We start from the raw sequence: 48,555 nt of genomic DNA, 5'->3' as shown, positions 1-48,555 counted from the left end.
CGCGGCGTGCGAGAGGATCAGGTAGCTGCCCGACGGCAGGGTGTCGACGAGGGCGCGGCCGATCCCGGGGGCACGACGGCCACGTAGGCAGCGGGGGCCGGCTGCGCCGCCGGGAGGGACCGCTGCGCCGCCCTGTCCGGTGCGCGGCGCCTACCGGTGCGTGCGCAGTCCGTCGAGGACGAGCGCGAGCATGCGAGGAGCCCGGTCCTCGGGGCCGGACGCGGCGCGCCAGAGCGCGCCGGTGAGTTGGAGAAAGTCGCCGGGATCGGCATCCGCGCGGATGGTGCCGTCGCTCTTGCCGGCGTCGAGGAGTTGCGTGAGGGCGGCGATGACGGGGCCGTAGCTCTGCTCGGTGATCGCCTGGTGCGCGCCGGCGCTGAGGGCGTCGCCGAGACCGTGCTTTCGGCGCATGGCCTCGACGAGGTCGGTCGTCCAGTGACGGAGCGCCTCCAGCGGCGGCATCCGGGCCAGCAGGTCGGACACGGTGCCGGTGATGCGCGCCACCTCTTCCTGGTAGACGGCCAGGACCAGCGCCTCGCGGGTGGGGAAGTTGCGGTACAGGGTGCCCGCGCCGACGCCCGCGCGCTGGGCGACCCGGTTCATCGAGACACCGCCGTCCTCGGCGAACGCCTCGCGGGCGGCCGCGAGGATGCGAGCCCGGTTCTCGCGAGCATCTGAACGAACCACAGGACCTCACTTGATAAGTGGAGAACTCTCCACTACGGTATCTGGAGAGTTCTCCACTTATTTTAGAGGGGCGTCATGCAGTACATCAAGCTCGGCACGACAGGCATGGACGTGTCACCGATCGCGATCGGCGCGATGACCTACGGCGAGCCCGACCGCGGACACCCCGTCTGGTCGAAGGGCGAACAGGACGCACGCCCGCTCATCAGGCACGCGCTGGAAGCGGGGATCAACTTCTTCGACACGGCGAACATGTACTCCAACGGTTCCAGCGAGGAGATCCTCGGCCGCGCGCTCAAGGACTTCGCGGACCGCGATGCCGTGGTGATCGCCACGAAGCTGCGCCATCCGATGCGGCTGGGACCGAACGGCCGCGGCCTGTCGCGCAAGGCGATCATGACCGAGGTCGACCATTCCCTGCGCCGCCTCGGCACGGACTACATCGACCTCTACCAGCTCCACCGCAACGACCACGCCACCCCGTGGGAGGAGACGCTGGAGGCACTCAGCGACCTCGTGAAGGCCGGCAAGGTCCGCTACCTCGGCGCCTCGTCCATGCACGCGTGGGAGTTCGCGAAGGCTCTGCACCTGCAGAAACAGAACGGCTGGGCGCGGTTCGTGTCGATGCAGGACCACTACAACCTGCTCGCCCGTGAGGAGGAGCGGGAGATGATCCCGCTGTGCCTGGACGAGGGTGTCGGCACGATCATCTGGTCACCGTTGGCCCGCGGCCGCCTCGCCCGCGCATGGGACGACGCCCGTTCGACGGCGCGCTCCGAGACGGACGGTGCGTATGCGGACCTGCTGTACGCGCCCCAGCAGGAGGCGTCCAACCGCGCGATCATCGACGCGGTCGGGCGGGTGGCGGAGGCTCACGGCGTCAGCCGTGCCCAGGTCGCGCTCGCCTGGCTGCGACGCCAGCCGGTCGTCACCGCCCCGCTGGTCGGCGCCGGCTCCGTCCGGCAGATCGACGAGGCCGTGGCCTCCCTCGATGTCGAACTCACCGATGACGAGGTGCGCGCCCTGGAGGCCCCGTACACCCCCCGGTACGACTGGCAGGGCATCTCCGACGAGGCCGAGATGGAGGCCATCCGCAAGCGCGTTCCCGGCATGGCGCTCTCGTGAACCCCGTCGTCCGCTCCGGCGCCGCCGCCCGCGCCTGAGCCCTCCTCGTCCTCCTCGGCCCGCTCGTGTCCGATCACCCTTGCTCAGGGGAGGCGCCGTCGGTCACGGCCGGGTCGGACAGCACCGCGCACAGGACGTCCAGCGCCCCCGACCAGGCGTGGTCGGGCGGGGTGCCGTAGCCGAGGACGAGGGCGTCGGGGGGTGCGGTGGCCGCGTCGGGGTGGCGGTGGCGCGGGGTGAGGCCGTCGAGGGCGAGGCCGCGGGCCGCGGCGGCCCGGATCACCCGGCTCTGGGTGCCGGGCGGCAGCCGCAGCACGACGTGCAGGCCCGCCGCGATGCCGGTGACCCGGATCGCCGGGGCGCGCTCGGCGAGGGCCCGGACCAGGGCGTCCCGGCGCCGCCGGTAGCGGGAGCGGGCCGCGCGGACGTGCCGGTCGTAGCCGCCGGAGGCGATGAACTCGGCCAGCGTCAGCTGGTCAAGCGCCCCGCAGGTGTCCACGCCGCCCTTGGCCGCCGTCACCTCCCCGGCCACCGCCGGCGGCAGCACCATCCAGGCCAGTCGCAGCCCCGGGGCCAGGGACTTGCTGGCGGTGCCCAGGTAGACCACCTCGTCGGGGGCGAGGCCCTGGAGGGCGCCGACGGGCCGGCGGTCGTAGCGGAACTCGCCGTCGTAGTCGTCCTCCAGGACCAGGCCGCCGGTGCGGCGCGCCCAGTCCACCACCGCCGCCCGCCGGTCGTGGTGCAGCGGCACGCCCATCGGGAACTGGTGGGACGGGGTCAGCAGCACCGCGGCCGGACGCCGGCCCAGTTCCGTGGTGTCCGTGCCGAGTTCGTCGAAGGGCAGCGGGACCTGGCTCAGACCGGCCGTGGTCAGCGACCGCCAGTGCTCGTCGAGGCCGTACGACTCCACGGCGATCGTGTCCGCCCCGCGGGCCCGCAGCATGCGGCCGAGCAGGCTCAGACCGTGTGCGAACCCGGCGCAGATCACGATCCGTTCGGGGTCGGCGCGCACGCCCCGGGCGCGGGCGAGGTAGGCGGCGAGCGCGCTGCGCAGTTCGGCGCGGCCGCGTGGATCGCCGTAGCCGAAGGCCTCGTTGGGGGCGGCGGTGAGGGCGCGGCGGGCGGCCTTGAGCCACTCGGTGCGCGGGAACGCGGAGAGGTCGGGGGAGCCGGCGCGCAGGTCGTAGGCGGGCCGGTGGGCGGCCCTGCCCGCGGGGGTCTGCGCCTGCCGCACCGGCGGCAGGCCCGTCGCGACCCGGGTGCCGGAGCCCTGCCGGGCGGTGAGCCAGCCCTCGGCGACCAGGTCGGCGTAGGCGTCGGCGACGGTGTTGCGGGCGATGGCCAGGTCGGCGGCGAGGGAGCGGGAGGAGGGCAGCCGGGTGCCGGGGAGCAGCCGGCCGCTGCGCACGGCCTCACGCAGGGCGTCGGTCAGGCCCCGGCGCAGGCCCGGTCCCGCGGCCGGCTCCAGGTGCAGATCGATCCCCAGAGTGGCCTGACCGGCCCGGCTGGCCCGAGGGGGCCGAGTGGGCCGGTCGGGTCGAGTGGCCCATGCATTCTCCATGCAAATGGACCATACCCCTGGGCTGCCCGGCTCCTAGGGTCGAGGCATGACCACTGAAGACACCCCCCAGTACGCGCCCGAGCACTCCCCCCGTCTGCCCTGGTCGGAGCTGGCCCCCGACGTCTACCGGGCGATGGTCCGGCTGGACACCGCCGCCCGCAAGGGCCTCGACCCGAAGCTCCTGGAGCTGGTGAAGATCCGGGCCTCGCAGCTCAACCACTGCGCGTTCTGTCTGGACATGCACAGCAAGGACGCGCTCGCGCAGGGCGAGAGCGTCGAGCGGATCATCCAGCTGGGCGCGTGGGAGGAGTCGGCGCACTTCTACACGGAGAAGGAGCTGGCGGCGCTGGCGCTGACGGACGCGGTGACCGTCCTGACCGACGGTTTCGTGCCGGACGACGTGTACGAGCGGGCCGCCAAGCACTTCGAGGAGGCGGAGCTGGCGCAGCTGATCGCCGCGATCACGGTGATCAACGCGTGGAACCGGTTCGGGGTGACCTGCCGTCTGGTGCCGGGGCACTACCAGCCGGGGCAGCACGCGTGACCAAGGCCGCGCTCTTCCGGGCTCTGCACCACGGGCGCATGCCCGGTGACCCGCTGATCCTGCCCGGCCCGTGGGACGCGGCCAGTGCCCGGGCCCTGGTGGAGGCCGGGTTCCCGGCCCTGGCCACGCCCAGCGCCGGAGTCGCGGCGAGTCTGGGGTACGCGGACGGCGAGACCCCGGCGGCGGAGATGTTCGCGGCCCTCGCGCGGATCACGCGGGCCGTGGACGTGCCGGTGTCGGCGGACGTGGAGGACGGCTACGGGCTGGCGCCGAAGGAGCTGGTCGAGCGCCTGCTGGAGACCGGGGCGGTCGGCTGCAACCTTGAGGACTCCAGCGGGGGTGTCCTCAAGGATCCGCACCAGCACGCCGAGTGGCTCGCCGAGGTCCGCGCGGCCGCCGGTGACCGGCTGTTCCTCAACGCCCGCGTCGACACCTTCGCCCGCGGGGTCACCGACCCCGACCGGGCGATCGAGCGAGCCGCGCTGTACGTCGCGGCCGGCGCCGACTGCGTCTACCCGATCCATGCCCCGGCCGCCGTACTCCCCCTGCTCCGCTCCGGCATCCAGGGCCCGCTGAACATGTACGCCCACCCGGACGGCACGAGCCCCGCGCCCGCCGAGCTCGGCGCGCTCGGCGCCACCCGGATCACCTTCGGCCCGGGCCTGCTGCGGCTGGCGCTGCGGTCGCTGCGGAAGTCCCTGACCTGAGGCCTGACGAGGAGGAACGGACGAGGAGGAGCGGACGGGGAGGAGCGGACGGGGAGCGGACTAGGAGAGCCACTTCTTCCACACCGACGGGTGGCTCTCCACCCACTTCCTCGCGGCCTCCTCGGGGCTCAGCTTCTGGTCGGCGATCATCAGGGAGACCTGGTCCTGGTCCTCGGTCGTCCACGTGAACTTCTTCAGGAAGGCCGCCGCCCTGCCGCCGCTGTGCGCGAAGTCCGTGTTGAGGTACTTCTGCAGCGGGGTGCGCGGATAGGCGCAGGCGACCTCGGCCGGGTCGGCGTCGCAGCCCTCCTTGTACGCCGGCAGCTTCACCTCGGTCATCGGCACCTTCTTGAACAGCCACTGCGGCGCGTACCAGTACGTGAGAAAGGGCTTCTTCTCCTTGGCGAACTGCTTGATCTGGGTGATCTGGGCGGCCTCGGAACCGGCGAAGACGACCTGGTAGTCCAGCTTCAGGTTGCTCACCAGCGCCTTGTCGTTGGTGACGTACGACGGCGAGCCGTCCAGCAGCTGCCCCTTGCCGCCGCTCTCCGCGGTACGGAAGAGGGAGGCGTACCTGTTCAGGTTCTTCCAGTCGGTGATGTCCGGGTGCTGCCTGACCAGATAGGCCGGCACGAACCACCCGATGTGCCCGGTGACCCCGAGGCCCCCGGCCCGGCTGATGGTCTTCTTCTCCTCGACGTACCGCTTCTCCTGGTCCGGGTGCCCCCAGTCCTCCAGGATCGCGTCGACGCGTCCCTGGCTGAGCGCGTCCCAGGCCGGGACCTCGTCGACCTGCACGGTGTCGACCCGGTAGCCCAGCTTGTGCTCCAGCAGGTACTGGGCGACGGCGACGTTGGACTGCGCGCCGACCCAGGACTGCACGGAGAGGGTCACGGTCTTCGCCCCCCGCGCGTCGGCGAACGGCGAGGCCTGCTTCGTCATGTCGGCGGCACCGCAGCCGGTGGTGAGGACGAGCACGGAGGCGGCGGCGACGAGTGCCGTACGGCGCATGGTCACGCTCCCTTCCTCATGCGGCGTTCCGTGGGCTGGGTGACCCGGTCGAGCATCAGCCCCAGGCAGACGATGGCGGCACCGGCGACCAGCCCGGTGGCCAGGTCGCCCTGGGCGAGACCGAAGGCGACGTCGTAGCCGAGGGCGCCACCGCCCACCAGCCCGCCGATGATGACGACGGCGAGGACGAGCACCACGCCCTGGTTGACGGCGAGCAGCAGCGCGGGCCGGGCGAGCGGGAGCTGGACCTGCCACAGCTGCTGGCGCCCGGTCGCGCCGAGCGAGCGCGCCGCCTCCAGGGCGGCCGGGTCCACCTGGCGCAGCCCCTGCGCGGTGATCCGTACGACGGCCGGCAGCGCGTAGACGACGGCGGCGGCGACGGCGGGCGCGCGGCCCACGCCGAACAGGGCGACCACCGGGATCAGGTACACGAACTGCGGCATGGTCTGGAAGACGTCCAGGACCGGCCGCAGGGCGCGCTCCACCCGGTCGCTGCGGGCGGCGGCGACACCGGTCGCGAAGCCCAGCGCAAGGGTCACGGCGACGGCCGCGAGCACCTGGGACAGCGTGTCCAGCGACGGCTCCCACACCCCCAGCACGCCGATCGCGGCCATCGCGAGAACGGCGGTGAGCGCGGTGCGCCAGGTGCCGATCAGCCAGGCCAGGGCGGCGACCACGAGCAGCACCGCCCACCAGGGCAGCCACCGCAGCCCGTCCCGGAGCGGGTCGAGGACCCAGGTGGTGAAGTGCCCCGCCCAGACCGCCGTACCGCCGACCACCGGCACACCCGAGTACAGATGGGCGGTCAGCCAGTCCACGGCGCGGTTGACGGGTTCGGCGAAGTCCAGGGTCCAGGCGGTGGGCCAGTCGAGGCGGCCGAGGAGACGGGCGGCGAGCGCGACGGCGACGGTGGCGCCGAGGCCGTACCGGAGGCCGACGGGGGACTTTCGGACGTCGTCGCGCTCGCCCGCCGCCGCGGTGACGCGGTCCAGGACGACCGCGAGCAGCACGATCGGAACACCGGCCGCGAGGGCCGCGCCCACATCCACCGAGGCGAGCGCCTGGTAGACGCGGTCGCCGAGGCCGCCGGCGCCGATCACGGACGCGATGACCGCCATCGACAGCGCCATCATGATCGTCTGGTTGAGGCCGAGGAGGAGTTCCCGGCGGGCCAGCGGGATCCGCGCGGTCAGCAGCCGCTGCCGGCGGGTGGCCCCGAGCGACTCCACGGCCTCCAGGACCTCGGGGTCGGCGCCGCGCAGGCCGAGGGCGGTGAGCCGGGCCATGGGCGGGGCGGCGTAGACGACGGTGGCGAGGACGGCCGCGGGGACGCCGATGCCGAAGACCAGGACGACGGGGAGGAGGTAGGCGAAGGCGGGCAGCACCTGCATGGTGTCGAGGACCGGGCGCAGGGCGCGGTGCAGCCGGTCGGAGAGACCGGCCCCGAGGCCGAGGACCAGTCCGACGGCGACGGAGGCGAGGACGGCCACGACCATCAGCGCGAGGGTCTGCATCGTCGGCACCCACATCCCGAGGGCGCCGCAGGCGAGGAACGCGACCGTCGTGCCCACGGCGAGCCCGGCCCCCGCGACGCGGTGGGCGACGGCGGCGGCGAGCACGGTGACTCCGGGCCAGCCCGCGGCGAGGAGGGTGAGGTAGACGGCGCGGACGGTGAGGACGACGGCGTTGCTGAGGTAGCCGAAGAAGTAGAGGAAGAGGGGGTGGGTGTCGCGGTTGTCGATGACCCAGTCGCTGGCGGAGGAGAGGGGGGAGGAGAGGTCGACGGTGAGGGAGTGGGGCCAGGCGGCCGACGGCCAGTGGGAGTGGGCGACGGGGACGAGGATCGCGGCGGCCACGGCCAGGGCGAGGAGCTTACGGGCGGCCCGGCCGGCGGGGAGCGCCACTCTGTGACGGGCCGGAACAGTGATCGTCACCATCAGACGCCCTCCGGGTCGGTGCGGGGCGCAAGGGGTGTCACTTGCCCGCGCTCGCGGGGTGCCGCCCCAGCGGTACGACTGCCCGTGGCTGAGGAGGCAGCGCCGCCATCGGCTGCGGCTGGGTCGTCATGGCCGCCTGCGGTTGGGGGGCGTTCCAGCTGGGGCTGCGGATCCCTGCTCAGGGGCGCGGGGAACGGCGCGACCGGCCCACCACCGCCCGCAGCCGAAAAACTGCCCGCGTCGGCCTTCGCCACGACGCCGAGCAACGTGTCGGCGTCGACCACGCCCACGCACCGGCCGTCCTCCACGACCCGTGCCGGGACACCGGTCCCCGCGACCACGTCGATCGCCTCGGCGACCGTCGCCTCCGGGCCGACCGCGGGGCCGTCGGCCTCCCCGGCCTCCCCCGGCGCCCGCATCGCCGTGCGGACGGTCAGCACCTGCTCGCGTGGCACGTCCCGGACGAACTCACGGACGTAGTCGTCGGCCGGAGAGCCGACGATCTCCTCGGGGGTGCCGAGCTGGACCACCCGGCCGTCCCGCATCAGGGCGATGCGGTCGCCGAGTTTGAGCGCCTCGGAGAGGTCATGGGTGATGAAGACCATCGTGCGGCCCTCCTCGCGGTGCAGGCGGATCACCTCCTCCTGCATGTCCCGCCGGATCAGCGGGTCGAGCGCGCTGAACGGCTCGTCGAAGAGGAGGACCTCGGGGTCCACGGCCAACGCCCGTGCGAGGCCGACCCGTTGCCGCTGCCCGCCGGACAGCTGGCCGGGGCGGCGCCGCTCCATGCCGTCGAGGCCGACCTTGGCGACGACCTCGGCCGCCCGCTCGCGCCGCTCGGACCTGCCGACGCCCTGGATCTCCAGGCCGTACGCCACGTTGTCGAGGACGGACCGGTGCGGAAGGAGCCCGAAGTGCTGGAAGACCATCGCGGCGCGGTGCCGGCGCAGTTCCCGCAGCCGGCCCTTGTCCATCGCGCGGACGTCCTCGCCGTCGATGGCGATGGTGCCGGCGGTGGGCTCGATGAGCCGGGTCAGGCAGCGGACCAGGGTCGACTTCCCGGAGCCGGACAGGCCCATCACCACGAAGACCTCGCCCTTGCGCACGTCGAAGGAGACGTCGCGGACGGCGGCCGTGCAGCCGGTGCGGGTACGCAGGTCGCCGGGCGAGAGGCGGGCCAGCTCGGGGTCGGCCGGGACGCGGTCGGCGTGGGGGCCGAAGACCTTCCACAGACCGTCGACGGAGAAGACAGGGGTCGTACCGCTCATCACGCGCCGCCCTTCAGGAGGTCCACGGCTTTCTCGCCGACCATCAGCACCCCGATCATCGGGTTCACGGCCGGCATCGCCGGGAAGACGGAGGCGTCGGCGATCCGGATGCCGTCGAGGCCGCGGATGCGCAACTCCGGGTCGACCACCGCCAGTCGGTCATCGACCGCGCCCATCTTGCAGGTGCCCGCCGGGTGGTAGACCGTGTGGGCGACCCGGCGGGCGTACTCGCTCAGCTCGGCGTCGCCGACGATCTCCGGGCCGGGGCACACCTCGCGCTTCAGCCAGCCCGCCAGCGGCTCGGTCCGCGCGATCTCGCGGGCCAGGCGGATGCCGTCGACGAGCGTGCGGCCGTCGTAGTCGTCCGCGTCGGTGAAGTAGCGGAAGTCCAGGGCGGGCTTCACGGACGGGTCGGCGCTGGTCAGGAAGAGCCGGCCGCGGCTGCGGGGCTTGGGGATGTTCGGGGTCATCGAGACGCCGTGCGCGGGCCGTTCGTAGCCCAGTCGCTCGGGGTTGTCGGTGAACGGGACCTGGTAGAAGTGGAACATCAGGTCCGGGCCCGCGTGTGCGGGGTCGCGGCGGACGAACAGGCCCGCGTCGGAGTCCATCGCGGAGTTCTCCGGGATCGGGCCGTTCGTCTCCCAGACGATCACCGACTCGGGGTGGTCGAGGAGGTTCTCGCCGACACCCGGGAGGTCGTGCACGACCGGGATGCCGAGCGCTTCGAGGTCCTCGGCCGGGCCGATGCCGGAGTGCAGGAGGAGACGCGGGGAGTCGACGGCGCCCGCGCACAGGACGACCTCGGCGCGGGCCCGTATCAGCAGCTCCGCGCCGTCCTTGGTGCGGACGCGCACCCCCTCGGCCCGGCCGCCGTCCAGTTCCAGCCGGTAGGCCCAGGTCTCGAGGAAGACACGCAGGTTGGGTCGCTTGTCCAGCACCGGGTGGAGGTAGGCCACCGACGCGCTGGACCGCTTGTTGGTCTCGGGGTGGTAGGCGAGGTCGAAGAAGCCGACGCCCTCGGTGAACGGACGGCGGTTGAAGCCCTCCACACGCGGGACGCCCAGCGCCCGCCGGGCCGCGTCCACGAAGTCGCGGGCGACGGCGTTCCGGTCCTTCTCGTCGACCGGGACGATGTTGTTGAGGAGGCGGGCGTAGTAGGCCTCCATCCGCACCGCGCCCCAGCCCTTGGCTCCCGCCTCCTCCCACTCGTCCCAGTCGGAGGGCAGCGGCTTGAAGGCGATCAGGGTGTTGTGGCTGGAACAGCCGCCCAGCACCCGGGCGCGGCTGTGCCGGATGTGGGAGTTGCCGCGCGGCTGCTCGGTGGTCGGGTAGTCGTAGTCCAGTTCGCCGCCGAGCAGGCCCGTCCAGCGGCGCAGGGTGAGGACGTCGTCGCGGCCGACGTCGCTGGGGCCGCCCTCGATGACGGCGACCGTGACGTCCGGGTCCTCGGTGAGGCGGGAGGCGATGACGGAACCGGCGGTTCCGCCGCCTATGACGACGTAGTCGAATTCCTGGGGATGCGGGGTGTGATCGGGCATGGGGTGGTTACTCCTGGGGGGTGGGAGAACGGGGCGGAGCCGGTTCGCCGGCCGGGCGTTGTGGGGGCTCAGCCGGCGAACCAGCGCACCGGCTTCGGCGCGAGGTTCTGGTAGACGTGCTTGGTCTCGCGGTACTCGGCGAGCCCGGCGGGCCCCAGTTCGCGGCCGGTCCCGCTCTTTCCGAAGCCGCCCCACTCCGCCTGCGGGAGGTAGGGGTGGTAGTCGTTGATCCAGACGGTGCCGTGCCGCAGCCGCCCCGCGATCCGGCGGGCCTTCCCGGCGTCCGTGCTCCACACGGCGCCCGCGAGGCCGTACTCGGTGTCGTTGGCGAGGGCGACCGCCTCGTCATCGGTGCGGAACGTCTCGACGGTGAGGACCGGGCCGAAGACCTCCTCGCGTACGACCCTCATCCCGCGGTGGCACTGGTCGAGGACGGTGGGCTCGTAGAAGTAGCCGGAGGCGGGGCGGTCGGCGGACGGTTCGGGGCGCTTGCCGCCCGCGCGCAGCACCGCGCCCTCCGCCAGCGCCGAGGCCACGTACGCCTCGACCTTGGCGCGCTGCTGCTCGGAGACGAGGGGGCCGCACTCGACGCCGTCCGCGGTGCCGCGGCCGAGCCGGATCCGGGCGGCGCGGCGGGCGAGTTCGGCGACGAACCGCTCCCGGAGCGGCTCCTCGACGATCAGCCGGGCGCCGGCCGAGCAGACCTGGCCGCTGTGCATGAAGGCCGCGTTGAGGGCCTGGTCGACGGCGGTGTCGAAACCTTCCTGCGTGGCGCAGGCGTCGGCGAAGACGACGTTGGGGTTCTTGCCGCCCAGTTCGAGGGCGACCTTCTTGACGGTGGGCGCGGCGGCCTGGGCGACCTTGATGCCGCTGGCCAGGCCGCCGGTGAAGGAGACCAGGTCGACGTCGGGGTGCTCGGCGAGGCGGGCGCCGACGGTGTGGCCGGGCCCGGTGACGAGGCCCGCGACTCCGGCGGGCAGCCCGGCCTCGGCCAGCAGCCCGATCAGCGCGACCGTCGTCAGCGGGGTGAGTTCGCTCGGTTTCACCACGAACGTGTTGCCGGCCGCGAGCGCCGGGGCGATCTTCCAACTCGCCTGGAGCAGCGGGTAGTTCCAGGGCGTGATCAACGCGCACACGCCCACCGGTTCGGACCCGACGACGCTGTGGACGTCCGCCGAGCCGGCGTCGACCACCCGGCCCGCGCCCTCCGCCGCCACCAGGTCGGCGAAGTAGCGGAAGGCGTCGGCGACGCAGTCGATGTCGACGCGGCCCTCCTCGACGGTCTTGCCCGCGTCCCGGCTCTCCAGCAGCCCGAGCTGTTCGCGGTCGCGTACGAGGAGGTCGGCCACCCGGCGGAGCAGGGCGGCGCGCTCGGCGACGGGAGTCCGGGGCCAGTCGCCGGTGTCGAAGGCGCGCCGGGCGGCCGCCACCGCCGCCTCCGCGTCCTTCTCGTCACCCTCGGCGACCACGGTGAAGGGCAGGCCGTCCGCGGGGTCGATGATCTCGCGCGTCGCGCCGGAGGCGGCTGCCAGCCACTCGCCTCCGACATGGATGGTCGCTCGTGCCGTGCTGTCCGCCATGATCGGTATTGCCTTCCGTTCCTGTTCGGCACCCCGGTGTGGCGTTCGGGTCACACTCGGGGACCGCCAGCACCTGCCCTCGGCCTCGGATTGCATGCGCAATCGTCGGCCGGAAGTGTGCGGCGTCACTGAACAGCCGGACAGAACGGGACAAACAGTCTTCGGTGGGCGAGGGGCCGAGCCGCTTGCGGGTTCAGGACGTGGCGCTCGCCGATGCGGCGGGCATGGCGTGCCGGGGCCGGTTCCGGGTCGAGATCTGGCCCACGAGCTCCCAGAAACAGACCAGGGCGGTGACGGGCGGGATCCCGAAGATCACTAAGGACAGCAGCGCGTGGGAGGAGTGGCTGATGCACAGGCCCACGGCCACGGCGGAGGCGGCCAGCACGACGCACCAGGACCGCCGCGCGCTCCGGCGCTGCGCGGTGGCCCGCAGGACGGACAGCGCCGCCACGAACCACGGGCCGTAGACGGTCAGCGGCCAGTACCGCGCCAGCCCTCCGGGGAGCACCGACGAGGCGATGCCGCGCAGTTGCGCGTAGGAGTAGCAGACGGACCAGGCCAGCATGAACACCGCGCACAGCGAGACCGCCACGATCAGGAGCGTGATGTGCGTGAAGCTCCGGCCGCCGTCGAGCAGGTGGGAGTCGCGGCGGACCCGGCGGCGGCCGCCCCGGCGCTGGGCCGGCACGTCCAGCAGGGTGGGGGCCGCGTTCACACCGGTCGGTGCGGACAGTATCTGCGCCAGTTCCTCGACCGGGTCCCAGTCGTTGTGCGCACCGTCCGGCTCCGGGACGCCCCAGGCGTGGTCGTAGAGACCGGGGTGATCATAGAAGCCGGTGTGGTCGTAGAGCCCCGGACCTGAGTCGTGCTGAATCCCGTCCATCGAATTAACCTCCGCACCCTGTCTCAGGACGCCCCGTACAGATCCGCCAGAGTCCGCCGATATTCGCTTTCCATCGTATTGATTCTCTTCAGGAAATCATCGAGCAGGTCCGAGCATGAGGTGATATCCATACCACCGGGCCAGCGCAGCACGGTAGTCGGATGATCTTCTGCTGTGCACCAGTCCAATCGCGTCACGGTCACCTAACGACCGCCACCCGGGGCAGGATTTGGAGCGTTCGGGGGAATTCAGTCACCCGGAAGAGGCGACGGGGAAGAAATTATGAATATGCGGCTGATTGCACTCCGCGAATACTGAAATTAAATGAACGAAGATCTGACCGGTCCGGGAGCGGCACCTCGGCACGCCGGCCGGCCGGTCAGAAGCCGGCCGGCGGGTCCTCCCCCACGCGTCCGTCGATCGACTCACGGATCAGGTCGGCCTGTCCGACGTGCCGGGCGTACTCCTCGATCATGTCCGTCAGCAGCCGGCGCAGGCTGGGCCGCGCGCCGCTGCGGGAGGTGTACGCGATCAGTGCACCGGCGTCCCCGCCGGCCGCCGCCCGGCGCAGGGCGGTCCGGGACCGGGCCACCGCCGCCTCCCACAGCCCGTAGAGCTCCTCGGGGCTGTCGGCGGCGGCCGACCGCCACTCCCAGTCGGGCTCGGCGTCCCAGTCCACCGCGTCCCACGGGGCGGGCAGCTTCTCCCCCAGCAGCCGCACGGTGAAGTACTGGTCCTCCACGAGGGCGAGGTGCTTCAGCAGGCCGCCGAGGGTGAGAGCGGAGGGCGCGAGGCGACTGCCGAGCGCCGCTGCGCCGAGCCCCTCGCTCTTCCAGGCGAAGGTGCGCCGCTGCCGCTCCAGAGCCCCGATGAGGGTGTCGAGTTCGCTGCCGGCGACGGGCGGCTCCCACCACACGGCCGACCGGGTGTCATCAGTCATGCCCCGAAGACTACGATCCGCCACTGACAACGGCCCTGGATCCGCCGGTCTTCAACTGCCGACCGGCACCCCCGAGCGCCGTCCGCGCGTCGACGGCGACCGGTTCGCCGGCCTCGGCGTCCGGCCCGGCCGACAGGTCCGGGTCCTGGTCGCCGGCCGCACCCCGCGGACGTACTCGGTGACGCCGGGGAGCACGGGAACGGGCCCCGTCCCGGTGGAGACCGGAACGGGGCCCGTTGTGTGCGGGAGGCTCAGATGAGGCCGAGGGCGCGGACCGCGTCGCGCTCCTCCGCCAGCTCCTTGACCGACGCGTCGATGCGGGCGCGGGAGAACTCGCTGATCTCCAGGCCCTGGACGATCTCGTACTTGCCGTCCTTGGTGGTGACCGGGAAGGAGGAGATCAGGCCCTCCGGGACGCCGTAGGAGCCGTCCGACGGGATGCCCATGGAGGTCCAGTCGCCGTCGGCGGTGCCGTTGACCCAGGTGTGGACGTGGTCGATGGCGGCGTTGGCGGCGGAGGCCGCGGAGGACGCGCCCCGGGCCTCGATGATGGCCGCGCCGCGCTTGGCGACGGTCGGGATGAACTCCTCGGCCAGCCACTTCTCGTCGTTCACGACCTCGGCCGCGTTCTTGCCGGCGACCGTGGCGTGGAAGATGTCGGGGTACTGGGTGGCGGAGTGGTTGCCCCAGATGGTGAGCCGCTTGATGTCGGCGACCGTCGAGCCCGTCTTCTTCGCGAGCTGGGTCAGCGCGCGGTTGTGGTCGAGGCGGGTCATCGCGGTGAAGCGCTCCGCCGGTACGTCCGGCGCGGCGGCCTGCGCGATCAGCGCGTTTGTGTTGGCCGGGTTGCCGACGACCAGGACCTTGATGTCGTCCGCGGCGTGGTCGTTGATGGCCTTGCCCTGCGGCTTGAAGATGCCGCCGTTGGCCTCCAGGAGGTCACCGCGCTCCATGCCCTTGGTGCGCGGGCGGGCGCCGACCAGCAGGGCGACGTTGGCACCGTCGAAGGCGACGTTCGGGTCGTCGGAGATGTCGATGCCCGCCAGGAGCGGGAAGGCGCAGTCGTCGAGCTCCATGGCGGTGCCCTCGGCGGCCTTGAGCGCCGGGGTGATCTCCAGGAGGCGGAGCCGGACCGGCACGTCCGCTCCGAGCAGCTGGCCGGAGGCGATGCGGAAGAGCAGGGCGTAACCGATCTGGCCGGCCGCGCCGGTGACGGTGACGTTCACGGGAGTGCGGGTCATGGCGTTCTCCGTATGACAGCTGGCGGTGGGCGTCCTTGCCCTGGGTGCCCTGGGGTGCGGACGTACAAATGATCGATCTCTTGGTATCAAGAGATCCACCGGTCAGGCTATCGCGCATCGGGGATGCCGCAGAGCGAGGGGTCGGTGTGGCTCACCCCACAAAAGAGGCGGCCGCCTGTCCGGGAGAGGTGGGGCAGGACGGCCGCCACTCGGGGGTACCGGTTTCCGGCCTCCCGTGGGGGGATACGTGTCGCGTGCCCAGGAAGGAGGCCGGCATTCCTGTGTGCCGCCGGTTTCTTCGTCTGCCGCCGGCACTGCCGCGGGGCACTGGGGGCTGCCACCCCCTGAGCCCCGCTGTCGGCCTTCGGCCTTTGGCCTCGTCCTCGGCCTCGTCCTCGGCCTCGGACGCCGGACGGGCCGACGGTCAGACCTCTGTCACCCCGTGCACCCTCGCTGCCCCGACGCCAGCGTGGCGCAGGCCTTCGCCGCCGCCGCGTCCCGCACCGCCACCATCGGCGTGTAGGCGATCGTGTCGCCGGTGGCCGTGATGGAGCCGCGTTCCGTGGTGGTGCCGGCCGTGACCCGGACCGAGTCGCCCTGGGCGGCGCCCGTGATACGGCCCCACGCGGCGCCGCAGGTCCTGCTGTAGCGGACCTCCAGGGTGGTCGCGCCGACCGTGACGGTCTTGGCCGTGGTCACGAGGTCGCCGCTGCACCCCATCGCCTCCGCGTCCTTGCCGGTGCAGCCGGCGCCCGCGCACTTCACCCCGGCCGGAAGGGCGCTGCTGGTGCCGGTGGACGGGGTGGCCGAGGCACCGCTGCCCTGGTTCTTCTTCCCGCCGCCGTCGCCTCCGGTGAGGAAGAGGACCGCGGCGACGACCACGACCACGCCGACGACCCCGGCGAGGAACATCGACAGCCGACGCCTGCCGCCGCCGGGCGGGGCGGCGGGCGGGGGCGCGGCGGGGCCGCGGGAGCCGGTGCCCTCGCGGCGGTTCGCGTCGGGGGCCGTCGGCTGGGGCGGGATGGTGGGCGAGACCCCCGCCGGCCCGGCGATCCCCGGCATCGCCACGGCGCCGGCCGCCCGGCGCGGCTTCCTGCCGCCATCGGCGGCGGTCGTGGACGCGGACCCGGATGTGGCCGGCGGCGCACCGAACTCCCCCAGCGCGGCCCGCGCCTGGGCGATCCGGATCGCCTCCATGGTCATGTCGTGGCGCATCTCCGAACGGCTCCAGGCCCGTTCGGCCAGCTCCCACATGGTCGTGAGGTGGACGGGATCGGTGCCGGTGACCTCGGCGAGCGCGACCACCGCGCCCTTGGGCGCCAGCAGACGGCCGTTGAGATAGCGCTCCCAGGACGACTTGGCGTAGCCGGTGCGGTCGGACAGTGCCGCGACGCTCAGCCCACCGCGGTCCACGAGCCGCCGCAGCTGGGTCGCGAACTCCTTGACCTGCGGATCGAGTTCATCCGGCAGAGCTTTCCAACGAGGCATTGCTTCCCCCCTCCATTCCCGATCCCCTTTCCCCAGACTTACTCCGGTTTCCACCGGTTTCCCCCGACTCTCCCGGCTCCACCGGCTCCACCGACTCCACCGGTTTCCCCGATCCAGTGTGCGCCGGTTCGGGGGTCCGCCGGTTCGGCGCCGTTTCCCACCCCGCGCCTCCCCCGTACGCGCGGTGCCCCGCGGCGGCCCCCGTTCTGGCTACCCACCGGGATGCGGCAGCCCCGGGAAGACAGTCCCCGGGCAGGGGGCGCACAGGAGCACTGGGCCGCCCGGCAGCACCGTCGCACGCCGACCGCCGTACGGTCCAACGGGCCTCCGGCTCGTCCCGCTGGGAGACGCCACTCCGGCCCCACGCGCAGCAAAGTGGGCACTTCCAGCCGCCTCCACCCGCTCCAGCGGCCGAAGTCGGGCGAATGCCGACGTACGCACGGCCGGGCGACACCGTGCACATCTCCGAGATGTTCCGCCTCGTGCGCGGCACCCGGCCCGTATCCGCCAGCGCCCTCGCCGAGTGACCACCGCGCCGCTTGCGGCTGGTGACACGGTTCTTACCGGCACCCCAGATCACAGGGGCGCACAGCTCACCCGAGCGTCACGGCACCGACGACCGCCACAAGGAGCAGCGCGAGCAGCAGCAGGACCGCGTACAGCAGGAGGCGGCTGTGCGGGTGGGGCGCCGGGTCCTGCTCGGGCCGGTCCCACCACGGGAGGGTCGGATCGTCCTCGTACCCCTCCGCCTCCCCGGCGCCCGGCGGGCCGTCCGGCGCGGTCGCCGGGCGCGGCCAGGCCTCGACGGCGAGTTCCCAGCGCACGGCGTGCCGTTCGGCGTCGGCACCGGCCAGGCCCGCGACCCGGCACAGCGCGACGACGGCCTGGCGGGGCGGCGGCTGCACCGCGTTGAGATAGCGCTGCCAGGAGGACTTGCTGTACGCGGTGCGGGCCCCCAGCGCGACCAGGCTGAGGCCGGTGGCGTCCTTGAGGAGCCGCAGTTGCTCCACGAAGTGCCGTACCTCCGGCGGGAGTCCCTCCGGCAGCGGCTGCCAGCCGCCCATCACACACCTCCACGGCCTGCATCGCTGCCCGCCAGTTGCCCGCCAGTTGCCCGTCGGCTGCCCGTCGGCTGCCCGTCGGGTGTCAGGCAGTTGCCAGTTCAGAGCCGGTGACGACGGCGGGCGGCGGGACGGTTCCCACGGGCCGCGTCGGTACGGGCGGCCCGTAGCGGAACCGTCACCTCTCTGCCACAGCCGGCGGACAGCCGTTGAACAGCCGCCGCCCGCTGGGAAGGCTGGTTCCGGACGGCGGTCCGTCCTGCTCGGGGGAGGGGACGGGCCGCCTTTCGGTCAGCTCCAGGGGACGGACCACCGGTCGGCCGGCCGGTCAGTCCGCCGGGTTGCCCGGCGTCACCAGCCCCGTCTCGTACGCCACCACCACCGCCTGCGCCCGGCTGCCCAGGTCGAGCTTGGTCATGGTGCGGTTGAGGTGGGTCTTCACGGTCGCCTCGCTGATGTAGAGGCGGTCGGCGATCTCCAGGTTGGACAACCCGCGCGCGGTGAGCTTGAGGACCTCGACCTCGCGGGAGGTCAGCACGTCCAGGCCGGGCGGTGACACGGCGCCGGGGCCGTGCCGGCGGGCGAAGGCCTCGACCAGGCGCCGGGTGACGCTGGGCGCGAACAGGGCGTCGCCGCCGTCCACCGCGGTGATGGCGGTCAGCAGCCGTTCGGGGCCGGAGTCCTTGAGGAGGAACCCGGAGGCGCCGGCGCGCAGCGCGCCGTACACGTACTCGTCGAGGTCGAAGGTGGTGAGGACGAGGATGCGGGGCGCGGGTCCGGCCGCCTGGGCGAGGATGCGCTCGGTGGCCTCGATGCCGTTGACGCCCGGCATGCGGATGTCCATGAGGACGACGTCGGGCCGGGTCTCGGCGGCCAGCCGCACCGCCTCCGCGCCGTCCCCCGCCTCGCCGGCCACCTCGAACCCGGGGGCGGCCTCCAGCAGGCCCACCAGCCCGGCGCGGATGAGGAACTGGTCGTCGACCACGAGCACTCTGGTCATCCGGTACGGTCGTCCCCCCGCCGTGCGAGTGCGGCCGAGGTCGGCAGGGTCAGCTCGACCGCGAAGCCGCCCTCGGAGCGTGGGCCGACACTGATCGTCCCGCCGTAGAGCTTGGCCCGCTCACGCATACCAATCAAGCCATGGCCTGCGCCCGTTCGCATTCTGTCCGGATTCACCCCCTCCCCGTCGTCGAGGACGGACACGGTCAGCTCGCTGGCCCCGTACCGGAGCAGCACGCGCGCGTGGGCGCGGCCGGCGTGCTTGAGGACGTTGGTGAGCGCCTCCTGGACCACGCGGTAGGCGCACAGCTCGACGCCGGGCGGCAGCGGCCGGGGCGCGCCCTCGACGACGAAGCCGACGGGCAGTCCGCCGGACCGCACCCTCTCGACGAGTTCGGCCAGCCGCTCCAGGGTCGGCATGGGAGCGCGCTCGGCGGCCCGCGGGTCCTCGTCCCTGAGCACCTCGAGCATGCGCCGCAGCTCGTCCAGGGCCTCCCCGCTGGTGTCGGCGATGGTGCCGAGCGCCCCGCGTGCCTTGCCGGGGTCGGACTCGAAGACGAACCGGGCGAGCCCCGCCTGCACGGAGATCACCGACATGTGATGGGCGACGACGTCGTGCAACTCCCGGGCGATCCGCCCCCGTTCCTCGACGACCGCGCGCCGCGCCCGCTCGGCCTGCTCGGCCCGCAGATGCCGGGTGAGCGCGGCCGACCGCTGCGCGAGATGCCCGAACCAGACCAGCACCGAGGAGTACAGCACCGCCTGCGTGACGACGGACGGCATCGAGGAGCCGTGGGTGACGATCCCCGCGTACAGCCACATGCCCGTCATGCAGAGGGCGCAGCCGACGGCGACCCGGACCGGCCGTAGCGACGCGATCGTGTACAGCGCCAGCAGGGAGCCGAAGGTGCACACCACGGGCCAGAAGCCGAGGCTGACGTAGACGATCGAGGCGGCCTGCATGACGGCGAAGACCGCGACCGGCCACCGCCCGCGCAGGGCGACGGGCAGGTGCGCCAGCCCGATCAGCGCGTACGCCCGCGCGTCGAGCTGTGGCCACCCCTGGGCGGGCGACTCGCGCCCCAGGAACACGGCCGTCACGACCGTCATGCACGCGATGAGCGTGTCGACGGCGAGTGGGGGCAGGTTCCGCGGTCGCATCGCCGCAGCGTAACGCGGGCCTCGGAAACGGCGAGTCCATCGCCTGACGTACCGCGGAAGTTGTAGACGGTTCAACCGGGGGTGGGATTCGCGGACGCAGCCGGATCCCTACCTTCGAACCGGGGGAGGAGGCCCGCACCCACCGGGGGAGGTGCGGGCCATGCCTTGCTTCTCAGGCGCCGTGCCTGCTACTCAGGCGCCGTGCCTGCTACTCGGGCGCGTGCCTGCTACTCGGGCGCGTGCCTGCTACTCGGGCGGGTGCCGAACGCCTGGGGACCAGCGCCCCGTGAGGGGGCGGGGCCGTGTCCCCTGTGCGGCTAGCGCCGCGCGGGCGCGAGCGGTCGCCGACGGCCCGCAGCCGGGACCGGACCCGCTAGTTCCTCATCGTGAAATGCAGCGTGTCCTTCAGATAGGGGATCACCAGCCACGGCTTCGGCTGCGCCATCAACGCCAGCAGCACGATCGCCAGCCCCAGCACCCCGTACGTCACGATGTCCGTGAACCGCGACCGGACCGCCAGCATCCCCACGCTCGGCAGTATCCAGCGCATCACCGCCCCGCCCAGCAGCGCCGCCCCGATCAGCAGCGCACCCACCCGGAACTGGTCCAGCGAGGTCAGCAGCAGCCCCACCGCGACGGTCGCCAGCACCACCAGCACCGGCCACTGCCGGGCCGGCGCCGGCAGATCCCCCGACGCCGCCCTGCCGCCCCCTTCGGGGCGTGCCGTGTCCCGGGTGAACAGCGGGAAGCGCCGGGTCGCCCGGCGCCTCGCGCCCTGCTCGTGACCGCGGTCAGCCGACACTGCGCTCCGCCGCCTCGACCACGTTGACGAGCAGCTGCGCCCTGGTCATCGGCCCGACACCGCCGGGGTTCGGCGAGAGCCACCCGGCGACCTCGGCGACCCCGGGATGCACATCCCCGACGATCTTGCCGTCCGCGTTGCGGGAGACACCGACGTCGAGGACGGCGGCGCCCGGCTTGACGTCCTCGGGGCGGACCAGGTGCGGGGAACCTGCGGCGGCGATGATGATGTCGGCGCGCTTGAGATGCGACGCGAGGTCCCGGGTGCCGGTGTGGCACTGGGTCACCGTGGCGTTCTCGCTGCGGCGGGTGAGCAGCAGCGGCATCGGGCGGCCGATGGTCACCCCCCGGCCGACGACCACGACCTCGGCGCCCTTGATCTCGACGCCGTACCGGCGCAGCAGGGTGAGCACGCCGTTGGGGGTGCAGGGCAGCGGCGCGGGCTCGCCGAGCACCAGTCGGCCGAGGTTCATCGGGTGCAGGCCGTCCGCGTCCTTGTGCGGGTCCATCAGTTCCAGGATGCGGTTCTCGTCGATGCCCTTGGGCAGCGGAAGCTGGACGATGTAGCCGGTGCAGGCGGGGTCGTCGTTGAGCTCGCGGACGACCGCCTCGATCTCCTCCTGGGTCGCGGTGGCCGGGAGTTCACGCTGGATCGAGGCGATGCCGACCTGCGCGCAGTCGCGGTGCTTGCCGGCGACGTACTTCTGGCTGCCGGGGTCGTCCCCGACGAGGATCGTGCCGAGGCCGGGCGTGACGCCCTTCTCCTTCAGCGCCGCCACGCGGGCGGTCAGATCGGACTTGATCGCGGCTGCGGTGGCCTTGCCATCGAGAATCTGGGCGGTCATGGCTCCATCCTCGCGGATGCCGGTCTCCCGGTTCCAGTCGGGTGTGCGGTCATGATCAATGATGTTGCACTTGCACAACACATCGCTAATCGGACTGGACAACAACTCGTGCGTACTCAACGATGAGCGGCGCAGTACCGCGGTCCGGTGGGGGGCAAAACCGCTCAATTCATGACGTACCTCCGTCCTTGTCCGCGTCGTCCCCGCAGGTCAAACGGAGGAACCCGGCATGAGTTTCGGCGCGCCCAACAACCCCTACGGTCAGCCGCAGGACCCGCAGCAGGGTCAGCCCGGCTACGGCTACCCCCAGCAGCCCGGCTACCCGCAGGCCCCGCAGGGCGTGCCGCAGCAGCAGGGCTACGGCTACCCCCAGCAGCCGGGCTACCCGCAGCAGGGCGGTTACGGCTACCCGCAGCAGGGGTACGGCGCGACGCCGCCGTACGCGAACTGGGGCCAGCGCTTCGGCGGCACGATCGTCGACGGCCTGGTCTTCCTGGTGCCGTACATCATGGTGCTCTTCAGCAGCAAGGCCGCGGTGCTGGGGCTCATCGGCGGTCTCGCGCTCCTCGGCCTGGCGATCTGGCAGCTGATCATGGAGGGCCGCACCGGCCAGACCGTCGGCAAGAAGGCGCTGGGCATCCGCCTGGTCAAGGAGGCCACCGGTCAGCCGATCGGCGTCGGCATGGCCTTCGTGCGCCGTATCGCGCACATCCTGGACAGCCTCGCCTGCTACCTGGGCTGGCTGTGGCCGGCGTGGGACGCCAAGCGCCAGACGTTCGCCGACAAGGTCTGCGGCACGATCGTGATCCGCAGCAACTGAGCACGCGCCGGTACCCCAAGGGCCGTGTCCCCGCGCAGGGGGACACGGCCCTGGTGTTTGCGCTCGCCGCGCGGCGGCTCAGCGCGCACTCAGCGGCGAGCGCGGTGGCACCTCAACGGCATCTCAGCGGCACCTCAGTGGCATCCCACTGGCAGCTCGTGGCAGCTCAGTGGCATCCCACTGGCACCTCGTGGCAGCTCAGTGGAAGAAGTGCCGCGTCCCGGTGAAGTACATCGTCACGCCCGCCTTCTTCGCGGCCTCCACGACGAGTTCGTCACGGACCGAACCGCCCGGCTGCGCCACGGCCTTGACGCCGGCCGCGGTCAGGATCTCCAGGCCGTCGGGGAAGGGGAAGAACGCGTCGGAGGCGGCGTAGGAGCCACGCGCCCGCTCCTCACCGGCCCGCTCGACGGCGAGCTTCGCGGAGTCGACGCGGTTGACCTGGCCCATGCCGACGCCGACCGAGGCGCCGTCCTTGGCGAGCAGGATGGCGTTGGACTTCACGGCCCGGCAGGCCTTCCAGGCGAAGGCGAGCTCGGCCAGCTCCTCCGCACTGAGCGCCTCGCCGGTCGCGAGGGTCCAGTTGGCCGGGTCGTCGCCGTCGGCCTGGAGGCGGTCGGTGACCTGGAGCAGCACACCGCCGTCGATGTGCTTGACCTCGACCGGGTTGGCGGGGGCGCCCGGCGCCTTCAGCACCCGGATGTTCTTCTTCCTGGTGAGGGCTTCCAGGGCCCCCTCCTCGTAGTCCGGAGCGACGATGACCTCGGTGAAGATCTCCGCGACCTGCTCGGCCATCTCCTTGCTCACCGGCCGGTTGACGGCGATGACCCCGCCGAACGCGGACAGCGGATCGCAGGCGTGCGCCTTGCGGTGCGCCTCGGCGACGTCCGCGCCGACGGCGATGCCACAGGGGTTGGCGTGCTTGATGATCGCGACGCACGGCTCGTCGTGGTCGTACGCGGCACGGCGCGCGGCGTCCGTGTCCGTGTAGTTGTTGTACGACATCTCCTTGCCGTGCAGCTGCTCGGCCTCCGCGAGGCCGCCGCCGGCGGCGTCGACGTAGAGGGCGGCGGGCTGGTGCGGGTTCTCGCCGTAGCGCAGGGTGTTCTCGCGCTCCCAGGTGGCGCCGAGGAAGTCGGGGAACCGCGACTCGTCGACGGGGGCGTACGCGGAGGCGAACCAGCTCGCGACCGCCACGTCGTAGGACGCCGTGTGCTGGAATGCCTCGGCGGCGAGCCGCTTGCGGGTGGCGAGGTCGAAGCCGCCGTCGGCGACCGCGGCGAGGACGTCGGCGTACCGGGCGGGGCTGGTGACGACGGCGACCGAGGGGTGGTTCTTGGCGGCGGCGCGCACCATCGACGGGCCGCCGATGTCGATCTGCTCCACGCACTCGTCGGGCGAGGCCCCGGAGGCGACGGTCTCGCGGAACGGGTAGAGGTTCACGACGACGAGGTCGAACGGCTCGACACCGAGCTCTTCGAGCTGCCGCCGGTGGTCTTCCAGGCGCAGGTCGGCGAGGATGCCGGCGTGCACCTTCGGGTGCAGGGTCTTGACCCGGCCGTCCAGGCACTCCGGGAAGCCGGTGAGCTCCTCGACCTTGGTGACGGGCACGCCGGCGGCGGCGATACGGGAGGCGGTGGAGCCGGTGGAGACGAGTGCGACACCGGCCTCGTGCAGCCCGCGGGCGAGCTCTTCGAGCCCGGTCTTGTCGTAGACGCTGACGAGCGCGCGACGGATGGCCCGCTTGCCGCTCTCGGCCGTGACAGTGCTCTCGGCGGTCACTGGATAACTACCTTTCGTCCCTCAATGCGATAGCCGTTGCGGGCGATCCGCCCCACGACCTCGACGAGCAGCCTTCGCTCGACTTCCTTGATGCGCTCGTGCAGAGCGCTCTCGTCGTCCTCGTCCCGGATCTCCACCACGCCCTGAGCGATGATCGGTCCGGTGTCGACGCCGTCGTCGACGAAGTGGACGGTGCAGCCGGTGACCCTGGCGCCGTACGCGAGCGCGTCCCGTACGCCGTGAGCCCCGGGAAAACTGGGCAGCAGGGCGGGGTGCGTGTTGACGGTCCGCCCGCCGAACCGCGCCAGGAACTCCTTCCCGACGATCTTCATGAACCCGGCGGAGACCACCAGGTCGGGTTCATGGGCGGCCACGGCCTCGGCCAGCGCCCGGTCCCACTCCTCCCGGGTCCCGAAGTCCTTCACCCTGGTCACGAACGTCGGGATCCCGGCCCGCTCGGCTCGCGCGAGCCCTTCGATGCCGGCGCGGTCGGCACCTACGGCGACCACCTCGGCGCCATAGGCCTCGGCGCCGTGCTCCGCGATCGCGTCGAGGAGCGCCTGGAGGTTGGTGCCGGATCCGGAGACCAGCACGACGAGGCGCTTGGCCACGGGCTTGGCGGCCACGGTGAGGCCCTTTCTAGGGGGAGCGTCGGTACGGCGGCCGGACTCGCACTCGCTTTGTACATTCGTACGAGTGCTTCGCGCCCCGGGATACGGGGAAGTCTACGAAGCGGCCGACCGTCAGCAACGATACCGGCACACCGGGCGGCCCCCACGGGACGGGGCCGTGGCCGGAAGGTAGCGTCTGGGAGGTACCGAGGCGGGAACGCGTCCGGGATGCGGCGCGTTCACGGGGTAGGTGGTCGTTCCGGCTGCCGTGCCGATCACCCGCAGACATCCGCCGCGTCCAGTCGTATCCAGCCGTAGCCAGCCGTAGCCAGCCGATTTATCAGCTCTGTTCTGTTCATCTTGATCTAGGGGAAGACGCTCACTTGATGCCGGACCGCAGCCTGGGACTTCACGTGCTCCCCCCGCAGTCGGTACAGAAGGGGACGCGTTCCGCCGTGCTGCTGCGGGAGCGGCCGGCCTCGCCGCCGGACGCGCCCTCGGACCGGCCGAAGGGCGACCAGCAGGACGACAACCCCTTCGCCCCGCCGCCGGAGGGCACGCCGGACACGCCCTGGCGGCCGCGCCGCCCGGCCGGTGAGGACGATCAGCGGGCGCCCTGGGGCAGCCAGTGGAGCGACCGCCAGCCCGGCCGGCAGTCCGGCGGCTTCGGCGAGCGTCCCGACGGCGGCCCGGGTGGCGGCCAGAACGGCCCCGGCGGCCCCGGCGGCCCCGGCATGCGCTTCGACCCCACCGACCCGGCCCAGCGGCGGGCGCGGTACGCCCTGCTGTGCGGCATGTGGGCCTTCCTCTTCGCGCTCTTCAGCTGGCCGTACGTGGCGCTGCTGCTCGGCGCCCTGGCCCTCTACTGGGGCATCAGCGCCCTGCGCGCCAAGCCCCGCACCCCCGAGGAGGCGACCACCGGCCGCCCCCAGACGACGGCGGCGGTCAGCGGCCTGGTCACGGCGACCCTGGCGCTGGCGCTGGTGGCGGCCAACTTCACGGCCCAGATGGTCTACCGCGACTACTACAGCTGCGTCACGGACGCCCTCACCAACGAGGCCAAGCAGTCCTGCGACCGCCTGCTGCCGCAGGAACTGCGGGGGGTCCTGGGGAGCGGGAACAGCTGACCGGACGGCTGGAGCATCGGGAGGTTCAGGGGCCGTCCGCGTCCTCGGTCGCGGTCGGCTCGGACAGGTTCCGCGACGCCGTCCAGCGGGCCTTGCGCGCCGTCTCCTCCTCCCAGGAGCCGGGCAGCGCCTCGTACGGCTCGGCCGGCAGTGCCTCGTAGCGCTCGGAGGTGTCGCCGTCGGCGGGGTCAGGCAGGAGTCCGGCCACGACGACGGAGGCCGGGGCGGGTGCGGGTGCCCAGGCGGAAGCCGCAGTCGACGCTGAGGCTGAGGCTGACGGCGTCTGACCTCCCTGACCTTCCTCTCCCTCTCTCCCCCTCTCCCCCACTTTCTCTTTCGCCTTCCCCTTCCCCTTCTTCTTCTCCTTCCCTTTCGCCTTCGCCTTCTCCGCGGCCTGGGACTCCCCCGGCCTGCTTCTGGCGAACCCCAGCCATGCGGCGAGCGAGGCGACTCCCTCCCCGCGCCATGCCCGCAGCCCCAGAGTCGCCGGGACGCCCACCGCGAGGAGCCAGACGCCGGTCGCCGTGCCCGTCTGCCACCAGACCGGGCCGAAGCGGGTGAGCGCGGCGACGCCCAGTGGGCCGCCGGCCAGCTCGGCCAGTGCCGCGAGCAGCAGCCCGCACAGCAGCGCCGTCAGTGCCGCCACCCCGGCCGTCCGCCCGGCGGGCCAGCGCCGCCGGACCGCCCGGTCCGCCACGAACCACGCCACCGTCACCCCGGCCGCCACCGGCACCACCCCGGCCAGCCAGTGCACCGCGGTTCCGGGACCGTGCCGCGGCACGGCCGCCAGCAGCGGGAAGGGCGGGAGCAGCGGTGCCGGATCCGAGGCCAGGGGGTTCACGAGATGCCCGGCACCGAGCGCGAAGCCGGGGCCCACGGCGTACGACGCCGACCACACCACCGCGTTCGGGATCAGCGAGACGCAGAGGAACAGCACCGCGGCCCGGCCCGACCAGCCCTCCGTCAGCTGTAGGAACGACGCCCGCGTGGCGTCGCCGTGGCCCACCAGCGACACCGCGAGCAGCAGCGTCCCGCCCCCGAAGCACACGGCCGTCCCGGCCAGGGCCGCGCGCAGGGCCGTACCCCACCGCGCCCGTGCGTCGCGCCCGAGCAGCCGCAGCCGTACCGAGCCCGGCAGCAGCGCCGCCAGGTTCAGCAGCGGTTCACGCGGACGGCCGTACGCCGTCCACACCCCGGCGGCGGCCGCGGCCGCCGCGAACAGGGGCAGACACACCACCACCGACGGCCACTGGGGCCGCAGTTCGCCGCCGGACGCGTACAGCGCGGCACAGCCGCCGACGCCGAGGTAGCCGGCGACGACGCCGGTCCAGGCGGTACGGGCGCGGACCGGCGGCGGTGCCTCGGCGTCGGCGCTGTCCGGCGCGTCCACGGCGTCCCGGGCGGCCCGGTACACCAGCAGCGCCGGCAGCAGGAGCAGCAGCAGCGGCGTCACCCCGACCGGAGCCGGAACCCCGGACAGCGTGTCGGTGCGCAGCAGTTCGACGCCGTGCGCGAGCAGCCACAGCGCCGCCGCGATGTGCATCGCGCCGCCCGGACCGCTGTCGGGGTACGGCGAGCTGACCCACAGCGCGATCGTCAGCACGGCGAACGCGCCCAGCCCGAGCGCGGCCGCGAGCGCACCGGCCGTCACGCTCCCGGCCAGTCCCGGGGAACGGTCGCGCACCCGGCCGAGCAGTTGTGACAACGACGATCGGCAGGACAACAACGACGGTCGGCGGGAGGGCAACGACGGTCGGCGAGCGGTCATCCGGATCACGACCGCCATGTTCCCAACGACACGCGCTTTCCCGGCGTAACCGGCGAACAGCCGAAGTGTCGCCCAATATATGTTTATGTGTTTTTTCGAAGGGAGGTGCGCCCGATGACGCAGAGCCCTGCCCGTACCGACGAGGCCGGACCGCCGTCCCCCGCCCTGACACCCGCTCAGGCCTTCGACGCGCTCTACGCGTTCTGCGCCCCGGCCCTGGTACGGCAGGCCTACCTGCTCACCGGCCGCCGGGAGCTGGCGCAGGAGGCCGTCGAACGGGCCTTCCAACTCGCCTGGCAGAACTGGCCGCGGGTGGCCCGCGACCGGGACCCGGCCGGCTGGGTTCGGGCGGTGGCGCACGAGTGCGCGCTCTCTCCCTGGCACCGCTTCCGGCTGCGCTACCGCCACCCCGAACCCCCGCCGACCGACGCGGCCGACCGCGCCCTGCTGGACGCGCTGCTGAAACTGCCGCCCACCTACCGGCGCACGCTCCTGCTGTACGACGGCGTCGGCCTCGACCTGCCGGAGACCGCGGCGGAGACGGAGGCGAGCACGCCGGCGGCGGCCAGCCGGTTGACCCGCGCGCGGCGGCTGGTCACCGACCGGGTGCCAGAACTCGCCGACCCCGCCGCGCTGCACCGCCGGCTCGCCGAACTGGCCTCGACGGAGCGCCTGCGGGCGGCCCAGCCACCGACCGTACGGACGTACGCCGAACGGCAGACCCGTTTCTGGACCCGGTCCGCGCTCGCCTTCACGGCGACGATCATCGCGGCGACCACACTCACGCTGCGGACGGCGCCGACCCACTACGAGGCCCCGATCGGCCCGGCCCAGGCGATCAGCGGGGTACCGGCGGAGGTGGGGCTGGGGCCGCTGTCGGCGGGGGAACGGGCGTTGCAGGCGAAGCTGCGGAGGTCCGCGGAGAGCGGCCCGGAGAGGCTGGTACCGCTGGCGAGGTAGTGGGTTCGGGTGCGGGCGGGTGGGGGACTCGCGCCCGCGTGGCGGAGCCGCAGATCGATTCAGCCCCGCGCCCCTTACGGGGCACCGCACCGGCGCCGGCCACACAGCCGCGGGCAGGTGAAACGCCGGTAGGTCCGTCCCCGCCCAGGGAAACGGACCTACCGGCGTACAGTCACGGAGTCGTTCAGCCGGCGAGGATCTCGCGCGCCAGCTTCGCCGTCTCGGTCGGCGTCTTGCCGACCTTGACGCCCGCGGCCTCCAGGGCCTCCTTCTTCGCCTGGGCCGTGCCCGACGAACCGGAGACGATGGCGCCGGCGTGACCCATGGTCTTGCCCTCCGGCGCGGTGAAGCCCGCGACGTAGCCGACGACCGGCTTGGTCACGTTCTTCGCGATGAAGTCCGCGGCCCGCTCCTCGGCGTCGCCGCCGATCTCACCGATCATGACGATCAGGTCGGTGTCGGGGTCCGCCTCGAACGCGGCAAGCGCGTCGATGTGGGTGGTGCCGATGATCGGGTCGCCACCGATGCCGACGGCGGTCGAGAAGCCGATGTCACGCAGCTCGTACATCATCTGGTACGTCAGCGTGCCGGACTTCGAGACCAGGCCGATACGGCCCGGCTTGGTGATGTCGCCCGGGATGATGCCGACGTTGGACTGGCCGACGGTGATGATGCCGGGGCAGTTCGGGCCGATGATCCGGGTCTTGTTGCCCTTCTTGCCGGCGTACGCCCAGAACGACGCCGAGTCGTGCACGGCGATGCCCTCGGTGATCACGACGGCCAGCGGGATCTCGGCGTCGATGGCCTCGACGACCGCGTCCTTGGTGAACTTCTCCGGCACGAAGATGACGGAGACGTTGGCGCCGGTGGCCTCGATGGCCTCCTTGACGGTGCCGAAGACCGGTACCTCGGTGCCGTCGAAGTCGACCTTCTGACCGGCCTTGCGCGGGTTGACGCCGCCCACGACGTTGGTGCCGTCCGCCAGCATGAGCTTGGTGTGCTTCATGCCAGTGGCGCCGGTCATGCCCTGGACGATGACCTTGCTGTCCTTGTTGAGCCAGATAGCCATGGTGTGTTGTGTCCTCGTCCTGAGTGCTTACTTTGCGGCGTGGGCCAGCTCGGCGGCCTTGTCGGCCGCGCCGTCCATGGTGTCGACGCGCTGCACCAGCGGGTGGTTGGCGTCCGTGAGGATCTGTCGGCCCAGCTCGGCGTTGTTGCCGTCGAGACGGACGACGAGCGGCTTGGTGACGTCCTCGCCGCGGTCCTCCAGGAGCTTCAGGGCCTGCACGATGCCGTTGGCGACCTCGTCGCAGGCGGTGATGCCACCGAAGACGTTCACGAACACGGACTTGACGTCCGGGTCGCCCAGGATGATCTCCAGGCCGTTGGCCATGACCTGGGCGGAGGCGCCGCCGCCGATGTCGAGGAAGTTGGCGGGCTTGACGCCACCGTGCTTCTCACCGGCGTACGCGACGACGTCCAGGGTGCTCATGACGAGACCGGCGCCGTTGCCGATGATGCCGACCTCGCCGTCGAGCTTGACGTAGTTGAGGTTCTTCTCCTTGGCGGCGGCCTCGAGCGGGTTGGCCGCGGCCTTGTCGTGCAGCTCGTCCCAGTCGTGACGGAACTCGGCGTTGTCGTCCAGCGACACCTTGCCGTCGAGCGCGATGACGTCACCGGAGGCGACCTTCGCGAGCGGGTTGACCTCGACGAGGAGGGCGTCCGACTTGACGAAGGTGTCCCACAGCCTGACCAGGACGTCGGCGACCTTGTCGGCGACCTCGGCCGGGAACTTCGCCGCGGCGACGATCTCCTTGGCCTTGGCCAGGTCCACACCGTCGATCGCGTTGATCGGGGTCTGGGCGACGGCCTCGGGGCGGGTGGCCGCGACCTCCTCGATCTCCATGCCGCCCTCGACGGAGGCGATGGAGAGGAAGGTGCGGTTGGCACGGTCGAGGAGGAAGGAGACGTAGTACTCCTCGAGGATCTCCGGGGCGGTCTCGGCGATCATCACCTTGTGGACCGTGTGGCCCTTGATGTCCATGCCGAGGATGTCCGTCGCACGGGCGACGGCCTCGTCCGCGGAGGCGGCCAGCTTGACGCCACCGGCCTTGCCGCGACCACCGACCTTCACCTGCGCCTTGACGACGGACTTGCCGCCCAGCCGCTCGGTGATCTCGCGCGCCGCCTCAGGCGTGTCGATGACTTCACCGGCCAGCACCGGTACATCGTGCTTGGCGAAGAGGTCCCTCGCCTGGTACTCGAACAGGTCCACGCGCTTCCGTCCCTATCAGTGATCTCGCGGTTCGTTGGATGCGTGGGCGTGCCGCGAGGGCAACGTGACGTCCGCATGTGTCACAAGGGGGGCGCACACGGTGTCCGAGCGCGCGGCATGTCCGTCTCGCAGATTATCGCCGCTCGCTGAGGGTCTCTAAATCGGGAGTCACACCTGAGCGGTGATACCTGTCACATGATGCCGGGAATCCGTGGTTCTGGTGGCACGGCGTGCCGCCTTGCGGGTGAAGTGCGAGGCCTCACCGGGCTGGGGTTGGCCCGGTGAGGCCTCAGGTCCCGAGGACCCACGGTCCTCGGGCCGGGCGGCCGCACCCCGCCCCACGGGGGAGGCCGGCCCGAACCGTGGGATCCCGGCCGGACGGACCGACGGCATTCGGCCGCCCGCACCGGGCCACCCACGGAGTCACAGAAAGCCGGTCAGCCAGGCCTACGCCCCGCGGCCGGCCTCCGGGGCCATGGGAGAAACGGCCGACGGGAACGGCGTGGGCAACGGCGCGGGGAACGGCGCGGGGAAGGGGAAGTGGCCGGGTGCGGTGTCCGTGAGCATGGTCGCCGCGCGGTTCTGGAGGGCCTCGGCGTGCGCCCGGGCGGTGGCCTGCGCCCTGGCCGTGGCCGCCGCGGCGCGGGCCGCACGGGCGCCCTGGATGGCCTGGGCCCCGCGGATCCGGGCCGCCCGGCTCGACACGGGAGGCTGCTGTTCGGCGTCGGCCGCCACGGGCCGGCCGAACGCCCACGACCAGCTTCCGCCGGCGGCTATGACCATGGAACGGCCGATGTACTCGTTCATGCGTGCGTCAGTCCTTCGGGGCTCCGGCGCGTTCGCCACGCGCATACGGAGCCGGGAAAGCTTCCGGTGTGGCCGGAAGCGCGGCTGGGGACATCGCCGTCCGGAGCGCTCGGCAGGGAAACCGAGGCTGGCTCACGGAGTCCAGGAGGGGGATCCGCAGGGGTCCGGACGGACGGGCAGACCTGTTCCGCCCCCGCGCGACAGGTCTGTGGCGGGGAAGGTGGCCGCCGGTCCTAGCCGGGGAAGAGCGGGATGTCCCGGTACCTGTCCCGGGTCCCGGCCGCGTCGGGACGCGCGGCGGCACCGGGCGCGAGCGTGAAGGGCGCCCGGCCGGCGAAGGTCACGGCGTGCGCGTCACCGTGCTGGGAGGGGCTGCCGTCGACCGCCGACTTGCCCAGCGCGCCGTCCGGGTCGCCGGTGGGCGCGGGGTGGGCGGGAGCCCCGACGGCGCGGGCGGCACGGTGGCCGCCGGCGGGCGTCGCCCTGCCGGGCGTGAAGGTCACGGCGCCGGTGATCCGCGCCCCGTACGACACGGCGGTGGTCGCCGCCGCTTCCGTCACCGGATCCGTACCGGACGTCTCGCGCCCGGTCCCGTGCGTGACCGGTGTCCGCGGCTGCGCCCGGCCCGGCGCGGGGCCGGGCACCGGCGTCACCGGTGCCGGGGGCGACACGACCGGCGGCTCGGAGACGACGGGAAGCCCCGGCACCTGCACCACCGGCACGACGGGCAGTCCCGTCACCTGCCGCACCGCCTCGGCGAGCGTCTCGGTCAGGGCCGAGGTGACGGGAGAGATCACCGTCTCCGTCACCGTCTCGGTCACCGCCGTGGTCGCGATCACCGTGTCGGTCACCGTGTCGGTCACCGTGCCGGACACGGACCGGACGACCTCATCGACGCCGCCCACCACCGGTACGGCCTTGGTGACGGGCTTCCGCGCCGCCCCCGGCATCCGATGAGGCGTCACCATGTCCCGCAACGGCACCTGCTGGGTCACGGCCGACGTCAGCGACGGAGGCGTCGCCCCTTCGGCCGCCTGTGCCCGCTGCCCGCAGAAGAAGCCGAGCGCGAGCAATCCGCCGACCAGCAGCGCCAGTTGCAGCGCACGCCGTCCCGGCGCCGTACGCGACACGCGCACGGCCACACCGGACAGGACTGCTGGCGAGGTCAAGACGGGGAGGATCCTCCCGTGCGGCGGAACAGAGCAGAAGTGGCCCAACGGCGTGAAGGCCGGTGAAAGACCAGTGGAGACTGCGATCCTCGCACGGGACTCCCAAGGTTGCGCAAGCCCCCTGTTACCGATGGATACTCATGTCCGTTTTGACGGCCGCGCCGGACATCGCCGAGTCGACAAGTCACCCTCCGGGCGCGGTCATCGCAGAGTGTCCGGCACCGGAATCGGCCGCTTCTCGATCGCCGCCGCCATCACCTCGGGGAAGAGGTCCGGCGTGCACGCGAACGCCGGTGCCCCCAGCGCCGCGAGCGCGGCCGCGTGCTCCCGGTCGTACGCCGGGGCCCCCTCGTCGGACAGCGCGAGCAGCGCCACGAACTGCACCCCCGCCGCCTTCATCGCCGCGACCCGCTTCAGCATCTCGTTGCGGATGCCGCCCTCGTAGAGGTCGCTGATGAGGACGACGACGGTCTCCGCCGGCCGGGTGATCTGCGACTGGCAGTACGCCAGTGCCCGGTTGATGTCCGTACCGCCGCCGAGCTGGGTGCCGAACAACACGTCCACCGGGTCGTCGAGCTGGTCGGTGAGGTCGACCACCGCGGTGTCGAAGACGACGAGCCGGGTGTCGATCGACCGCATGGACGCCAGCACCGCCCCGAACACCGAGGCGTACACCACCGACGCGGCCATCGACCCGGACTGGTCGATGCAGAGCACCACCTCCTTCTTCACCGACTGCGACGCCCGCCCGTACCCGATGAGCCGCTGGGGCACGATCGTCCGGTACTCGGGCAGGTAGTGCCTGAGGTTGGCCGCGATGGTGCGGTTCCAGTCGATGTCGTGGTGGCGCGGCCGGTTGACGCGGGCGCTGCGGTCGAGGGCGCCGGTCAGGGTCGCCCGGGTGCGGGTGGCCAGCCGCTTCTCCAGGTCCTCGACGACCTTGCGGACGACCGCCCGTGCCGTCTCCTTCGTCGTCTCCGGCATCGCCTTGTTGAGGGAGAGCAGGGTGCCGACCAGGTGCACGTCCGCCTCGACCGCCTCCAGCATCTCCGGTTCGAGCAGCAGCGAGGCGAGCCCGAGCCGGTCGATGGCGTCCCGCTGCATGACCTGGACGACGGAGGACGGGAAGTACGTCCGGATGTCGCCGAGCCAGCGTGCCACCGACGGCGCCGACGCCCCGAGCCCCGCCGAGCGCTCCCGCCCCGACTGCGGTCTGTCCCCCTTCCCGTACAGGGCGGCCAGCGTGCCGTCCATCGCCGCGTCCCGCCCCGACAGCGCGCACCCGGTGCCGTCGGCGGCCTCGCCCCCCAGCACCAGCCGCCACCGGCGCAGCCGCTCCCGCGCGGGATCACCGGCGTCGGCGTCGGCACCGGCGCCGACGGCCGTCGTGTCCGTGTCCGTGCCTGCGGCGGTGCCTGTGCCTGCGGCTGTGCCTGTTCCTGTGCCTGTTCCTGTGCCTGTGTCCATCGTGGTCATCTCCCCGCCCCCACCAGGTCGTTGTCAGGTTCCGTCTCGTCGAGGCCGAGCAGCAGGCGCAGCACCGGCAGTACCGCGTCGGCGCGCCCGGTGTCCGCCTCGGCGCCGAAACCCGGTGTCCCGCCGGCCTGTCCAGCCCCCTGGAGCCGCTCCCCCGGGCCACGGCGCACGAGTTCGCCGATCGTCCGGCGCACCCCCGGCTCGTACACCGAGAACGTCCGCCGCAGCAGCGGCAGCACGTCGGTGAACGCCGCCGCCGGCACTCCGGTCAGCCAGGCGTCGACCAGGCCGAGCAGCCGCTCGTCGTGCACCAGCAGCATCCCGCCCCCGCCGCTCCCGCCGACGAACCCCTCGATCCAGGCGGCCGCGTCCGCCGGCGGGGTCCCCGGCGAGAGCACCAGCCCCATCAGCCGGGCCGCCTCCGGTGGCCCCAGCTCCCCCTCGTCCAGCAGGATCCGCACGGCCCGGCCCCGCAGCACCCCGGGCACGCTGTCCCGCCCGGCCAGCGTGCGCAGCACGGCCCGCCAGCGGCGACGGAGGTCACGGTGACCGGGCTCGCCCTCCGTCGCCGGCTCGCCGAGCAGCCCCACCGCCGTGTGCACCGCGTCCACATGACCGCGCATCTCCTCGGCCGCGTCCGCGTCGAGGGCGGCGCAGGCCGGCGGGAGGCCGACGAAGACCCGCTCGGCGAGGCCCGCGGCGACCTCGGCGAGCGCCCGGGTGTCGGTGCCCCGGACATCGCCGTAGCGCAGGGCGCGGACCAGGGCCGGCAGGGCCTGGGCGAGATGGCCGACGTCCGTGTCCAGCGCGGCCCGGTCGGCGAGCGCCCGCATCACCACCGGCAGCGCGTCCGGCAGCCCGGCGAGCAGGCAGTGCTCGGCGAGCCCGGTGACATCGGCGAGGGCGCTCGCGTGCGCGGCGTCGGCCTCGGCCCTGGCCGTCGCCGCGCCTTCGACGGTCGTCCCCCACACCCCGGCCTCGGCCACCCGCACCGACAGCTCCGGCTCCCAGCGCAGCCGCCAGGTCTCCCGGAACGTGCCCGTGCTCCCCCGCGACCGCACCGGCTCGCCCCAGCCGACGCCGAGCAGCCGCAGCCGGTGCAGCAGCCGGCTGCGCCCGGCGTCGGTCTCCTTGCGCAGGTCGAGCTCCAGCTCCCGCTCCAGCGCCTCCGGCTTGAGCCTGAGCCGGCGCTGCTCCCGGCCCAGGTCCCGCTGTAGCGGCACCGCGGGCGCCGCCTCCGGTACCTCCCCCAGCACGTCTCCGACCACCAGCCGGTCGTGCACCAGCGCCAGCGGGACGTCCGAGCCCTCGCACAGCACCGCCCGCACCGCGTCGGTCGTCTCACCGAGACCGGGCAGCGGGCGGCCGCGCATCACGGCCAGCGTCTCGGCGAGCCGCACCGCCTCGATGACATGGGCCGAGGAGACGATCCGGTCCTCCTCGCGGAGCAGTCCGGCCACCTTGGTGAGCCACCGCTCCACCGGGCGGTCCGGGGCGCGGAACAGATGCCCGTACCAGCCCGGCGAGTCGATGCCGGCGCCGTATCCGCTCGCCCGCGCCAGCCGGCGGTTGGTCCACGGCACCCAGGTCATGTCGGTCCTTGCCTTGGGCAGCCCCTTCAGCAGTTCCCGGTCGGCGGCGACGGTGGTCTTCGCGCGCAGCGCGGGCACGTGCCACGCCCCGCACACCACCGCGACCTGCTCCCCGAACTCCCGCTGTGCCGCCCGCAGCCGGAGGCGCATGTGCGCCTCCCGTGCCGGATCCCGGTCGCGGCCTCCGGTCCCGTACGCCTCCCGCAGCGCCGCCATCGCCTCCGCCACCGCGGCGAACGGCGCGAACACGTCCCGCTCCCCGGCTCCGCCCCGGTGCTCGACCACGTCCTCCCACCAGCGCTCGGGATCGTCGTAGCCTGCGGCCTCGGCAAGGGCGGCGAGGGGGTCGACACGCATCCGCCGCGCGGCGGCGGGTTCGTCAGCCGCGGTGTCGGGGACCGCGGTGTCAGGGGCCACCGTGCCAGGGGCCGCGGTGTCGGGGGCCGCGGTGTCGGGGGCCGCGGTGTCGGAGGGCGCGGTGTCGGAGGGCGCGGCCGGTTCCTCCTCCGCTTTCTCCCATGCCAGCGTGTGCGCGGCCGGCAGATCGATGAAACGGGCCGGGACCTCGTGCTCCAGGGCCCAGCGGACCGCCACCCACTCGGGGCTGAAGTCGGCGAGCGGCCAGAACGCCGAGCGGCCGGGCTCGTCCACGGCGTGCGCGAGGAGCGCGACCGGTGGCCGCATCTCCGGGTCCGCGGCCAGCGGGATCAGCGCGTCGGCCTCGGGCGGCCCCTCGATCAGGACGGCCCGCGGCCGGGCGGCCTCCAGCGCGGCCCGCACCGCCCGCGCGGAGCCGGGTCCGTGGTGCCGTATCCCCAGCAGCAGCGGCCCCGGGCCGGGCGACCGCCGCCACCGCGTGTCGTCACTCATGCGCTCACCTCGCGGCAGGCGCGGTAGAAGTCCTTCCAGCCGTCCCGCTCGCGGACGACCGTCTCCAGGTACTCCTGCCAGATGACCCGGTCGGCGGCCGGGTCGCGGACGACGGCCCCGAGGATGCCGGCCGCGACGTCGCCGGCCCGCAGCACGCCGTCCCCGAAGTGGGCCGCCAGGGCCAGGCCGCCCGTGACGACGGAGATCGCCTCGGCCGTGGAGAGCGTGCCGCTCGGCGACTTGAGCTTGGTGCGGCCGTCGGCGGTGACGCCGTCGCGCAGCTCGCGGAAGACGGTGACGACGCGGTGGATCTCCTCGATGCCGTCCGGCACGGCCGGCAGGTCCAGGGAGCGGCCGATCTGGTCGACGCGGCGCGCCACGATGTCGACCTCGGCGTCCGGGCTCTCCGGCAGCGGCAGCACCACGGTGTTGAAACGGCGGCGCAGGGCGCTGGAGAGGTCGTTGACGCCCCGGTCGCGGTCGTTGGCGGTGGCGATCAGGTTGAAGCCGCGGACCGCCTGCACCTCCTGGCCGAGCTCGGGGATGGGCAGGGTCTTCTCGGACAGGATCGTGATCAGCGTGTCCTGCACGTCGGCGGGGATCCGGGTGAGCTCCTCGACGCGCGCCGTCATCCCCTCCGCCATGGCCCGCATGACCGGGCTCGGCACCAGGGCGTCCCGGCTCGGGCCGTGGGCCAGCAGCTGGGCGTAGTTCCAGCCGTAGCGGATCGCCTCCTCCGGGGTGCCGGCCGTGCCCTGCACCAGCAGGGTCGAGTCGCCGCTGACGGCGGCCGCCAGGTGCTCGGACACCCAGGTCTTGGCGGTGCCGGGCACGCCGAGCAGGAGCAGGGCGCGGTCGGTGGCGAGGGTGGTGACGGCGACCTCGACGATGCGGCGCGGGCCGACGTACTTCGGTGAGATCACCGTGCCGTCCGGAAGCGTGCCGCCGAGCAGATAGGTGGCCACCGCCCACGGCGACAGCTTCCAGCGGGCCGGGCGCGGCCGGTCGTCCTGCGCGGCCAGCGCCGTGAGTTCGGCGGCGAAGGCGTGCTCGGCGTGCGGTCGCAGCGCACTCTCGGTGGTCGTCGGGTCGGTCGGTTCCACGGACACAGTCATGGCTGAGGCCCCCTCCAGCTCGGCCGGTTCGGATCTGGTGTCCACCGTGCACCACGCCACTGACAATCGCTCTGACCTGCATAAACACGTCCGCCGGGGCGATTGTCAGTGGCGGGATCTACCTTCGATGACATGACTCAGCAGGGGGTGCGCTGGAGTGCGGACCAGGTGCTGGCCTTGGCGCCTGACGCCGCGTCACGCAAAGCGGGAAGCAGACTCGGAGCGGCGGGACCGTGGTCCGGGGCCGGGAGTTGTGAGGAGGGGACGGTATGGGGACTGTGCAAGGGCAGCGGCAGCAAGCCGTACCAGACGATCGTGGACATCGCCGACCCGGCGGGTCCCGCCTACAAGTGCAGCTGTCCTAGCCGGAAGTTCCCCTGCAAGCACGCACTCGGACTGCTTCTGCTCTGGGCGGCCGGGGACGACACGGTGCCGACGGTGGAACAGGCGCCGGACTGGGCCGAGCAGTGGCTCGCGGGCAGACGCCGGCGCGCGGAGGACAAACGGGCGGCGGACGGCGGGAGTTCCCCGGCCACCGCTGATCCCGAGGCGGCCCGGCGCCGCGCGGACAAGCGGGCCGAGCGGGTCACGGCGGGCGCCACGGAGCTGGAGCAGCGCCTGTCCGACCTGCTGCGCGGCGGCCTGGCCGCGGCCGAGCAGGCGGGGTACGGACTCTGGGAGGAGACGGCGGCCCGCATGGTCGACGCGCAGGCCCCCGGACTCGCGGCGCGGGTGAGGGAGTTGGGGGCGATCCCGGGCTCGGGTCCGGGCTGGCCGGTGCGGCTGCTGGAGGAGTGCGCGCTGCTGCACCTCCTCGACCAGGGCTGGCTGCGCCGCGACCGGCTCCCGGCGGGCCTCGCGGCCACGGTCCGCTCCCGTGTCGGCCTGCCCGCCCCGGCGGACGGCCCGCCGGTGCGCGACCGCTGGCTGGTCCTCGCCCAGTACGACACGGCGGACGCGAAGCTGACGACCCGCCGGATCTGGCTGCACGGCGCCGACTCGGGCCGTGCGGCACTGCTCCTCTCCTACGGCGCGGCCGGCCGCGCACCCGAGCTGGCACTGCCGGTCGGCCTCGCTCTGGAGGCGGAGCTGTCCGCCTACGCGGGTGCGGGCGGGCACCGGGCGGCGCTGGGCGAGCGGTTCGCCGCCCCCGCGCCCCTGCCGATACGGCCGCCGGGCGTACCGACGGCGCGGGCGGCGGCCCGGTACGGGGAGGCGCTGCGCGAGGACCCGTGGCTGGAGTCGGTGCCGGTGACGCTGGACCGGGTCGTGCCCGTCCCGGACGGCGACTCCTGGCAACTCGCGGACGCGGACGGCGAATCGGCGCTGCCCCTTGCTCCCGCCGCCCGCTCCGGGCCGGGCCTGTGGCGGCTCGTCGCGCTCTCGGGTGGCGCCCCGGTCACGGTCTTCGGCGAGTGCGGCCACCGCGGCTTCACCCCGCTGACGGCCTGGCCGGAGAAAGCGGGCGAGGCGGTGCCGCTGTGCTGACCCGGCCGGCCCCCGAACCGGCCCGCAGAGCCAGTCACGGAACTCGCGGACCTCGGGGAACTCGGGGAACTCGGGGAACTCTCGAAACCCTTGCACCCCATACAACCCACGCAACTCTTACATCTCTTGTAACTCACGCAACTCACGCAACTCGCGGAAAGGAAACCCCGTGACCGCTTGGGAGGATCTCGTCACCACGGCCCTGCTGGGCACGGACCGGCGTCCGCCCGCGACCGGCGCACCGGGCGCACCGGGCCGCGAGGCTCCGGTGGCCCTGCTGGACGAGGCGGCCGTGGCGACCGTACGGCGACGGGCGGGGCTGCGTCCGGCACCGGCCGCCCGCCGCCCCGAGCTGGCCCCGGAGGATCCGCGCCCCGCGCCGCCGCCCGCCGCGGCACGCAGGCTGGCGATGCTGCTGGCCGACCGCCCCGGCACCCCGGCCGGCGGCCGCCGGGGCACCTCGCCCGACCTGATGGAGCTGCTGCCGCAGTGGCTCGCGGCGGCCAACGCGCGCGGGTTCGCCGCACCCCCGCAGACGCTGCCCGCGCTGCTGGACGCGGCCCGGGGCCGTACCGACCTGCGGCCCGCCGCGCTGGCCTTCGCCGGACCGCGCGGCCTGTGGCTGGCCCGGTTCAACCAGGACTGGCGGTTCGCCCTGCGTGCGGCCCCGGGCGGCGGCGCGGCCCTGCCCGGCCCCGAGGATACCGACGCGATACGGCAGTTGTGGCAGGAGGGGCTGTTCGCCGAGCGGGTCGCGCTGCTGGCCGCGCTCCGGTCCCGGGCGCCCGAGGCGGCGCGCGAGCTGCTGGCCGGGACCTGGGCGACGGAGCGGGCCGAGGACCGGCTGATGTTCCTCGACTCGCTGCGCACCGGACTGGCCGCCGGGGACGAGCCGTTCCTGGAGCAGGCGCTGTCGGACCGGAGCCGTAACGTGCGGACGACGGCGGCGGAGCTGCTGTCCGCGCTGCCCGGCTCGGCGCTCGCCGGGCGGATGGCGGTGCGGGCCGGGGCCTGCGTGGCGGTCGACCACACCGGGGACGGGCCGGTGATCGCGGTGGAGGCACCGCCGGAGTGCGACCCGGGGATGGAGCGGGACGGCGTCGTGGCCAAACCGCCGACCGGGCGCGGCGAACGGTCGTGGTGGCTGGGGCAGTTGGTGGAGGCGGCCCCGCTCGTCACCTGGCCGGCCCGGCTCGGCGGCCGTACGCCCGCGGAGATCGTGGCCTTGCCGGTGGCGGACGGCTGGCAGGGCGAGCTGCACGCGGCCTGGTGCCGGGCCGCCGTGCGGCAGCGGGACGCCGAGTGGGCGAGAGCGCTGCTCGGAGTTCCGGCGGCGCCGGAGGCGGGCGGTCCGGGCGCGGTGTCCCTGGCCGAGCGCGCCAAGCTGCTGGGCACGCTGGACGGCGAGGAGCGGGCCGGCTGGGTGGCCGGCTTCATCGCGGCGCATGGTCTGTCGGAGGCGTTCCAGCTGCTCGGCGTCTGCGCCGTGCCGTGGTCCGCGCCGCTCGGCCGGTCCGTGGTGGACGCCCTCAACATCGCGCGCGACGCGGGGAGTTACCCGTGGAGCTTCAGCGGGGTGATGGGCCTGGCCGAGCGCTGCCTGGATCCCGCGGAAGCCGGCCGCCTGGACGCGCTCCTCGCGATACCGGACGAACGCGAGGACGCGTCACCGGGCGCCGGCGGCTACTGGGCGGAGGCGTTCCAGCGTCTGGTGACCACCCTGAGGCTGCGGGCGGCCATGCTCGCGGAACTGGACGACCGCGACCACGCTCCGTAAGGGGTGTGGGGCTGTGCGGATATGCGGCTCCGCCGCGTGGGCGCGACCAGCCCCCGCCGGCCCCGCACCAGCACACACGACCCCGCCACCGAGGTCGGCTCCCCGCGATCGCGGCCTACGCCTCCGTCGGCTGCCGCACGTTCTCCCGGACCCACTCCACGATCGACGCCGTGGTCGCACCCGGAGTGAAGATCGCGGCGACGCCCTTCTCCTTGAGGGGGGCGATGTCGTCCTCGGGGATGATGCCGCCGCCGAAGACGAGGATGTCCTCGGCGTCACGCTCCTTGAGGAGGTCGATGACCGCGGCGAACAGCGTGTTGTGGGCGCCGGAGAGGATGGAGAGGCCGATGGCGTCGGCGTCCTCCTGGATGGCCGTGCCGACGATCTGCTCCGGCGTCTGGTGGAGCCCGGTGTAGATGACCTCCATGCCCGCGTCGCGCAGCGCCCGCGCGATGACCTTGGCCCCGCGGTCGTGGCCGTCGAGCCCCGGCTTGGCCACCACCACACGGATCGGACCGGCTGCCACACCCATCACTGCCTCCATGACCATGAAACGAACACGCCAACATCCATCCGTACCGAGAAGTACCGCACATTCGGCGCGTTCCGCCACCCGTCGCAAGTGAACGAACGTTATCTCCAGCATCCCGCAACCGGCCGTTTCGCGGAGGTTACAGAGGGGGAAATCACACACAGCGGGACACGTAGGGAGCCGCAGCGTGGTCCGCGGGGACAGCACGGGCACGCGACGCGGCAGGTCGTCGCCACCCGCCCCGCCGCCTTCGCCCGGCCTCCCCATGAGGGCACACGGGGGACGGAGCCGTCCTCGGCGTGCCGACAGGAGGTCGGCCGATGAAGGTCACCGGGGTACTGGAGCCCTTTTTCCCGTTCTGCCGCCGCCTCGCGCCCAGCAGGCTCGCCGGCCTGTCGCTGGCCCTCCTGAAGTCGACCGCCCTGGAGGCCGCGATCCTGGCCGGGCATCTGCTGCTCTACCCGACGGGCCTCACCCCGGAGCGCCGCCCGCCCGTACCGCCGGTCCCGTCCGCGGAGCCCGAGGGCACGACCCGGCTGCCGGTCCGGGCGGCCCCGCCGGTCGTGCTGCTGCACGGCTTCATCGACAACCGCTCGGTCTTCGTCCTGCTGCGCCGCACCCTCGCCCAGCACGGCGGCCAGCGCGTCGAGTCGCTCAACTACTCACCGCTGACCTGCGACATCCGCACCGCCGCCGAACTGCTCGGCCGGCACGTCGAGGAGATCTGCGAGCGCACCGGCTCCGGCCGGGTCGACATCGTCGGACACAGTCTCGGAGGGCTGATCGCGCGGTACTACGTCCAGCGCCTCGGCGGGGACCTGCGCGTCCGCACCCTGGTGACACTCGGCACCCCGCACGCCGGCACCCGGGCGGTGCCGCTCGCGGACGCGCACCCGATCGTGCGGCAGATGCGCCCCGGTTCACAGGTGATCGAGGAGCTGGCCCGGCCCGCACCCGGCTGCCGTACCCGGTTCGTGAGCTTCTGGAGCGACCTCGACTCGGTGATGGAGCCGGTGGAGACGGCCCGTATCGACCACCCGGACCTGATGGCGACGAACGTGCGGGTGACCGGGATCGGCCACCTCGCCCTGCCCGTCCACCCGGCGGTCGCGACCGGCATACGGCAGGCCCTCGACGAAACACACCCCGAAGAGCGGGCAGCGGGCGGTCTGACGGTGGCCTGAGAGCGGTCACCACATCGAACAATCCTCGAACACAAGGCCAAACCCGCGCCCGTCGTCCCCCGAAACACGGCCGAATGCCCGTTTCCCGCAACAGCGAAACCTGTTGAAGATTGTCGCGCCCGCATACCGCCGGGTACAGTCGCCGCACTGCTCTGGCAGCCCCTGTTGTCGAGGCGAAAGAGAAGTTGGTGAACGACCGTCACCCGTCGGGGACCATGACCACCCCGGCCCCGGCTTCCGACGCCGATCCGGCGCACTACGCGTCGTACGGCAGCCAGGAAGCCCAGTACGGCGACTTCACCACGTACGGCGATCACACCGCCGCCGGCGCCTCGTTCCACAACGACCCGCTCTTCGGCAGCCTTCCGGGCGAGGGCCAGACCACCGGCGGGTACGACACCACGCAGTGGCAGACAGCCGGCGGCCAGACCCTGAACTACGACCCGTACGCGGCCCAGCACCACGCCGCCTACGACTCCGGCGCCTACGACAGCACCGCGTGGACCGTTCCGGCTCAGGAGACGGTCGCCGACACCAGCGGCCACTGGGACGCGAGCGCCTGGCTCCAGCCCGACCAGTCGGGCCTGGCCGGTGCGACCCAGCAGTGGGAGTGGGGCACCCAGGCCTTCGACACCGGCGGGTACGACGCCACGCAGTGGAACTCCGACGGCACCCCGGCGCAGAGTGCCGAGCCCGAGCACGGCCATTCCTACGGGGAGTTCGAGGAGTCCGCGGAGGACTTGCCGCACGACGGGGAGTTGGCCGCCACCGGTGAACTACCTGTAGTGACGCCACTCCTGGAGGATCAGGAAGAGGTCACCCCGGCCGCGTCGGCGGCGGCGACCCGCGCCGGCTCCCGCGCGGGGGCGCGTTCCCGCCGCCGTACGCCTCCCAAGCGGTCCGCGCTGCTGACCGTCGCCGTGCCCTCCGTGTGCGTGATGGGGGTCGCCGGGATCGCGGCCGCCTCCGTCGGCAGCCTGACCGACGACGGCAAGGACACCACGGCCTCCGCCTCCGACGGGCAGTCCGTGAAACCGTCCGCCGCCAACAGCAAGCTGGACGCCCAGCTGAGGACGCTCTCGGCGGGTGCCGACGACTTCGCCGACCGGGCCAGCCGGACGCAGGAGCGCATCGACCTCAAGGCCCAGCAGGAGACCGAGAAGAAGAAGGCGGCGGCGGAGGCGGCCCGCAAGGAGCGGCTGCGCCCGAAGTACGTCCTCCCGGTCACCCAGAAAGGGCTCAGCGCCTATTTCGGTCAGGCCGGCGTGAACTGGATGTCCGTCCACACGGGCATCGACTTCCCCGTCTCCTACGGCACGACGGTGATGGCCGCGACCGACGGCGTCGTCTCCACCAAGTGGAACAGCGCCTACGGCAACATGATGATCGTGACGGCGAAGGACGGCACGGAGACGTGGTACTGCCACCTCTCGTCGTACCGCGTCGCCGCCGGTACGACGGTGAAGGCCGGCGACCCGATCGCGTTCTCCGGCAACTCCGGCAACTCGACCGGCCCGCATCTGCACTTCGAGGTGCGGCCGGCCGGTGGTGCCGCCATAGACCCGCTGCCCTGGCTGCGCAGCCACGGACTCGACCCGACCTGACCCGGCCGTACCGGTGGGCCCCGCCGCGGCGGGGCCCGGTCGTGCACCTTCTCCGCTACAGCTTCTCCACCGGCGCGTACCGCAGCAGCAGCCGCTTCGGCTTGGTGTCGCCGAAGTCGATCGTCGCCTCCGCGTTGCCGCCGGTGCCCTTGACCGCGACGACCGTGCCGAGGCCGAACTGGTCGTGGGTGACGCGGTCGCCCACGGCCAGCGAGACCACCGGCTTCTCCGAGGTCCGCCGGGTGGCGAAGCCCGACGCGCCCGACGCCGAGGAGCGCGAGCGGGTCGAGGAGAGCGAGGCCGCCACGCCCGACGCGGGCCCTGTGGAGACCGGCGCCATCGCTCCGGTCCTCTTCCACTTCAGATACGCGCCCGGGATCTCCTCCAGGAAGCGCGAGGGCGGGTTGTACGACGGCTGGCCCCAGGCGCTGCGCATGGACGACCGGGTGAGATACAGCCGCTCCCGCGCGCGCGTGATGCCGACGTAGGCGAGGCGCCGCTCCTCCTCCAGCTCCTTGGTCTGGCCGAGGGCGCGCATGTGCGGGAAGACGCCGTCCTCCATGCCGGTCAGGAACACCACCGGGAACTCGAGGCCCTTGGCGGTGTGCAGGGTCATCAGGGTGATGACGCCGTCGCCGTTCTCGTCCTCGTCGGGGATCTGGTCGGAGTCGGCGACCAGGGCCACCCGCTCCAGGAAGTCGGCGAGCCCGCCCGGCTGCTCCCCCTCACCGGACTCCTGCTCGAACTCCAGTGCCACGGAGGCGAGTTCCTGGAGGTTCTCGATGCGGGTCTCGTCCTGGGGATCCGTCGAGTTCTGCAACTCGGCCAGGTATCCGGTGCGTTCGTAGATCGCCTCCAGGACCGTGGCGGGTCCGGCGCCGGATTCCACGACCGTACGGAGGTCCTCCATCAGCGTGTTGAACCGCTTGACCGCGTTCGTCGACCGTGCGGCCATGCCGTACGCCTCGTCGACCCGCTTGAGCGCCTGCGGGAAGCTGATCTTCTCGCGCTGCGCCAGGGCGTCGATCATCGCCTCCGCGCGGTCGCCGATACCGCGCTTGGGGACGTTGAGGATGCGCCGGAGCGGGACGGAGTCCTCCGGGTTGGCCAGCACCCGCAGGTAGGCCAGGACGTCCCGGACCTCCTTGCGCTCGTAGAAGCGGACGCCGCCGACGACCTTGTAGGGCAGGCCGACGCGGATGAAGATCTCCTCGAAGACACGGGACTGCGCGTTGGTGCGGTAGAAGACGGCGACGTCGCCCGCCTTCGCCTCGCCCGCGTCCGTCAGACGGTCTATCTCGTCGGCGACGAACTGCGCCTCGTCGTGCTCGGTGTCGGCGACATAGCCGGTGATCTGCGCGCCCGCGCCCGCGTTGGTCCACAGGTTCTTCGGGCGGCGGGACTCGTTGCGCTCGATGACCGCGTTGGCGGCGCTCAGAATCGTCTGCGTGGAGCGGTAGTTCTGTTCGAGGAGGATCGTGGTCGCGTTCGGGTAGTCCTCCTCGAACTGGAGGATGTTGCGGATCGTCGCGCCCCGGAAGGCGTAGATCGACTGGTCGGCGTCGCCCACGACGCACAGCTCGGCGGGCTCCAGGTCCTGCTCGCCCGGCGGTACGTCGGTGCCCTCGGCGCGCGTGCCGGTGCCGACCAGTTCGCGCACGAGGGCGTACTGGGCGTGGTTGGTGTCCTGGTACTCGTCGACCAGGACGTGCCGGAAGCGGCGGCGGTAGTGCTCAGCGACGTCCGGGAAGGCGCGCAGCAGGTTGACCGTCGTCATGATCAGGTCGTCGAAGTCGAGGGCGTTCGCCTCGCGCAGCCGCGACTGGTAGAGCGCGTAGGCCTGGGCGAGGGTCTTCTCGAAGCCGTCGCTCGCCTGGGCGGCGAAGTCCTCCTCGTCGATCAGCTCGTTCTTGAGGTTGCTGATCTTGGCGCTGAACGACTTGGGCGGGTAGCGCTTGGGGTCGAGGTCCAGGTCGCGGCAGACCAGGGCCATCAGGCGCTTGGAGTCGGCCGCGTCGTAGATCGAGAAGGAGGAGGTGAAGCCGAGCTTCTTGCTCTCCCGGCGCAGGATCCGGACGCAGGCGCTGTGGAAGGTCATCACCCACATCGCGTTCGCGCGCGGGCCGACGAGGTGCTCGACGCGCTCCTTCATCTCGCCCGCGGCCTTGTTGGTGAAGGTGATCGCGAGGATCTGGCCGGGGTGCACCTGGCGTGCGCCGAGCAGGTGGGCGATGCGGTGGGTGAGCACGCGCGTCTTGCCGGAACCGGCGCCGGCCACGATGAGCAGCGGGGAGCCGGCGTGCACGACCGCCGCCCGCTGGTTCTCGTTCAGCCCCTCCAGGAGCGCGGCCGGGTCCGGGGCCGGGCGGGCGGCACCGTCGCGGTAGTAGGCGTCCCGGTCCGGGGGCACGTCGAACTTCCCGCCGAACAGATCGTCCGGAATCGACTCCGGAGCGTGCTCGTCCTCGGGCGGCGGCGGGGGTTCCTCGTCATGGCCGCGGGGGGCCTGGAGGTTCGCCAGGAAGCTGTCGTCAAAGAGGCTGCTCATCGCTCTCCGAGTCTAGGGCGCCCCACCGACAACCGGTCGCCGCCCCGAAAACTCGCCCGCGTGACCGAACGGATCCACTCCGTCACGGCCGGCCGACACGGGTTCCGGAGCCGGGAACGCTCACCGTGAGCCACCCCCTCCACCCGGACAAGCAGCCCATAACATCCCCGACCACCCCACCTGAACAGACCTCAACACCCAGGTCACGAAAATGTATCGGGCATATCGCACATCAACCTTCACAGAGACCACACGAGTTGGTTAGCGTGCCGGGCAGGCCGTACGACCCCCACCGGCGAACGTCGCCGGGCCGCACGGCCTCCGCCGAGTCCGGGGCGCCGCCGCGCATCCGGAGCCGGGGACCCACACCGATCCCGGGGTGAATCGGTCCCGACTCCCCCTCCGGGGAGCGGACCGTAGGGCAACCCTTCCGAACCACCCGCCCGAACCCGACAGCTAACTCGGTAGGCGGAACTCTGGAAGGAGTCGCCCCCGTTGGCGTCGCATCGCAAGTCCCGGCCGTCAGGAACGCGCGCGGCAGGCATACGCACGCCCGCCCTGGCCACCGCCGCCCTCACCTCAGTGGCCCTGCTCTCCCAGACGGCCGAGGCCACGCCCTCCACGGACGGCAAGCCGAGCCTGGAGGAGGTCGAGAAGAAGGTCGACGCCCTCTACCGCCAGGCGGAGTCGGCGACCGAGAAGTACAACGCCGCCAAGGAGCGGACCGACAGGCAGCGCAAGCAGGTCGACACCCTGCTCGACGACGTCGCCCGGCGCGCGGACCGGCTGAACACGGCGCGCGAGGAACTGGGTACGTTCGCCGCCGCCCAGTACCGGACCGGGGCCGCCGCCCCCGACACGGCTACCTTCCTGCTCGCGGACAGTCCGCAGGACTACTTCGACCAGACCCAGCTGATGAGCCGGCTGACCTCGCGCCAGAAGGGCGCGGTCGACGACTACGTCACGCAGCAGTCCGCGACCATGAAGAAGCGGCAGGAGGCCGCCCGGAGCCTTGAGGCGCTCACCGAGACGCAGGACGACCTCAAGACCGCCAAGACCACCGTCCAGGCGAAGCTGGCCTCCGCGCGGGAGCTGCTGTCGCGGCTGACGGCCGCGGAGAAGGCACGGCTGGCGGCGATCGAGAAGCGGCAGCAGGAGGAGGCGGCCCGCAAGGCGGCGGAACTGGCGAGGCAGCAGGCCGCGGCCGCCGGCCAGGAGACGTCCTCGAACTCGACGTCGGGCAGTTCCTCTTCCGCGTCCGGCTCCGCCTACGCCACGAAGGCCGCGAAGGCGATCGCGTTCGCCCGCGCGCAGATCGGCAAGCCGTACGTCTGGGGCGCCACCGGTCCCGGCTCCTACGACTGCTCCGGGCTCTCCCAGGCCGCCTGGAAGGCCGCGGGCGTCTCCCTGCCGCGCACCACCTACGACCAGGTGAACGCCGGCACCACCGTTTCCCTCGCCGACGCCCAGCCCGGTGACCTGGTCTTCTTCTACGGCGACGTCAGCCACGTCGGCATCTACATCGGCAGCGGCATGATGATCCACGCCCCGAAGCCCGGCGCGTACGTCCGGGAGGAGTCGATCTACTACGGGGGCGAGTCGATCATCCACAGCGTGGTACGCCCGGCCTGACCGGCAGGTCGGTCCTGACCTTGCCGGTCAGGACCGAC

General features: G+C 72.7%; 39 protein-coding genes and 1 riboswitch. Of the genes, 11 read left to right on the top strand and 28 right to left on the bottom strand.

Going from position 1 to position 48,555, the window contains the following annotated elements; genetic code table 11:
- Window positions 1–150: 150 nt before the first annotated feature.
- Entirely contained in the window at window positions 151–687 is a 537-nt protein-coding gene (locus tag AB0P24_RS39320; protein ID WP_365802703.1) for a TetR family transcriptional regulator, read from the bottom strand.
- 75 nt (window positions 688–762) lie between these two features.
- Between AB0P24_RS39320 and AB0P24_RS39315 the strand changes: the two genes are divergently transcribed.
- On the top strand, window positions 763–1,812 hold the full coding sequence (locus AB0P24_RS39315) for an aldo/keto reductase (protein ID WP_365802701.1): 1,050 nt from the start codon (window positions 763–765) through the stop codon (window positions 1,810–1,812).
- 73 nt (window positions 1,813–1,885) lie between these two features.
- On the opposite strand, the gene AB0P24_RS39310 is transcribed toward AB0P24_RS39315, so the two are convergent.
- The gene (locus AB0P24_RS39310) at window positions 1,886–3,373 is read right to left on the bottom strand and encodes a PLP-dependent aminotransferase family protein (protein ID WP_365802699.1); all 1,488 of its coding nucleotides are present in this window, start codon (window positions 3,371–3,373) and stop codon (window positions 1,886–1,888) included.
- A gap of 46 nt (window positions 3,374–3,419) precedes the next feature.
- Here AB0P24_RS39310 and AB0P24_RS39305 point away from each other — a divergent pair, with 46 nt between their 5' ends.
- Window positions 3,420–3,917 carry a carboxymuconolactone decarboxylase family protein gene (locus AB0P24_RS39305; protein ID WP_365802697.1) on the top strand — a complete coding sequence of 166 codons (498 nt, stop codon included), beginning with the start codon at window positions 3,420–3,422 and terminating at the stop codon, window positions 3,915–3,917.
- Entirely contained in the window at window positions 3,914–4,624 is a 711-nt protein-coding gene (locus AB0P24_RS39300) for an isocitrate lyase/phosphoenolpyruvate mutase family protein (RefSeq protein ID WP_365802695.1), read from the top strand. The genes AB0P24_RS39305 and AB0P24_RS39300 overlap by 4 nt, the downstream gene beginning before the upstream one ends.
- A 60-nt stretch (window positions 4,625–4,684) precedes the next feature.
- Here the strand turns inward: AB0P24_RS39300 and AB0P24_RS39295 are convergent, their stop codons facing one another.
- From AB0P24_RS39295 to AB0P24_RS39230, 14 genes are all read right to left on the bottom strand, one after another.
- The gene (locus AB0P24_RS39295) at window positions 4,685–5,635 is read right to left on the bottom strand and encodes an ABC transporter substrate-binding protein (protein ID WP_365802693.1); all 951 of its coding nucleotides are present in this window, start codon (window positions 5,633–5,635) and stop codon (window positions 4,685–4,687) included.
- 2 nt (window positions 5,636–5,637) lie between these two features.
- Entirely contained in the window at window positions 5,638–7,572 is a 1,935-nt protein-coding gene (locus AB0P24_RS39290; RefSeq protein WP_365802691.1) for an ABC transporter permease subunit, read from the bottom strand.
- On the bottom strand, window positions 7,572–8,840 hold the full coding sequence (locus AB0P24_RS39285; protein ID WP_365802689.1) for a glycine betaine/L-proline ABC transporter ATP-binding protein: 1,269 nt from the start codon (window positions 8,838–8,840) through the stop codon (window positions 7,572–7,574). Before AB0P24_RS39285 ends, AB0P24_RS39290 begins: the two co-directional genes overlap by 1 nt.
- Window positions 8,840–10,378: a GMC oxidoreductase gene (locus AB0P24_RS39280; protein ID WP_365802687.1), complete on the bottom strand. Its 1,539-nt coding sequence runs from the start codon at window positions 10,376–10,378 to the stop codon at window positions 8,840–8,842. Before AB0P24_RS39280 ends, AB0P24_RS39285 begins: the two co-directional genes overlap by 1 nt.
- A 68-nt stretch (window positions 10,379–10,446) precedes the next feature.
- The gene (locus AB0P24_RS39275; RefSeq protein ID WP_365802685.1) at window positions 10,447–11,958 is read right to left on the bottom strand and encodes an aldehyde dehydrogenase family protein; all 1,512 of its coding nucleotides are present in this window, start codon (window positions 11,956–11,958) and stop codon (window positions 10,447–10,449) included.
- Between the two features lie 193 nt (window positions 11,959–12,151).
- Entirely contained in the window at window positions 12,152–12,841 is a 690-nt protein-coding gene (locus tag AB0P24_RS39270) for a DUF2637 domain-containing protein (RefSeq protein WP_365802683.1), read from the bottom strand.
- Window positions 12,842–13,220: 379 nt separating this feature from the next.
- Window positions 13,221–13,781, bottom strand: a complete 561-nt coding sequence (locus tag AB0P24_RS39265; protein WP_365802681.1) for a DUF664 domain-containing protein — start codon at window positions 13,779–13,781, stop codon at window positions 13,221–13,223.
- Between the two features lie 251 nt (window positions 13,782–14,032).
- On the bottom strand, window positions 14,033–15,022 hold the full coding sequence (locus tag AB0P24_RS39260) for a malate dehydrogenase (RefSeq protein WP_365802679.1): 990 nt from the start codon (window positions 15,020–15,022) through the stop codon (window positions 14,033–14,035).
- A gap of 435 nt (window positions 15,023–15,457) precedes the next feature.
- Window positions 15,458–16,513 carry a DUF2690 domain-containing protein gene (locus AB0P24_RS39255; RefSeq protein WP_365802677.1) on the bottom strand — a complete coding sequence of 352 codons (1,056 nt, stop codon included), beginning with the start codon at window positions 16,511–16,513 and terminating at the stop codon, window positions 15,458–15,460.
- 593 nt (window positions 16,514–17,106) lie between these two features.
- A complete protein-coding gene (locus AB0P24_RS39250) occupies window positions 17,107–17,577 on the bottom strand; it encodes a helix-turn-helix transcriptional regulator (RefSeq protein ID WP_365802675.1) in 471 nt (156 codons plus the stop codon).
- Between the two features lie 325 nt (window positions 17,578–17,902).
- Entirely contained in the window at window positions 17,903–18,574 is a 672-nt protein-coding gene (locus tag AB0P24_RS39245) for a response regulator transcription factor (RefSeq protein WP_365802673.1), read from the bottom strand.
- On the bottom strand, window positions 18,571–19,734 hold the full coding sequence (locus tag AB0P24_RS39240; RefSeq protein ID WP_365802671.1) for a sensor histidine kinase: 1,164 nt from the start codon (window positions 19,732–19,734) through the stop codon (window positions 18,571–18,573). Before AB0P24_RS39240 ends, AB0P24_RS39245 begins: the two co-directional genes overlap by 4 nt.
- Before the next feature lie 373 nt (window positions 19,735–20,107).
- A complete protein-coding gene (locus tag AB0P24_RS39235; RefSeq protein ID WP_365802669.1) occupies window positions 20,108–20,536 on the bottom strand; it encodes a DUF3017 domain-containing protein in 429 nt (142 codons plus the stop codon).
- Window positions 20,526–21,380, bottom strand: coding sequence for a bifunctional methylenetetrahydrofolate dehydrogenase/methenyltetrahydrofolate cyclohydrolase (locus tag AB0P24_RS39230; RefSeq protein ID WP_365802667.1), 855 nt, complete (start codon window positions 21,378–21,380; stop codon window positions 20,526–20,528). The genes AB0P24_RS39235 and AB0P24_RS39230 overlap by 11 nt, the downstream gene beginning before the upstream one ends.
- A gap of 229 nt (window positions 21,381–21,609) precedes the next feature.
- Between AB0P24_RS39230 and AB0P24_RS39225 the strand changes: the two genes are divergently transcribed.
- Window positions 21,610–22,200, top strand: coding sequence for an RDD family protein (locus AB0P24_RS39225; protein ID WP_365802665.1), 591 nt, complete (start codon window positions 21,610–21,612; stop codon window positions 22,198–22,200).
- Window positions 22,201–22,398: 198 nt separating this feature from the next.
- On the opposite strand, the gene purH is transcribed toward AB0P24_RS39225, so the two are convergent.
- Window positions 22,399–23,982 (bottom strand): bifunctional phosphoribosylaminoimidazolecarboxamide formyltransferase/IMP cyclohydrolase, encoded by a 1,584-nt coding sequence (purH, locus tag AB0P24_RS39220; protein WP_365802663.1) that lies wholly within the window; start codon window positions 23,980–23,982, stop codon window positions 22,399–22,401.
- Window positions 23,979–24,608 (bottom strand): phosphoribosylglycinamide formyltransferase, encoded by a 630-nt coding sequence (gene purN, locus AB0P24_RS39215; protein WP_234534224.1) that lies wholly within the window; start codon window positions 24,606–24,608, stop codon window positions 23,979–23,981. The genes purH and purN overlap by 4 nt, the downstream gene beginning before the upstream one ends.
- Window positions 24,609–24,979: 371 nt before the next feature.
- Between purN and AB0P24_RS39210 the strand changes: the two genes are divergently transcribed.
- Window positions 24,980–25,720 (top strand): hypothetical protein, encoded by a 741-nt coding sequence (locus AB0P24_RS39210; RefSeq protein ID WP_365802661.1) that lies wholly within the window; start codon window positions 24,980–24,982, stop codon window positions 25,718–25,720.
- 25 nt (window positions 25,721–25,745) lie between these two features.
- Here AB0P24_RS39210 and AB0P24_RS39205 read toward each other — a convergent pair whose 3' ends face one another.
- Window positions 25,746–27,506: a DUF6350 family protein gene (locus AB0P24_RS39205; RefSeq protein WP_365802659.1), complete on the bottom strand. Its 1,761-nt coding sequence runs from the start codon at window positions 27,504–27,506 to the stop codon at window positions 25,746–25,748.
- Window positions 27,507–27,602: 96 nt separating this feature from the next.
- Here AB0P24_RS39205 and AB0P24_RS39200 point away from each other — a divergent pair, with 96 nt between their 5' ends.
- Window positions 27,603–28,448, top strand: coding sequence for a sigma factor-like helix-turn-helix DNA-binding protein (locus tag AB0P24_RS39200; RefSeq protein WP_365802657.1), 846 nt, complete (start codon window positions 27,603–27,605; stop codon window positions 28,446–28,448).
- Window positions 28,449–28,632: 184 nt separating this feature from the next.
- Here the strand turns inward: AB0P24_RS39200 and sucD are convergent, their stop codons facing one another.
- From sucD to AB0P24_RS39165, 7 genes are all read right to left on the bottom strand, one after another.
- Window positions 28,633–29,517 carry a succinate--CoA ligase subunit alpha gene (sucD, locus tag AB0P24_RS39195; protein ID WP_089099337.1) on the bottom strand — a complete coding sequence of 295 codons (885 nt, stop codon included), beginning with the start codon at window positions 29,515–29,517 and terminating at the stop codon, window positions 28,633–28,635.
- A gap of 27 nt (window positions 29,518–29,544) precedes the next feature.
- Window positions 29,545–30,723 (bottom strand): ADP-forming succinate--CoA ligase subunit beta, encoded by a 1,179-nt coding sequence (gene sucC / locus AB0P24_RS39190; RefSeq protein ID WP_181808658.1) that lies wholly within the window; start codon window positions 30,721–30,723, stop codon window positions 29,545–29,547.
- A gap of 447 nt (window positions 30,724–31,170) precedes the next feature.
- The gene (locus AB0P24_RS39185) at window positions 31,171–31,530 is read right to left on the bottom strand and encodes a hypothetical protein (RefSeq protein ID WP_365802654.1); all 360 of its coding nucleotides are present in this window, start codon (window positions 31,528–31,530) and stop codon (window positions 31,171–31,173) included.
- 233 nt (window positions 31,531–31,763) lie between these two features.
- Window positions 31,764–32,699: a hypothetical protein gene (locus AB0P24_RS39180; protein WP_365802652.1), complete on the bottom strand. Its 936-nt coding sequence runs from the start codon at window positions 32,697–32,699 to the stop codon at window positions 31,764–31,766.
- Between the two features lie 201 nt (window positions 32,700–32,900).
- On the bottom strand, window positions 32,901–34,175 hold the full coding sequence (locus AB0P24_RS39175) for a VWA domain-containing protein (protein WP_365802650.1): 1,275 nt from the start codon (window positions 34,173–34,175) through the stop codon (window positions 32,901–32,903).
- Entirely contained in the window at window positions 34,172–36,637 is a 2,466-nt protein-coding gene (locus AB0P24_RS39170) for a DUF5682 family protein (RefSeq protein ID WP_365802648.1), read from the bottom strand. The genes AB0P24_RS39175 and AB0P24_RS39170 overlap by 4 nt, the downstream gene beginning before the upstream one ends.
- Complete coding sequence (locus AB0P24_RS39165; protein WP_365802646.1) at window positions 36,634–37,752, bottom strand: AAA family ATPase; 1,119 nt, start codon at window positions 37,750–37,752, stop codon at window positions 36,634–36,636. Before AB0P24_RS39165 ends, AB0P24_RS39170 begins: the two co-directional genes overlap by 4 nt.
- A gap of 132 nt (window positions 37,753–37,884) precedes the next feature.
- Here AB0P24_RS39165 and AB0P24_RS39160 point away from each other — a divergent pair, with 132 nt between their 5' ends.
- Together AB0P24_RS39160 and AB0P24_RS39155 are read left to right on the top strand one after the other, a co-directional pair.
- Window positions 37,885–39,240, top strand: coding sequence for an SWIM zinc finger family protein (locus AB0P24_RS39160; RefSeq protein ID WP_365802644.1), 1,356 nt, complete (start codon window positions 37,885–37,887; stop codon window positions 39,238–39,240).
- Window positions 39,241–39,409: 169 nt separating this feature from the next.
- Complete coding sequence (locus tag AB0P24_RS39155) at window positions 39,410–41,017, top strand: DUF5691 domain-containing protein (protein ID WP_365802642.1); 1,608 nt, start codon at window positions 39,410–39,412, stop codon at window positions 41,015–41,017.
- A gap of 115 nt (window positions 41,018–41,132) precedes the next feature.
- On the opposite strand, the gene AB0P24_RS39150 is transcribed toward AB0P24_RS39155, so the two are convergent.
- A complete protein-coding gene (locus AB0P24_RS39150) occupies window positions 41,133–41,549 on the bottom strand; it encodes a cobalamin B12-binding domain-containing protein (RefSeq protein WP_365802640.1) in 417 nt (138 codons plus the stop codon).
- A 320-nt stretch (window positions 41,550–41,869) separates the two neighbouring features.
- Between AB0P24_RS39150 and AB0P24_RS39145 the strand changes: the two genes are divergently transcribed.
- Window positions 41,870–42,733 carry an alpha/beta fold hydrolase gene (locus AB0P24_RS39145; RefSeq protein WP_365802638.1) on the top strand — a complete coding sequence of 288 codons (864 nt, stop codon included), beginning with the start codon at window positions 41,870–41,872 and terminating at the stop codon, window positions 42,731–42,733.
- 188 nt (window positions 42,734–42,921) lie between these two features.
- On the top strand, window positions 42,922–44,337 hold the full coding sequence (locus tag AB0P24_RS39140) for a M23 family metallopeptidase (protein ID WP_365802636.1): 1,416 nt from the start codon (window positions 42,922–42,924) through the stop codon (window positions 44,335–44,337).
- A gap of 55 nt (window positions 44,338–44,392) precedes the next feature.
- Here AB0P24_RS39140 and pcrA read toward each other — a convergent pair whose 3' ends face one another.
- Window positions 44,393–46,885: a DNA helicase PcrA gene (gene pcrA, locus AB0P24_RS39135; protein ID WP_365802634.1), complete on the bottom strand. Its 2,493-nt coding sequence runs from the start codon at window positions 46,883–46,885 to the stop codon at window positions 44,393–44,395.
- A 312-nt stretch (window positions 46,886–47,197) separates the two neighbouring features.
- Window positions 47,198–47,373: riboswitch (cyclic di-AMP (ydaO/yuaA leader) on the top strand.
- Window positions 47,374–47,380: 7 nt separating this feature from the next.
- Here pcrA and AB0P24_RS39130 point away from each other — a divergent pair.
- Window positions 47,381–48,517: an NlpC/P60 family protein gene (locus AB0P24_RS39130; RefSeq protein ID WP_365802632.1), complete on the top strand. Its 1,137-nt coding sequence runs from the start codon at window positions 47,381–47,383 to the stop codon at window positions 48,515–48,517.
- Window positions 48,518–48,555: the final 38 nt, after the last annotated feature.

Origin of the sequence: Streptomyces sp. NPDC086519, from assembly GCF_040686075.1 — a bacterium.
In the GTDB taxonomy this organism is placed as follows: Bacteria; Actinomycetota; Actinomycetes; order Streptomycetales; family Streptomycetaceae; genus Streptomyces; species Streptomyces shenzhenensis.
The sequence above is the reverse complement of the archived record's forward strand: the minus strand, read 5'-3'. Positions and strand labels throughout refer to the sequence as shown.

What these genes read in the sequence shown, in the direction of transcription:
- AB0P24_RS39315 (WP_365802701.1), top strand. Translation starts at nt 763, where the DNA reads ATGCAGTACATCAAGCTCGGCACGACAGGCATGGACGTGTCACCGATC.
- AB0P24_RS39310 (WP_365802699.1), bottom strand. Translation starts at nt 3,373, where the DNA reads ATGGAGAATGCATGGGCCACTCGACCCGACCGGCCCACTCGGCCCCCT.
- AB0P24_RS39305 (WP_365802697.1), top strand. Translation starts at nt 3,420, where the DNA reads ATGACCACTGAAGACACCCCCCAGTACGCGCCCGAGCACTCCCCCCGT.
- AB0P24_RS39295 (WP_365802693.1), bottom strand. Translation starts at nt 5,635, where the DNA reads ATGCGCCGTACGGCACTCGTCGCCGCCGCCTCCGTGCTCGTCCTCACC.
- AB0P24_RS39290 (WP_365802691.1), bottom strand. Translation starts at nt 7,572, where the DNA reads ATGGTGACGATCACTGTTCCGGCCCGTCACAGAGTGGCGCTCCCCGCC.
- AB0P24_RS39285 (WP_365802689.1), bottom strand. Translation starts at nt 8,840, where the DNA reads ATGAGCGGTACGACCCCTGTCTTCTCCGTCGACGGTCTGTGGAAGGTC.
- AB0P24_RS39280 (WP_365802687.1), bottom strand. Translation starts at nt 10,378, where the DNA reads ATGCCCGATCACACCCCGCATCCCCAGGAATTCGACTACGTCGTCATA.
- AB0P24_RS39275 (WP_365802685.1), bottom strand. Translation starts at nt 11,958, where the DNA reads ATGGCGGACAGCACGGCACGAGCGACCATCCATGTCGGAGGCGAGTGG.
- AB0P24_RS39270 (WP_365802683.1), bottom strand. Translation starts at nt 12,841, where the DNA reads ATGGACGGGATTCAGCACGACTCAGGTCCGGGGCTCTACGACCACACC.
- AB0P24_RS39265 (WP_365802681.1), bottom strand. Translation starts at nt 13,781, where the DNA reads ATGACTGATGACACCCGGTCGGCCGTGTGGTGGGAGCCGCCCGTCGCC.
- AB0P24_RS39260 (WP_365802679.1), bottom strand. Translation starts at nt 15,022, where the DNA reads ATGACCCGCACTCCCGTGAACGTCACCGTCACCGGCGCGGCCGGCCAG.
- AB0P24_RS39255 (WP_365802677.1), bottom strand. Translation starts at nt 16,513, where the DNA reads ATGCCTCGTTGGAAAGCTCTGCCGGATGAACTCGATCCGCAGGTCAAG.
- AB0P24_RS39250 (WP_365802675.1), bottom strand. Translation starts at nt 17,577, where the DNA reads ATGGGCGGCTGGCAGCCGCTGCCGGAGGGACTCCCGCCGGAGGTACGG.
- AB0P24_RS39245 (WP_365802673.1), bottom strand. Translation starts at nt 18,574, where the DNA reads ATGACCAGAGTGCTCGTGGTCGACGACCAGTTCCTCATCCGCGCCGGG.
- AB0P24_RS39240 (WP_365802671.1), bottom strand. Translation starts at nt 19,734, where the DNA reads ATGCGACCGCGGAACCTGCCCCCACTCGCCGTCGACACGCTCATCGCG.
- AB0P24_RS39230 (WP_365802667.1), bottom strand. Translation starts at nt 21,380, where the DNA reads ATGACCGCCCAGATTCTCGATGGCAAGGCCACCGCAGCCGCGATCAAG.
- AB0P24_RS39225 (WP_365802665.1), top strand. Translation starts at nt 21,610, where the DNA reads ATGAGTTTCGGCGCGCCCAACAACCCCTACGGTCAGCCGCAGGACCCG.
- AB0P24_RS39210 (WP_365802661.1), top strand. Translation starts at nt 24,980, where the DNA reads ATGCCGGACCGCAGCCTGGGACTTCACGTGCTCCCCCCGCAGTCGGTA.
- AB0P24_RS39205 (WP_365802659.1), bottom strand. Translation starts at nt 27,506, where the DNA reads ATGGCGGTCGTGATCCGGATGACCGCTCGCCGACCGTCGTTGCCCTCC.
- AB0P24_RS39200 (WP_365802657.1), top strand. Translation starts at nt 27,603, where the DNA reads ATGACGCAGAGCCCTGCCCGTACCGACGAGGCCGGACCGCCGTCCCCC.
- sucD (WP_089099337.1), bottom strand. Translation starts at nt 29,517, where the DNA reads ATGGCTATCTGGCTCAACAAGGACAGCAAGGTCATCGTCCAGGGCATG.
- AB0P24_RS39185 (WP_365802654.1), bottom strand. Translation starts at nt 31,530, where the DNA reads ATGAACGAGTACATCGGCCGTTCCATGGTCATAGCCGCCGGCGGAAGC.
- AB0P24_RS39175 (WP_365802650.1), bottom strand. Translation starts at nt 34,175, where the DNA reads ATGACCACGATGGACACAGGCACAGGAACAGGCACAGGAACAGGCACA.
- AB0P24_RS39170 (WP_365802648.1), bottom strand. Translation starts at nt 36,637, where the DNA reads ATGAGTGACGACACGCGGTGGCGGCGGTCGCCCGGCCCGGGGCCGCTG.
- AB0P24_RS39165 (WP_365802646.1), bottom strand. Translation starts at nt 37,752, where the DNA reads ATGACTGTGTCCGTGGAACCGACCGACCCGACGACCACCGAGAGTGCG.
- AB0P24_RS39160 (WP_365802644.1), top strand. Translation starts at nt 37,885, where the DNA reads ATGACTCAGCAGGGGGTGCGCTGGAGTGCGGACCAGGTGCTGGCCTTG.
- AB0P24_RS39150 (WP_365802640.1), bottom strand. Translation starts at nt 41,549, where the DNA reads ATGGGTGTGGCAGCCGGTCCGATCCGTGTGGTGGTGGCCAAGCCGGGG.
- AB0P24_RS39145 (WP_365802638.1), top strand. Translation starts at nt 41,870, where the DNA reads ATGAAGGTCACCGGGGTACTGGAGCCCTTTTTCCCGTTCTGCCGCCGC.
- pcrA (WP_365802634.1), bottom strand. Translation starts at nt 46,885, where the DNA reads ATGAGCAGCCTCTTTGACGACAGCTTCCTGGCGAACCTCCAGGCCCCC.